The sequence below is a fragment of the Alloalcanivorax sp. C16-1 genome (assembly GCF_046507805.1).
Lineage (GTDB): Bacteria > Pseudomonadota > Gammaproteobacteria > Pseudomonadales > Alcanivoracaceae > Alloalcanivorax.
In genome coordinates this window covers 454,561-509,613 of sequence record NZ_JBKFTK010000003.1, presented here as the reverse complement: position 1 = coordinate 509,613, position 55,053 = coordinate 454,561, and the positions used below count along the sequence as shown (strand labels likewise).

The window sequence follows — 55,053 nt, the reverse complement described above, 5'->3', positions numbered from 1 at the left end:
GCTGATGGCGGTGCAGCGGCGGCTGGGGCTGAAAGGCGCGGTGGTGGACCTGCTCGACCTGGTGGCCCTGGGCACGGTGGCGGACGTGGTGCGCCTGGACGACGCCAACCGCATTCTGGTGGAGCAGGGTCTGCGGCGGCTGCGCGCCGGGCAGGGCAATCCGGGCATCCGCGCGCTGCTGCAGGTGGCCGGGCGGGACCCGGCGCGTGCATTGGCGGCGGATCTGGGTTTCGCGGTGGGCCCGCGACTCAACGCCGCCGGGCGGCTGGCGGACATGAGCCACGGCATCGACTGCCTGCTGGCGGACAGCGTGTCCGAGGCCCGTCAGTACGCCGAGGAGCTGGATACCATCAACCGGGAGCGGCGCGGCATTGAGCAAGGCATGCGCGACGCGGCCATGGTGGAAGTGGCGCGGCTGCGCGAACAGACGTTGCCGGCGGCGCTGTGCCTGCACGGCCGGGACTGGCACGAAGGGGTGGTGGGCATTCTGGCGTCGCGGGTCAAGGAAGCGGTGCACCGGCCGGTGATCGCGTTCGCCCCGGCCCAGGAGGCCGGGCTGCTGAAAGGCTCCGGGCGCTCGATTCCCGGCCTGCATCTGCGCGACGTGCTGGACGCGGTGGCCACTCGCCATCCGGAGATGCTGCACAAGTTCGGCGGCCACGCCATGGCCGCCGGCATGACGCTGAAGGCGGCGGATCTGGAGGCGTTTCGCGAAGCGTTTCAGGCGGCGGTGGCCGAGGCCGCCAGCGACGAATTGTTTGACCCGGTGGTGGACAGCGACGGCGGCCTGGACGACCGGGACATCTGCCTGGCCACCGCCGAGCTGCTGTCCCACCGGTTCCCGTGGGGGCAGGGCTTTCCGCCGCCCCGCTTCGACGGCGAATTCGAAGTGCTCAACCACCGGGTGGTGGGCGAGCGCCACCTCAAGCTGACGCTGGGCCTGCCGGCGGTGAGCGGCGTGGTGGACGGCATCCTGTTCAACGCCGACCCGGCGCTGCTGGGCGCCCGCCTCAAGCGGGTGGAGGGCGTCTACCGCCTGGAGGTCAACGAATTCCGAGGCCGCCGCGCCCCGCAAATGCTCTTCGAACACCTCCGCCCCCTCCCCTGACGGGGTCGGACCACCGTAACTCATTGTTTCTGCTATAAAAAAGCCATCTCAAAGAGCGCCATCAGGCGCTTGAAGGGCTCTTTTCAGCGGCCAAATAGGGCAGATAAGCCTCCGGCTCGTCGCGCAGATGGCAAGTCTCGCCAGCGGTTTCGATCGGTCGGTTCCTGGCAATCGGGCCCTGGGCGTCCCGAAACTGCTCGACGAAGTCCCGGCTGCCCACGGCCAACGCTTCGGTCCAGGTCGGGTCACGACCGTGGTCGCCGCTTTCCAGGGCTTCCTCTACCCACTCCCGGTGTGTCCGACGCAGCACTCCCAGGTCGGAGATGCCGAGCACATTCATCAGCGCCCCGGTGTTGATGATCCGGTACCGGTTGCGCGATAGCTGGATCTCCTTGTAGCCGCAGGTGTCCCATTCGCGCGGATGCCGGACCTTACCGGCGCGCACCATGTTCAGATCGATATAGACCAGGCAGCGGCGCAGATGCTCGCCGGTTTCCACGGCGGTGGCGTGGTAGCGACCCTCCCAGAACGCCCCGCGGCGACGCCGGCGGCCATTGAAATGCTGGGCGGTCCGTCCGGCCACCAGTTGAATGGAGCGCCGGATCTCGTCGTCGCCCTGGTCGTGGACCAGAAGGTGCACATGGTTGCTGGTGGCGATGTAATTCAGAACCCGCAGCCCGTAACGGTGCCGCGCTTCGTAAAGCCACCGTTCCCAGAGGCGACGGTCGTGTTTGAATTTGAGCAGAAACGTCTGGTCGTGACAGCGATGGGTGATGTGCCAGACGTGACCCGGCGAGTAATGACGGTGGGCGCGAGGCATCCTTTCCTCCTTTCCTTATGCTGATTTTTGACTAGTAAAAACCATGCATTAAGCGTCGACTGGGCCCTGTTTCACAAAAAAAGACATCCGGTATCAACGGGTTGCCGTGGTCCGACCCCGATGTTGTGACAAAACGTGGCGGGTGGGTGCGGGCGGGGCGTGGCGGCAGTACACTGGTGGCAGCCTGTTAAATGACGTATACACCCTATCCGGAAGGAGACCCGCCTTGGCCACCGACAGCCGCCGCGCTGCGCTCGATTACCACGAATTTCCCGTCCCCGGCAAAACCGCCATCGTTCCCACCAAACCGCTGACCAACCAGAACGATCTGGCCCTGGCCTATTCGCCGGGGGTGGCCTGGGCCTGCGAGGAAATCGTCGACGATCCCAAGAACGCGGTGCGCTACACCGGCCGGGGCAACCTGGTGGCGGTGATCACCAACGGCAGCGCGGTGCTGGGCCTGGGCAACATCGGGGCGCTGGCGTCCAAGCCGGTGATGGAAGGCAAGGCGGTGCTGTTCAAGAAGTTCGCCGGGCTGGACGTGTTCGACATCGAGATCAACGAGAGCGACCCGGACAAGCTGGTGGACATCATCGCCGCCCTGGAGCCCACCTTCGGCGGCATCAACCTGGAAGACATCAAGGCGCCGGAGTGCTTCATCGTCGAGCGCAAGCTGCGCCAGCGCATGGGCATTCCGGTGTTTCACGATGATCAGCACGGCACCGCGATCACCGTGTGCGCCGCCTTTATCAATGGCCTGCGGGTGGCCGGCAAGGAACTGGACCAGGTCAAGGTGGTGGTGTCCGGCGCCGGCGCGGCGGCGCTGGCCTGCCTGGATCTGATGGTCGACCTGGGCCTGCCCCTGGAGAACATCTGGGTCACCGACATCGAGGGCGTGGTCTACGAGGGCCGCAAGGAACTGATGGACCCGGACAAGGCGCGCTTCGCCCAGCCCACCGACGCCCGCACCCTGGGCGAGGTGATCGACGGCGCCGACGTGTTCCTGGGCCTGTCCGCCGGTGGCGTGCTCAAGCCGGACATGGTGCAGCGCATGGGCCCGCGCCCGCTGATTCTGGCCCTGGCCAACCCGCACCCGGAGATTCTGCCGGAGGAGGCCAAGGCGGTGCGCGACGATCTGCTGATCGCCACCGGCCGCTCCGACTACCCCAACCAGGTCAACAACGTGCTGTGCTTCCCGTACATCTTCCGGGGCGCGCTGGACGCCGGCGCCACCACCATCACCCGGGAGATGGAAAAGGCAGCGGTGTACGCCATCGCCGGCCTGGCCCAGGAAGAGCAGAACGAGGTGGTGGCCGCCGCCTACGGCACCTACGACCTGAGCTTCGGGCCGGAATACCTGATTCCCAAGCCGTTCGACCCGCGTCTGATCGTGCGCATCGCGCCGGCGGTGGCCAAGGCGGCCATGGCCGACGGCGTGGCCACCCGGCCGATCGCCGATCTGGACGCCTACGCCGAGCAGCTCAAGCAGTTCGTGTACCACTCCGGCGCCTTCATGAAGCCGCTGTTCTCCGCCGCCAAGGCGCTGGTCCGCGACGGTGGCAAGGCTCGCATCGTATTCACCGAGGGCGAGGAAGAGCGTGTGCTGCGCGCCGTCCAGGTGGTGGTGGATGAAGGGCTGGCGTTCCCGATTCTGGTGGGCCGCCCGGACGTGCTGGCCATGCGCATCGAGCGCTACGGCCTGCGCCTGAAGCTGGGCGAGGACGTGGAGGTCACCAATCCGGAGCAGGACGACCGCTTCCACCGCTACTGGAACGCCTACTGGGAGATGCGCGGTCGCCACGGCGTCACCAAGGAAATGGCGCGCACGGAAATGCGCCGCCGCATGACCCTGATCGGCGCCATGATGGTCCACCTGGGCGAGGCGGACGGCATGGTGTGCGGCACCGTGGGCCGGTTCGCCGAGCACCTCAACTTCGTCGATCAGGTGATCGGCCTGCGCCCGGAGGCGCGCACCTACGCGGCCATGAACGTGCTGCTGCTGCCGGAGCGCACCCTGGCGGTGGTCGACACCCACGTCAACGAGGACCCCAGCGCCGAGCAGATCGCCGAGTTCACCATCGCCGCCGCCGAGGAAATGCGGCGCCTGAATCTGGAACCCAAGGCGGCGCTGCTGTCGCGCTCCAATTTCGGCTCCGAGCGCTGCCAGGCCAGCGACAAGATGCGTCGCGCCCTGGCCCTGATCCGCGAATGGGATCCGGAGCTGGAAGTGGACGGCGAAATGCACGGCGACGCCGCCCTGGAAGCCTCGATCCGCAAGGAAATCCTGCCGGATTCCACCCTGCAGGGCTCCGCCAATCTGCTGGTGTGCCCGAACGGCGATTCCGGCAACATCGCCTACAACCTGCTCAAGACCGCCGCCGGCAGCAATGTGGCCATCGGCCCCTTCCTGCTGGGCGCCGACGCGCCGGTGACCATCCTCACCGCCAGCGCCACGGTGCGGCGCATCGTCAACATGGCGGCCCTGACCGTGCTGCGCGCCAATCTGGAACGGCGCGCCTGAGCCCGCCCTGACCGCCGGCACGCCCGCCGTGGCGTGCCGGGCTGGTGCCAGCCCCCCGGGGACCTGATAGGATTGCGCCTTGCGCCGACTGGCGCGCATTACCCTTATCGCCATCCCCCGGCCCACAAGGCCGGGCCCCGGAATGCGCCGGCGGCTATCGTCGCCCGCGCCTGGTTACCCCTGACGGAGGGACCGCATGAAAACAATCCATAAACACCGGCTGGAAATCGGCACCGAGGTGCAGGAAATCCGTTTGCCGGAAGAGGGTGAAGTGCTTCGCGTGGATTACATCCAGCAGGAGCGCCTGATCTATATGTGGGTCGAGGTGGACGCGGACACCGTCATCGACACCCCCAAGGAAGTGCGCCGCTTCAAGGTGTTCACCACCGGCAGCGGCATTCCCGACAACGCCGTGTACCTGGGCACCACCCTGGACGCTCTCAAACCCGAGGCGTTCCATGTGTACGAGCTGGTCGATTAAGAACCGTTTCCACTGAGAGTCGTAGAGTCATTATGGAAGTAAACCCGCTGAGAACCCACCTCACCGACCTGGCCGAGCGCATCGAAGCGCTGAGGGGGTATCTTTGACTTCGATCAGAAGAGCGAACGACTGGTCGAAGTAGAGCGCGAACTGACCCTGCCGGACGTGTGGAACGAGCCGGAACGGGCCCAGGCCCTGGGCAAGGAGCGCGCGCAACTGGAAGGGGTGGTGTCCACCCTGCGCGACGCCGACCAGGGCGTCGGCGACACCCGGGATCTGCTGGAACTGGCGGTGGAAGAGGACGACGAAGCCACCGTCTCGGAAGTGGAAGCGGACCTGGAACGCCTGGAACGCATGGTGGCGGATCTGGAATTCCGCCGTATGTTTTCCGGCGAGATGGACACCGCCAACGCCTACCTGGACATCCAGGCCGGGTCCGGCGGCACCGAGGCCCAGGACTGGGCCGAGATGATGCTGCGCATGTACCTGCGCTGGGGCGAGGCCCACGGTTTCAAGACCGAGCTGGTGGAAGCGTCCGACGGTGACGTGGCCGGCATCAAATCCGCCACCGTGCGCTTCGAGGGCGACTACGCCTACGGCTGGCTGCGCACCGAAACCGGCGTGCACCGGCTGGTGCGCAAGAGCCCGTTCGATTCCGGCGGCCGCCGCCACACCTCGTTCAGCTCGGTGTTCGTGTCCCCGGAAGTGGACGACGACATCGACATCGAGATCGATCCCGGCAAGCTGCGCACCGACACCTACCGGGCCTCCGGCGCCGGTGGCCAGCACGTGAACCGGACCGACTCGGCGGTGCGTCTGACCTACACCTTCACCGATCCGGACAACGGCCAGGAGCACATCGTGGTCACCCAGTGCCAGTCCGAGCGCAGCCAGCACCAGAACCGGGACAAGGCCACCAAGATGCTTCAGGCCAAGCTCTACGAACTGGAAATCCAGAAGCGCAACGCCGAGAAGCAGGCCCAGGAAAACGCCAAGGCCGACATCGGCTGGGGCAGCCAGATCCGCTCCTACGTGCTCGACGATGGCCGCATCAAGGACCTGCGCACCGGGGTGGAAAGCCACAACACCCAGCAGGTGCTGGACGGCGACCTGGACCGATTCATCGAAGCCTCCCTGAAAAGTGGACTCTAAGAGAATGGCCGACGAACACAGCAAGCAACACGACGCCGCCGACGAAAACCGTCTGATCGCCGAACGCCGCGCCAAGCTGGCGGAATGGCGCGACGGCGGCGAAGCCTTCCCCAATCACTTCCGCCGCGACAGCCTGGCCGCCGGTCTGCAGGCGCAATACGGTGAGCTGAGCAAGGAAGAGCTGGAAGAAAAGAACATCCAGGTGGCCGTGGCCGGCCGCCTGATGCTCGACCGCAAGGCCTTCAAGGTGCTGCAGGACATGTCCGGCCGCATCCAGGTCTATGCCAATAAAGACGTGCAGAAAGCGGTCAAGCACTGGGACCTGGGTGACGTGATCGGCGTGCGCGGCAAGCTCTGCAAATCCGGCAAGGGCGACCTGTACGTGATGATGGACGAGTACCTGCTGCTCACCAAATCCCTGCGCCCGCTGCCGGAAAAGCACAAGGGCCTCACCGACACCGAGTCCCGTTACCGCCAGCGCTACGTGGACCTGATCGTCAACGAGGGCAGCCGCGAGACCTTCAAGATCCGTTCGAAGATCGTGGCCGGCATCCGCAATTATCTGGTCGCCCACGATTTCATCGAAGCGGAAACGCCGATGCTGCAGGTGATTCCCGGCGGTGCCAGCGCGCGGCCGTTCGTCACCCACCACAACAGTCTGGACCTGGACATGTACCTGCGCATCGCGCCGGAACTGTACTTGAAGCGGCTGGTGGTGGGCGGCTTCGAGCGGGTCTTCGAGATCAACCGTAACTTCCGCAACGAGGGCCTGAGCACCCGGCACAATCCGGAATTCACCATGCTCGAGTTCTACCAGGCCTACGCGGACTATCACGATCTGATGGACCTCACCGAGGACATGCTGCGCACCCTGGCCCGCGACGTGCTGGGCGACACCCTGGTGCGCAACACGGTGCCCGGCGCCGACGGCGACACCGAGACCGTCACCTACGATTTCGGCAAGCCGTTCCGCCGGCTCACCGTGTTCGACGCGATTCTTGACTACAACGCCGACATCGACGCCGCCGAGCTGGCCGACGAGCAGGGCGCCCGACGCATCGCCGAAGGGCTGGATATTCCGCTCAAGGACGGCTGGGGCCTGGGCAAGGTGCAGATCGAGATCTTCGAGAAGACCGCCGAGCATCGTCTTCAGGAACCGACCTTCATTACCGACTACCCCACGGAAGTCTCGCCCCTGGCGCGGCGCAAGGACGACGACCCGTTCGTCACCGAGCGCTTTGAGTTCTTCGTCGGTGGCCGCGAGATCGCCAACGGCTTCTCCGAGCTCAACGACGCCGAGGACCAGGCGGAGCGCTTCCGCGCCCAGGTGGCCGAGAAGGAAGCCGGTGACGACGAAGCCATGTTCTACGACGAGGACTACATCACCGCCCTGGAACACGGCCTGCCGCCCACCGCCGGCGAGGGCATCGGCATCGACCGTCTGGTGATGCTGTTCACCGATTCGCCCACCATCAAGGACGTGATCCTGTTCCCGCACATGCGTCCACGTACCTGACCCAACCGGCGCCGCCACTCCCGCCGGATGGCGGTGCCTGTTAGGCTAGTGGCGACGCCATAAAAAAAGCAGACGGAGCCATGACCGCAATCCGTTACCAGGGCCGCAAGGCCCGCCGCGCGGGCAGTGAACAACGCCGCCAGGCGATTCTCGACGCCGCGCTCAACATCATTGTCACCGACGGCATCCGCGCGGTGCGCCACCGGGCGGTGGCCCGCGAAGCGGACGTGCCGCTGTCGGCCACCACCTATTACTTCAAGGACATTTCCGATCTGATCGCGGACGCCTTCACGCTGTTCGCCGAACGGGCCCTGGACACCGTGATCCGCCCGTTCCGCGACCAGGCGTTCGCGCTGATCGAGGAATTCCAGAAGGGCGGCGCCGACCGGGAACAATTGATCGAAGCGCTGGCCTCGGCCACCACCGCCTTCATCCTCGACGAGCTGCACAACCGCCGCGAGCATCTGGTGGCGGAACAGGCGTTCCTCCAGGAAGCGATCCTGGATCCGCGCCTGCGCGGTCTGGCGGATCTCTACCTCAAGGAAATGGCGCTGCTGCTGGTGGACGCCTGCCGGGCGCTCGGCTCGGCCACCCCGGAGATGGACGCGGAAGTGATCAACGCCCGCATCATGGCCCTGGAGGTACGTCTGCTGACCCACCCGGAGCTGGCCGGCGAGGACACCGTGAAAACGCGCATGCTGCACCTGCTGGAGAAGCTGGTTCCCCATGAGTGACGGCACCGAATCGCAAGCCGACGTACAGCTCGAGGCGGGCTGGAAGCGGGCGCTGGGCGAGGAATTCGCGCAACCCTACATGGGCCAGCTGAAGGATTTTCTGCGCCGCGAAAAGCAGGCCGGGGAAACCCTGTATCCGCCGGGGCCGGACATCTTTCGCGCCTTCAACGAAACCCCCTTCGACCAGGTCAAGGTAGTGATCCTCGGCCAGGACCCCTACCACGGGCCCAACCAGGCCCACGGGTTGAGCTTTTCGGTGCAGCCCGGGGTGCGGGTGCCGCCGTCCCTGGTCAATATTTTCAAGGAGATCGAGCGCGACCTGGGCATCCCGGCGCCGGACCACGGCAACCTGGACGCCTGGGCGAAGCAGGGTGTGCTGCTGCTCAATGCCGTGCTCACCGTGCGCGCCGGCCAGGCCGCCTCGCACCAGGGGCAGGGCTGGGAGCGCTTCACCGATCAGGCCATCGAGCATCTCAACCGCGAGCGCGAGGGCCTGGTGTTCATGCTGTGGGGCAGCTCGGCGCAGAAGAAAGGCAAGCTGATCGACCGCCAGCGTCACTGCGTGCTGACCGCGCCGCACCCGTCGCCGCTGTCCGCCTATCGCGGTTTCTTCGGCTGCGGACATTTTTCCCGCGCCAATCAATACCTGCTTCAGCAGGGCAAGGACCCCATCGACTGGTCCCTGAACTGACCGATAAGGATTTTTCCCGGCATGACCGATACCGTCCTGTTCGACGAAATCAACACCGAGTGCGGCCGCGTGATCGGCCGCGCCACCCTCAACGCCCCCCGTTCCCTGAATGCCCTGAGCCTGGAGATGATTCAGGCCCTGGACGCCCGTGTGGCGGACTGGCAGGGGCGGGACGAGGTGGTGGCGATCTGGCTGGAAGGCGCCGGCGGTAAGGCCTTCAGCGCCGGCGGCGACGTGGTGGCCCTGTACCGTTCCACCGTCAAGCACGCCGGCCACGCGGGTAACCCGGAGGCGGAGCAGTACTTCGCCGAGGAATACCGGCTCGACTACCGCCTGCACACCTCCCGCACCCCGGTGATCTGCTGGGCCGACGGCGTGGTGATGGGCGGCGGCATGGGTCTGATGCAGGGCAGCCAGTTCCGGCTGGTGACGCCGCGCAGCCGGCTGGCCATGCCGGAAATCACCATCGGGCTGTTCCCGGACGTGGGCGCCAGCTGGTTCCTCAACCGGCTGCCCGGCCGCACCGGTCTGTTCCTGGGCCTCACCGGCGTGCACCTGAACGCCCGCGACGCCCTGGACCTGGGCCTGGCGGACCGCTTCATGGACGCCGACCCGGAGCAGGTGCTGGAAGCCCTGGCCGCCGGTCGCTATCAGGACGACGGCGACGCCAACCGGGCGCTGCTGTACGGCCGCCTGCGCGAGCTGTCGGCGGCGCCCACCGGCCTGGAGGCCCCGGTGAGTGCCCACCGGGACACCATCGAACAGCTCTGCGACGGGGCCACCGTCGACGAAGTAGTGGCGCGCATTCTCGATACCAAGCAGTGCGACGGCTGGCTGGACAAGGCCCGCAAGACCCTGGCCGCCGGCTGTCCGCAAACCATGCACCTGGTGTGGCAGCAACTGCACCGGGCCCGGCATCTGTCCCTGGCCGAGGTGTTCCGCATGGAATGGTGCGTGGCGGTGCAGTGCTGCCTGCACCCGGATTTCCGTGAGGGCGTGCGTGCGCTGCTGATCGACAAGGACGGCAGCCCGCGCTTCCGCCACCGGTCCGTGGACGAGGTGAGCGCCGACTATATCGACGGCTTCTTCCGCTGCCCCACTGACGTCCACCCCCTCGCGGATCTGGGCTGACCGCCATCGCGGCTGGGCGGTATCCCGCTTCAGCCGCGATCCCCTCTATTCCCCCGGGCGATACCGAACATCACGGATCATCATTTCCCGTCATGCGCCGGGCTCCCTAGAATCCCTACCCAGGACTACAGGAGACTCGCCATGCCCTTCCAGGACTACACGCTGATCCAGGCCCCCATGGCCGGCGGCATCAACACCACCGAGCTGACCGTGGGCGCCGCCCGGGCCGGGGCTCTGGCGTCCATCGGCGCCGGTTACCTGAGCGGCCAGGCCATCGAGGAAGCCGTCCGGGCGGCCCGGGACGGCGGCGCCGATGCCTTCGCGGTCAACCTGTTCATCCCTGGCGAACCGGGCGCCACCGAGGCCCAGTGGCGCGCCGCCCGGGAAGCCCTGGTGCCTTGCTATGAGGCCGCCGGCGTGGACTTTCCGGACACTTTCGCCGAGCTGCCCGGTTTCGACGAGCAGTTCGACGCCATGCTGGAGGCCCGCCCGGCGTTCTTCAGCTTCACCTTCGGGCGCCTGGACCAGGCCTGTCGGGACGCTTGCCGGGCCCGGGGCATCGCTCTGATCGGCACCGCCACCAGCCGGGCGGAAGCCCGCCAGCAGGCGGAGGATGGCGTCGACGCCATCGTGCTGCAGGGGGAGGAAGCCGGCGGCCACCGGGGCAGCGCGGAAACGCGCGGCGCCGGCCAGCCGCTGGCGGCTTTGCTGGAGGCCTGTGGCGATCTGGGGCGACCGCTGATCGCCGCCGGGGGCCTGATGGATGGTGCCGACATGGCCCGGGTGCTGGGGCAGGGCGCCGCCGCCGCCCAGCTTGGCACCGCCTTTTTGAGTTGCCCGGAGGCGGGTACCGCGCCGGCCTGGCGGCAAGCCCTGGCCGCCGCCGGCCCGGATGCCACCGCGGTGACCGCCGCGGTGTCCGGGCGCTATGCCCGGGGCCTGGCCAATGCCTGGATGGATGAACGGGCGCCGCGGGACATTGCCCCTTACCCGGACCAGCACCGGCTAACGGCGCCCCTGCGCAAGGCCGCCGGGGCGGAATGGAAGAGTCTGTGGGCGGGCACCGGCGCGCACCGTTCCCGGGCTCTGCCGGTGGAAGAGCTGGTGGCGACCTTGCTGAAGGAGTGCCGCGCCGCCGGTTGAACGTCTTTTTAGTGGCCGCGATCCGTCATGCCTTGGGCTTGGGCAGGTCGTAGGGCAGGGCGATCGGCTCCACCCGCAGGGGCTGGTCGTCCAGAAACAGCTCCCCTTCATGATCCAGCCGCACCACCGCCAGCAGGGCCGGCGCCGGCTCCCCGGGGGCCGCGTCCACCACCTCGGCCACCGCGCGGCCCTGGTCGTTACGCAGGCTCTGGCCCGGGGCCAGCTCCGGGCCCTGGTAATGGAACGCCGCCATGCGCTGCTTCAGCTTGCCTTTGAAGTGCATGCGCGCCACCACTTCCTGGCCGGTGTAGCAGCCCTTCTTGAAGCTGACGCCGCCGAGCACGTCGTAGTTGAGCACCTGGGGCAGGAACAGGTCTTCGGCGCCGGCGCGGATCTGCCCTTCGCCGGCCAGCACGTCCTGATAGCGGGCGCCGGCCCCGTCGGTGACCGCCCGCTCCGCGCTCAGCGCCTGCCAGTGGGCGGCCAGCAGCGGGCCGTCGGCGACCAGCAGGGCGTGGTCGCCGTGGGCGTAACGCAACACGGCCACACCGTCGCGGTGGGCCGTCTGGCCGGGTTCCGGCACCGGCAGGCCCGCCGCCGCCAGGGTGGCGTCCACCCCGCCGGCGAGCTGTACCACCCGCGCCCGCGGGTCGACGCGGAAGGTGACCTTGGCGCGCAGCCGGTACTTCTCCAGGCCGCGGATGGTGGCCTCGGCTTGTCCGTTGGGCACTAGCAGCAAATAGCCGCCGTCCTCCCGGGCCAGGCGCAGGCTCACCAGCCCGCGCCCCTTCAGCGACAGATGCATGGCGGCGCGGTGGGCGCCTTCGTCCACGAATTTCAGGTCGGTGGTGAGCTGCCCCTGCAGATAATCGCCGGCCTCCTCGCCCTCGGCGTGGATCACCGTCAGGTGCTCGCCGGTGGCCAGCGTCGGGGCCGGGCGGCCGCCGTGCACCGGCTGTTGCGCGTCGATCAGGGATTGCCAGGCGTCCATACAGTTCCTAGTCAGTCTGCGAGGGTGTGAGTACGACCCGTGATGATAGATAATCAACGGCCCTTGTGTCAGTCGATCAGCGAAAGAGATTCCGCCAATGACGTCTTCCCCGTCCCCCGAAACCGCCGATCTGAAACGCCGCTACCAATGGCAATGCCGGCGCGGCGCCTCCGAAGTGGAGGTGGTGCTGTACGCCTATCTGGAGCGCTTTTTCGACACCGACACGCCGCAACAACAGGCCGCCTTCGGCCGGCTGCTGGAGTGCGAGGACGTGGACATGCTGGACTGGTTCACTGGCCACGGCCAGCCTGAGGACCCGGAACTGCGCGAGTTCGTGGCCGGGATGCTGCGCCGTGTGGCCACGACGTCTTGAGCTGAGTGCCTCGCGCTACCCGGCGCGGCTGCGGCTGGCCGCCGTGATCGTGGCCTGGTGGGCGTTGGTGGCCAGTGCCTTGCCCCTGAGCGTGGCGGTGCTGCCCGGTCTGGCGGCGCTGATCGCCGCCCGCCGCTGGCGTCCCGCCTCGCCGGCCCGGGTGGCGGTGTCGCCGGAGGGCCTGCGCCTGCTGCTGCGCGATGGCCGGCGGGTGGCGGTGGCGGCGCCGTTTCGCACCGTGCTCAGCGCGCGCTGGCTGGCGGTGCACTGCCCCCGGGTGGGCTGGGTGTGGGTGTTCCCCGATCAGATCGGCGCGGCGGCGGTAACGCCGCTGCGCCAGGTGCTGCTGCTCGGCCGTCGTCCATGAGCCCTTGTGCGTTCGCGTTTCCGCCCCAAGAGACCGTCTATGAGCACTGATTACGGATTTCGCTTCGACAACAGTTACGCGCGCCTGCCGGAGCCGTTGTTCGCGCGCACCGACCCTCAGCCGGTGGCGGCGCCGCGCCTGCTGCTGTGGAACCGGGCCCTGGCCGAGCAGCTGGGTCTGGACAGCGCCGCCCTGGACGGCGACGCCGGTGCCGCCCTGTTTGGCGGCAACGTGCTGCCGGACGGCGCCGAGCCCCTGGCCCAGGCCTACGCCGGCCATCAGTTCGGCAACCCCACCATGCTCGGCGACGGTCGCGCGGTGCTGCTCGGCGAGCAGATCACGGCGGACGGTCGGCGCCGCGACATCCAGCTCAAGGGCGCCGGGCGCACCCCGTTCTCCCGGGGCGGCGACGGCCGCGCGGCCCTGGGGCCGATGCTGCGCGAATACATCATCAGCGAAGCCATGCACGCCCTGGGCATCCCCACCACCCGCAGCCTGGCGGTGGTGGCCAACGGCGAGCCGGTGTTCCGTGACGGCCCCGAGCCCGGCGCCGTGCTCACCCGGGTGGCCGCCTCGCACCTGCGCGTGGGCACCTTCCAGTACGCCGCCGCCCACCGCGACCCGGACCTGTCGCGCGCCCTGTTCGAGTACACCCTGGAACGGCACTACGCGCCCCTCAAGGACGCGGACAATCCCGCCCTGGCCCTGCTGGAGGCGGCCATGGAGCGCCACCTCGACCTGGTGGTGGCGTGGATGCGGGTGGGCTTCATCCACGGCGTGCTCAACACCGACAACGTGACCCTCTCCGGCGAGACCATCGACTACGGCCCCTGCGCCTTCATGGACGTGTACCACCCGGACACGGTGTTCAGTTCCATCGACCAGCGCGGCCGCTACGCCTACGGCAACCAGCCGGTGATCACCCAGTGGAACCTGGCGCGGCTGGCGGAAACCCTGGTGCCGCTGATCGACGACGACCCGGAGGCCGCCGTGGCCAGGGCGGAGGCCCTGCTGGGCGAATTCGGCGACCGCTACCAGCAACGCTGGCGGGCGATGATGGCCGACAAGCTCGGCCTGCTCGGCGAGGAAGAGGGCGACCACGCCCTGGTGGACGATCTGCTCGACTGGATGCGCCGGGAACGGGTCGATTACACCAACACCTTCCGCGGCCTGATCGGCCGGGCGCTACCGGATGGCGAGGCGTTTTATCAGGACGATTTCCTGGGCTGGCACCGGCGCTGGCGCGACCGGCTGGGCCGCAACCCGGAATCGGACAACCCGGCCGAAGCGCGCATGCGCGCCGTCAACCCGGCGCTGATTCCCCGCAACCACCAGGTGGAAGCCGCCCTCAACGCCGCCGAGCACGACGACGACCTGGCCCCCACCCGGGCGCTCCTGGACGCCCTGGCGACCCCCTACCAGGACCGCGCCCTGGACGACCCTTACACCCGCCCGCCCACCGACGAAGAGCGGGTCCTGCGCACCTTCTGCGGCACCTGACCTGCCCCGGTCGCTTCTACAACCCCTCACCCCCAAAGGGGGCGGAGGCTACCCCGAAACGGAGCGGCGTTGCGCCCTTCCGGGACCCTTGAGAACAGGACGTTCGAAAGGGAGCCTACAGGGATGTACTCGCGGCGTTCCCGGAAGGGCGCAACGCCGCTCCGCGTCCCCGCTGGAGAGAACGGAACAGGAAAGCCCCGGACTTCAAGGCTCCAGAATCGTATCGCTGCCCACCTCGGAAGCCCCCGGAAACTCCCGCATGAAATGCAGCCCCCGGCTCTCCCGCCGCCGCAACGCCGAACGGATGATCAAATCCGCGATCACCACCAGATTGCGCAACTCCAGCAGATCGTTGCTGATGTGGTAGTTGCTGTAATACTCGGCGATCTCGCTCTTCAGCAGCTCCACCCGATGCTGGGCCCGCTCCAACCGCTTCACCGTGCGCACGATGCCCACGTAATCCCACATAAAACGCCGCAGCTCGTCCCAGTTGTGGCTGATCACCACGTCCTCGTCGGAATCGGTGACCTGACTGTCGTCCCACTCCGCTGCCTCCCGCGGATGCGGCCACTCCGCCAGGTGCGCGCCGATGTCATCGGCCACCGCCTGCCCGTACACGAAGCACTCCAGCAGGGAATTGCTGGCCATGCGATTGGCCCCGTGCAGGCCGGTGAAGCTGGTCTCCCCCAGGGCATAAAGCCCGGGCACGTCGGTGCGACCGTGCCGGTCGATGACCACGCCGCCGCAGGTGTAGTGGGCCGCCGGCACCACCGGAATCGGGTCGCGGGTGATGTCCAGGCCCAGTTGCAGGCACTTGGCGTAGACCGTGGGGAAATGCTCGATGATGAAGTCCGCCGGCTTGTGGCTGATGTCCAGATACAGGCAATCGGCGCCCAGGCGCTTCATTTCGTGGTCGATGGCGCGGGCCACCACGTCCCGGGGCGCCAGTTCGGCGCGCTCGTCGAAACGCGGCATGAAGCGCTCGCCGTTGGGCAGCAGCAGCCGGCCGCCCTCGCCACGGATCGCCTCGGTGATCAGAAAGCTCTTGGCCTTGGGGTGGTACAGGCAGGTGGGGTGGAACTGCATGAATTCCATGTTGCCCACCCGGCAGCCGGCCCGCCAGGCCATGGCGATGCCGTCGCCGGTGGCCACGTCCGGGTTGGAGGTGTACAGGTAGACCTTGGAGGCGCCACCGGTGGCCAGCACCACCGAGCGGGCCAGGATCACGTCGGTCTCGCCGGTGCGGATATCGTGCACATAGGCGCCGCAGCAGCGTTTTTCCGGGCCGTTCGGGCCGTCGTGGTCCTGCAGGATCAGGTCCACCGCCACCCGATGCTCCAGCAGATGCACGTTGTCGCGCTCGGTGACGCGCTCGATCAGGGTGCTGGAAATGGCCACGCCGGTGGCGTCGGCGGCGTGGATGATGCGCCGGTGGCTGTGGCCGCCCTCGCGGGTCAGGTGGTAGGGCAGGGGGTTGTCCTCGCTGCGCTCCATGCCTGCCAGGCGGGTGAAGTCCACGCCCTGGTCGATCAGCCAGCGGATCGCCGCCGGCCCGTTTTCCACGGTGTAGCGCACCGCGTCGTCGTGGCACAGGCCGCCACCGGCGCGGTGCGTGTCCTGCACATGACTTTCCAGGGAGTCGTCGTCGTCGAGCACCGCCGCCACGCCGCCCTGGGCGTAGTAAGTGCTCGCATGGGTCAGTTCGCCCTTGGACAGCAGGGCCGCCTGGACGCCGTCCGGCAGGCGCAGGGCGACGGTCAGGCCGGCGGCGCCGGAGCCGATGATCAGCACGTCATAACGATAAGTGGCCATGGAGTCTCGCAGCCCGGGTAAATGTTGAACCAATGTGAAAACCGCCAGGGACGGGGGCGCTAGTATAGCGGCCTGCGGAACACCTGCTACAATACCGCGCTTTACCCGCCGCCACGGGATAATAACGTCCTCCAGGGAGCCAGCACCGGGTGTCTTCAGACGAACAATTGGTCAAAAAAGCCAAGACCGGCGATCAGCGAGCCTTCGAAGTGCTGGTGGTCAAGTACCAGCAGCGCATCTTCGCGTTGATCAGCCGCTATGTGCGCGACCATGACGAGGTGCAGGACGTGGCCCAGGAGGCCTTTATCAAGGCTTGGCGGGCGTTGCCCCGGTTCCGGGGCGACAGTGCCTTCTATACCTGGCTGTACCGCATCGCGGTGAACACCGCCAAGAACCATCTGGTGGCCCAGGGCCGCCGCCCGCCGGGGTCCGACCTGGATGCCGCCGAAGCCGAGCAGTACGCCGGCGCGGAAATGCTGCACGAAATTGGAACCCCGGAGTCCCACGTGTTGTCCGAGGAACTGGAGGCAGTGATCCACAAGGCGATCGAGGACCTGCCCCAGGAGCTGAAAACCGCGGTCACCCTGCGTGAATTCGAGGGGCTCAGCTACGAGGATATCGCGGCGGTCATGGAATGCCCGGTGGGAACGGTTCGTTCCCGTATCTTCCGGGCCCGCGAAGCCATCGATGAGGCGGTGCGCCCCCTGCTGGGGTCGCAGCGAGGAGACAAAGGGTGAGGACATGAGCAGGAATTACGAAGCACTTTCCGCTTTCCTGGACGGTGAAACCACCGAATTCGAAACCCGGCGCGTGCTGCGCGACCTGGATCGGGACGATCTGGCGACCCTGGGCCGCTGGCAGAGCGTCAGCGACGCCCTGCACGGCCACGCCGCCCTGACCGTCCCGGAGGGCTTCAACGCCCGTCTGTCCGAGGCTCTGGCCTCGGAATCGAAACCCGGCCGTCGCACCGGCGTGGTGCACGGCTTCGCCCGCGTCGCCGTGGCCGCCTCGGTGGCCGCCGTGACGGTGATCGGCTGGCAATACTGGAGCGTGCCCACCGACGCCGGCAGCGCCGCGCCGGCGGTGGCCATGACCGGCGCCGCCAACGACGGCGCCACGGCCTCCGAGGCGTCGCTGAGCGCGCCGGCCGCCGCCCAACGTCTGACCCGTCCATTCGGTGAGACCTCGCTGGTGGCGCAGAGCGCCCAGCGCGCCGCCGAAACCCGTACCGTGGCCAGCGACCAGCAACCGCGTGTCAACGCCATGCTGCTGCGCCACAGTGAATTCACCGCCCGCCATAGTGGCCAGGGCATGATGCCCTATGCCCGTCTGGTCAGCATGGACGCCCGCAACGGAGCGCGCTAACGCATGATGCGGATCCTCGCCTTGGGGCTTACCCTGACCGCCGCCCCCCTCGCGATCGCCGACAGCCTTCCCGCCCAGAGTCTCCTGGAACGCATGACCGAAGCGACCCAGGAGCTCGACTACCAGGGCCGCTTCCTCTACCAGTTGGGTGGGGAAGTGAGCACCATGGAAATTCGTCACGCCGTGATCAACGGCGAACAGTACCAGCGCTTCACCCACCTGGACGGTCGTCTGGTGGAAGTGTTGCGCCTCGGTGACGAGCTGGTGTGCCTGCATCCCAACGGCACCCTGACCCGCATCGACGATCAGGACCAGGGCCTGCTGTCGTTCCGGCAGCGGCTTTCCTCCCAGATTCCCGACCAGTACAACGTGCTGGTGGACGGCGACGGCCGGGTGGCCGGCCGCGCCACCACGCGTATGCGCGTGGCGCCGCTGGACAACCATCGTTACGGCTACCGCCTGTGGCTGGATAACGAGAGCCATCTGCTGCTCAAGTCGGAGATGGTGGACCCGGGCGGTCTGGCCCTGGAACGGGTGGAATTCGTCACCCTGGACCTGGAGCCGGGCCTGGACCGGAGTGATTTCGAGCTGCCCAAGGTGATCGCCGAGCGCGCCCTGGAACCGGTGCCCGGCAACCACGCGGACCGCGTGCACGTCAAAGCCGGCTGGCTGCCCGGCGGCTTCCGGGCCGCCGACAGCGACTGGCGGCGGGTCACCGCCGAGCGTCAGCCGGTGGCCGCGCAGAGCTACAGCGACGGCCTGGCCACCTTCACCGTGTTCGTGGAAAACCTGGACAACGGGGTGGTGGAAGAGGGCGTCAGCCGGATTGGCCCGACGGTGGCGATCAGCCGCTCCATGAGCGTCGCCGACCGCCATTATCTGCTCACCCTGGTGGGCGAGATTCCCCAGCCCACCGCCGAGCGCATCATGCAGGAGCTCGACCTGGACCTGGCCGCCCGGCCATGATCGGGCTCCGGTAAGGAAATAAAGTACTCAAAGCTCATCGCCGGCCCCGCCCGCCCCGGCGGCGGGGCCGGTGTTTCTCGAACAACCGGCAGAAGGGAGCCTTTCCATGGGGACCGTACAAAAGTGCCTGTTGCCGCTGTTGCTGGCCGGCCTGATCGCCGGCTGCGGCCAGAATCAGGACGACCGGAACACCGAACAAAGCCAGGACCAGGGGGCCGCCAAGGCCACCGTCTCCGACGCCCGCGATAATGGCGCCCAGGGCGAGAAACTGGTCACCGGCCTGCCCGACTTCACCGCCCTGGTGGAGAAGGAAGCCCCGGCGGTGGTCAACATCTCCACCGTCACCCACCGCGAGGCCGGCCAGGGGCCGGACACCAGCCAGCTGCCGGAAATGCTGCGCCGTTTCTTCGACGAGTTCGGCGGCCCTGGCGGTCCCGGTTCGCAGGGCCCCGGCGGCGGCGGTCGCGAGGACGTGGAGTCCCTGGGCTCCGGTTTCATTATTTCCAGCGACGGCTATGTGCTCACCAACTACCACGTGGTCGGCGAGGCCGATGAGATCGTGGTGCGCCTGCAGGACCGCCGTGAACTGGACGCCGAGCTGATCGGTTCCGACCCGCAGAGCGACCTGGCGCTGATCAAGGTGGATGCCGCCGATCTGCCGGTGGTGGACATCGGCTCCTCCGACGACCTCAAGGTCGGCGAGTGGGTGCTGGCCATCGGTGCCCCGTTCGGCTTCGACAGCTCGGTGACCGCCGGCATCGTCAGCGCCAAGGGCCGCAGCCTGCCCACCGACAACTATGTGCCCTTTATCCAGACCGACGTGGCCATCAACCCGGGCAACAGCGGCGGGCCGCTGTTCAACCTGAAAGGCCAGGTGGTCGGCATCAACTCGCAGATTGTCAGCCGCTCCGGTGGCTACATGGGCCTGAGCTTCGCCATTCCCATCGATCTGGCCATGGACGTGGCCGACCAGCTCAAGGAAAGCGGCCAGGTGAGCCGCGGCTGGCTGGGCGTGCTGATCCAGGAAGTGGACCGGGATCTGGCTGAGTCCTTCGGGCTGTCCAAGCCCATGGGCGCCCTGGTGGCCCAGGTGCAGCCGGGTTCCCCGGCGGCGGAAGCGGGCCTGCAGCCCGGTGATGTGATCACCCACTTCGACGGCCATGAAATCCAGCGCTCCGCCCAACTGCCCAAGTGGGTGGGGGCCCTCAAGGCCGGCACCGAGGCGGAAATGACGGTGGTGCGCAACGGCGACGAGAAAACCCTGGAAGTGACCGTGGGCGAGCTGCCCAGCGACCCGCAGCAGGCCATGAACCAGGGCGGCGAGCCGGCCGGCCCGGGCGCCGACCGGCTCGGCCTGACCGTGCGCGAGGCCAGCCCGGCGGAGCTGTCGCGGGTGGAGGCGGAGACCGGCGTCATGGTCACCGCCGTGAAGAAGGGCCCGGCGGCCACCGCCGGCCTGCGCCAGGGCGATCTGCTGGTGAGCCTCAACGGCGAGGACGTGAAGAGCCCGGACGACTACCGCCGCCTGGTCGGCGAGCTGCCCGAGAAGGGCTCGGTGCCGGCGCTGATCAACCGCGGCGGCAACGCCCGCTTCCTGGCGCTCAAGCTGGGGGATTGACCCCGGCTGTCAGCGGCAATCGCGGCCGCCGGGCCGCGATTGCCACGCTCCGTGCCGGGGATGGCCTTCGCCACCACGGGGGATTATCCAGCGGAGCCCTAATCCGATAGAATCGCCCACCATTGTGTCCTTCTTCATGTTTCCACCATTTGGCGGGTATCTGTGACCGACATTACGCACATTCGCAACTTCTCCATCATTGCTCATATCGATCACGGCAAATCCACCCTGGCGGACCGGTTTATCCAGGTCTGCGGCGGTCTGTCCGACCGTGAGCTCAAGGAGCAGGTGCTGGATTCCATGGACCTGGAACGCGAGCGCGGCATCACCATCAAGGCGCAGAGCGTGACCTTGTATTACACCGCGCGCAACGGCGAAACCTACCAGCTCAACTTCATTGACACGCCGGGCCACGTGGACTTTTCCTACGAGGTATCCCGCTCCCTGTCCGCCTGCGAGGGCGCGCTGCTGGTGGTGGACGCCGCCCAGGGCGTGGAGGCCCAGTCGGTGGCCAACTGCTACACCGCCATCGAACAGGACCTGGAAGTGCTGCCGGTGCTCAACAAGGTGGACCTGCCCCAGGCGGAGCCGGACCGGGTGGCCGAGGAGATCGAGGAGATCATCGGCCTGGACGCGCTGGACGCCTGCCATGTGTCCGCCAAGACCGGGGTCGGCGTGCCCGACCTGCTGGAACAGCTGATTGAACGTATTCCGGCGCCCCAGGGCGACCGGGAGGAGCGCCTGCAGGCGCTGATCATCGACTCCTGGTTCGACAATTACATGGGCGTGATCTCGCTGGTGCGGATTCGCTATGGCCGCCTCAAGAAGGGCGACAAGATCCACGTCAAATCCACCGGTCAGAACCACGTGGTGGACAGCCTCGGCATCTTTACCCCCAAGCGCAAGGAAACCAAGGTGCTGGAGGCCGGCGAGGTGGGCTGGGTGAGCGCCACCATCAAGGACATCAAGGGCGCCCCGGTGGGCGATACCCTGACCCACGCCAACACCCCGGACGTGGCCATGCTGCCCGGCTTCAAGAAGGTCAAGCCGCAGGTGTACGCCGGCATGTTCCCGGTCAACGCGGACGACTACGAGGATTTCCGCGACGCCCTGGGCAAGCTGGCGCTCAACGACGCCTCCCTGTTCTACGAGCCGGAAAATTCCGACGCCCTGGGTTTCGGTTTCCGGGTCGGCTTCCTGGGCATGCTGCACATGGAAATCATCCATGAGCGCCTGGAGCGGGAATACGACCTGGACCTGATCACCACCGCGCCCACGGTGGTCTACGAGCTGCTGCTCAGCGACGGTGAAACGATCTACGTGGACAACCCCTCGGAGCTGCCGGAAGGCAACAAGATCGAGGAATTCCGCGAGCCCATCGCCCGGGTCAATATCCTCACGCCCCAGGAATACGTGGGCAATGTGATCACCCTGTGCACCGAGCGGCGCGGCGAGCAGATCAACCTGCAATATCTGGGCAAGCAGATTTCGCTGACCTACGACATTCCCATGGCCGAGGTGGTGCTGGACTTCTTCGACCGGCTGAAATCCGCCAGCCGTGGCTATGCCTCGCTGGAGTACGCCTTCGAGCGCTTCCAGCCCGCCAAGCTGGTGAAGGTGGACGTGCTGATCAACGGCGACAAGGTGGATGCCCTGGCGATGATCTGTCACCTGGACCACTCCGCCCACCGTGGCCGCGTGCTCACCGAGAAGATGAAGGAGCTGGTGCCCCGGCAGATGTTCGACGTGGCCATTCAGGCCGCCATCGGCAGCAAGATCATCGCCCGGCAGACGGTCAAGGCATTGCGCAAGAACGTCACCGCCAAGTGTTACGGCGGCGACGTGTCGCGTAAGAAGAAACTGCTGCAGAAGCAGAAAGAAGGCAAGAAACGCATGAAGCAGGTGGGTAACGTGGAAATTCCGCAGGCCGCCTTCCTGGCCGTGCTCAAGGTGGATGACTAATGGATATCGATGTGGGTTTCTGGCTGACGCTGGCGCTGCTGGTCACGGTATTGATCTGGCTGGCGGACCGCTTCCTCAAGCTGCGTCAGCGCAAGGGTATGATCGGCACCACCGTGGAAACGTCCAACTCGCTGATTTCGGTGCTGTTGATCGTGCTGGTGATCCGCTCCTTCATTGTGGAGCCGTTCACCATTCCCTCCGGTTCCATGTTGCCGACCCTGCAGGTTCATGATTTTATTCTGGTCAATAAGTTTTCCTACGGCCTGCGTCTGCCGGTGACCAACACCAAGATCATCCCGGTGGGCGAGCCCGAGCGCGGTGATGTCATGGTGTTCAAGTTCCCGGAGGACACCAGCCAGAACTTCATCAAGCGCGTGGTCGGTCTGCCCGGGGACCGGGTGGCGGTGCGCGACAACGTGGTCTACATCAACGGCGAGCCGGTGGATCGGGCGCTGGTGGAACAGGGCCGCAACGCGCGCATGTGGCGCCGCGAGTACATCGAGCATCTGGGCGAGGCGGAACATCTGATCTGGCAGGAAGGCGTGCTCAGCCCGTTCAACGGCGAGCCACGCATTCCCCAGGGCGGCACCCAGGGGGAATGGGAAGTCCCCGAGGGCAGTTATTTCGTGATGGGGGACAACCGGGACAACAGCAATGACAGCCGTTTCTGGGGCGTGGTGCCCGAGCGGCTGATCGTGGGGGAAGCCTTCCTGATCTGGATGCACTGGGACCCGATCTTCTCGCTGCCGAGCTTCTCCCGCAATGGGGCAATCGACAAAGTCGAAACGAGCGACTGAACCAAGATGGAGACGGACCCACAATGATAAACCGATCCCGTCAAAGGGGGCTTTCCCTGCTCGGCTGGGTGGTCGTGCTGATCGTGCTGGCGGTGTTCGGTACCGCCGCCTTCCGCATGGTGCCCGCCTACATGGAATACAACACCATTCGCAGCACCATCAACTCGGTGCTCGACGACAACAAGACCGCCATGATGTCGGAACACGAAGTGCGCGGCGCCCTGTCCAAACGGTTCACCATCAATCAGGTGGACGTGATCGGCGTCAATGATCTGGCGATCAGCAAGAACGGTGGTGACGTGACCGTGGGCGTCGATTACGAAGTGCGCCGGCCGTTGTTCTATAACGTCTCCGTGGTGATGCATTTCGAGGACACCTTCAACAAGACCAGCGGGCAGTGATGGACGATCTGGACCGCCTGGCCCGTCGTCTGGGCTACCGTTTTCAGGACCCGGCGCTGTTCGAGCTGGCGCTCAGCCACCGCAGTGTCAGCCGCCGGCGCAACAACGAACGGTTGGAGTTTCTCGGCGACGCCCTGCTCAGCCAGTTCATTTCCACGGAATTGTTCCACCGTTTCCCGGAAGCCGCCGAAGGGCAGCTGACGCGCATGCGCGCCTTTCTGGTACGTGGCCAGACCCTGGCCGAGGTGGCCCGGGAACTGGGCGTGGGCGAATACCTGATCCTTGGCGGCGGCGAGTTGAAGAGCGGCGGCAACCGCCGGGACTCGATCCTGGCCGACGCCCTGGAGGCATTGATCGGCGCCATCGTTATCGATGGCGGCGAGGACACCTGCCGGGGGGTGGTGCTGGGCTGGTTCGCCGAGCGCCTGGAGCAGATCTCGCCCCAGTCCGTGCGCAAGGACGCCAAAACCCGCTTGCAGGAATGGCTGCAGGCGCGCAAGCATGAGCTTCCCGCCTATGAAGTGCTGTCGGTGACCGGCCAGGCGCCGCGCCAGACCTTCGAGGTGGAATGCACGCTGCCCGATCTCGATCGGCGCTTCGTGGCCGCCGGCGCCAGCCGCCGGCGCGCGGAGCAGCAGGCGGCGGAACAGGCATTGAGCTGGCTGGAGCAGTCTTCATGAGCAGTACCCGTTGCGGTCTGGTGGCCATCGTCGGACGCCCCAATGTGGGCAAGTCCACCCTGATGAACCATCTGATCGGCCAGAAGGTCAGCATCACCTCGCGCAAGCCGCAGACCACCCGGCATCGGATTCACGGCATTCTCAGCCGCGACGATTATCAGATCGTGTTCGCCGACACCCCGGGTATCCACACCGGCGAGGGGAAGGCGCTCAACCGGGCCATGAACGAGGCGGCGATCTCGGCGCTCAGCGGCGTCGACGTGATCTGCTTCATGGTCGACGGCATGAAGTGGACCGAGGGCGACGAGCACGTGCTCAAGCTGCTGCAGCGGGCCGGCGATACCCCGGTGCTGCTGCTGGTCAACAAGGTCGACAACCTGGACGACAAGAACAAGCTGCTGCCGCACTTGCAGGACCTGTCCGGGCGTTTCCCGTTCGCCGAGATCGTGCCGGTGTCGGCGCTGCGCGGCCATAACCTGGACGCCCTGGAACAGGCCCTGGCCAAGCGCCTGCCGGAAGGGGACTTCTGGTTCGAGGACGACCAGCTCACCGACCGCAGCCTGCGTTTCATGGTCGCCGAGATCATCCGCGAAAAGGTGGTGCGCCAGCTCGGTCAGGAAGTGCCGCACCAGATGGCGGTGGAAATCGACCTCTGGGAAGACGGCCCCAAGCTCACCGACATCGCCGCCACTATTCTGGTGGAGCGGCGCGGCCAGAAAAAAATCCTGATCGGCGACCAGGGCGCGCGCATCAAGCAGATCGGCACCCAGGCGCGCCAGGACATCGAGCGCCTGATCGAGCGCAAGGTGATGCTCAACCTGTGGGTCAAGATCAAGGCCGGCTGGTCCGATGACGAGCGCGCCCTGCGTTCCCTGGGCTATGACCGCGACCAATGAGCTGGCGCCGGCCTGGCTGCTGCATCGCCGCCCCTTCCGCAATACCAGCCTGATCATCGATCTGTTTCTGCCCGGGCAGGGCCGCGTGGGCGCGGTGGCCCGGGGCGGGCGCCGCAATCCGGCGCTGGCGCCTTTCGTACCTCTGTGGGTAAACCTGAAAGCCGGCGGCGAGCTGTTCACCCTGCGTGACAGTGAACCCCGTGGCGCCGCGCTATCGTTGGCCGGCCGTGCCCTGTTCTGCGGTTTCTATGTCAACGAGCTGATGATGCGCCTGCTGCATCGGGACGACGCCCACCCGGATCTGTGGCCGGTCTACGAGGGCACGCTCACCGCCCTGGGCGGCGAGGTGCCCCTGGACGTGACCCTGCGGCGCTTCGAGCGGATGCTGCTGGAGGAGGTGGGCTACGGCCTGACCCTGGAGTGGGACGCGGAGGGCCGGCCCCTGGAAGCGGGCGTGCGCTACCGGTGGGTGCCGGAGCAGGGTTTCGTCCCCGGCGTCGACGGTTACCCCGGCGAACTGCTCACCGCCCTGGGCGAGGACCGTTGGAACGACGAGGTACGGCGGTTGGCCAAGGCGCTGCTGCGCGAGGCCCTGGCCCCGCACCTGGGCGACCGGCCGCTGCGCAGCCGCGAGTTGTTCCGCTAGCCTTCAGCCGCAATCCCGCACCGCCTCGTCGATCAGCACGCGCATGGCGCGCACCGCTTCATCCAACCCGGTGAGCACCGCCCGCGCCACGATGCCGTGGCCGATGTTCAGTTCGTTCATGCCGGGCAGGACGGCGATCTCGCGGGTGTTGTGGTAATGCAGGCCGTGGCCGGCGTTGACGATCAGGCCGGCGTCGCGGGCCAGCGCCACCCCATCGCGGATGCGCCCCAGCTCGCGGGCGGCGGTGTCGGCGTCCGGGGCCTCGGCGTAATGGCCGGTGTGAATCTCGATGGCCGGCGCCCGGCAGCGCACCGCCGCCTCGATTTGCGCCGGGTCCGCGTCGATGAACAGCGATACCTGAATGCCGGCTTCGCTCAGCTCACCGGTGCAGCGCTTGATCCATTCCTCGTTGCCGGCCACGTCCAGCCCGCCCTCGGTGGTCAGTTCCTCGCGTTTCTCCGGCACCAGGCAGCTGTGCGGCGGCCGGATACGCCGGGCGATGCCGACCATCTCCTCGGTGGCCGCCATTTCCAGATTCATGCGCGTTTGCAGGGTCTGGGCGAGCAGCTCCACGTCCCGGTCCTGAATGTGCCGGCGGTCCTCGCGCAGGTGCACGGTGATGCCGTCGGCGCCGGCCTGTTCCGCCACCAGCGCCGCCTGCACCGGCTCCGGATAGCGGGTGCCACGGGCCTGACGGAGGGTGGCGATGTGGTCGATGTTGACGCCGAGAAGAACGGGCATGGGGGCTCCGGGAGTGGGTGGGTAACGGGGCGTATGGTAGCAGAGGATCGGGGGCGTGGATTAGGGGAGGGGGAACCGGCTAACCCTTTCCTTCCCGCCGCACGTTCTCGATCTCGGCGAGCAGCACCGCCACCAGCGGTTCCAGGTCCTGATCGGGCACCGTCTGTTTGAGCGCCTCCTCCAGCTCGCCGGCGGCCTGCTCCAGGCGCGGCGTGCCGCAGTAGCGGGTGGCGCCGTGCAGTTTGTGCACCCGTTCCAGCAGGGCTTCGCGGTCGCCGCTCTCCGCCACCGCGTTGATGCCCGGCGCCTCCTGCTCCAGGCTGGCCAGCAGCATGACGAACATTTCCTCCGCCAGGGCCTCGCGGCCACCGACCCGGCGCAGGGCCAGGGACGGGTCGATCACCGGCAGGTCCGTGGTGTCCGCCGGCGGCGGGGCGGATTGCGCCCGTGGCGGCGCGGCGGGGGCGGGCTGGTCCGGTGCGGCGTTCTCGGCGGGCGCGGCGCCCGACCCTTGCTCCTCAAGCACCCATTGGTCGAGCGTGTGGCGCAGCTGGGTTTCGGTGATCGGTTTGCTCAGGTAATCGTCCATGCCGGCGGCCAGCAGCGAGCGCCGTTCGCTTTCCAGGGCATGGGCGGTGAGCGCGATGATCGGCGTGCGCGGCCCTTCGCCTTCCTGTTCGCGCAGCCGGCGGGTGGTTTCCAGGCCGTCCATGCCCGGCATCTGCACGTCCATGAACACCAGATCGAAGGTTTCCCGGGCGAAGGCGGCCAGCGCCGCCTCGCCGCTGGCGCAGGCGCTTACCTGGACCGCCATTTCCTCCAGGAACACCCGCGCCAGCTTCAGGTTGCCGGGGTGGTCGTCCACCACCATCACCCGCACGCTTTTGCCCAGCGGCCCCAGGGGGCTGCCCGGCGCCGCCGGGGCCGCCAGCCCGCCCAGTTCCAGCAGGGCATCGCGCAGGCGCCGCCGGGTGGCCGGCTTGCCCAGCACCCGGCACGGCGTGGCCAGGCCGCTGAGTCGTCCGGCCAGGGATTCCGCGTGAGCGGCCAGAATCAGCACCGGCTTGCCGGTGGTCGCCGCCAGCCGTTCCACCAGTGGCGCCAGGTCCGCCGGCTCCGGCATGGAGGCGGGCACCCCCAGCACGTGGAAGTCGGTGCGCGCCAGGTCGCCGGCCTCCAACTGGCCTTCCAGGGTATCCAGGGCCTGCAGTTCGGTGACCTTGAGGCGCCAGCCGCCGAGCATATGGTAGAGGCCCAGGCGGGCGTGTTCGTTGGCCTCCACCAGGGTCACCGACAGGCCCTCCAGGGCGGAGGGGGCCTCCGGCGCGGCGTTGGCGTCCCGCTCCACGCGCAGGGTGAACCAGAAGGTGGAGCCGCGCCCGGCGGTGCTGTCCAGGCCGATCTCGCCGCCCATGCCTTCCACCAGCCGCTTGCAGATCGCCAGGCCCAGGCCGGTGCCGCCTTCCTTGCGGCGCGCGCTCTGGTCCAGCTGGGTAAAGGCGTTGAACAGGTTCTTCTGGACCTCCCGGGGCAGGCCGTTGCCGGTGTCGGTGATCGCCACCTTGATGATCGCCTCGGCGCCCCGTTCCTCTTCCAGCATGGCGCGCACCACCACCGAGCCGCGCTCGGTGAATTTGATGGCGTTGCTGACCAGATTGGTGAGCACCTGACGAATGCGCAGCGGGTCGCCGAGCAGCCGGGTGGGCACATCGCTGTAGATGATGGCGGCCTGCTCCAGGCCCTTGTCCTGGGCCAGGGGCGCCAGCATGGTCTGCACGTCCTCGATCAGGTCGTGCAGATCCAGCGGCACGTGCTCCAGGGACAGCTTGCCGGCCTCGATCTTCGAGAAGTCGAGAATGTCGTTGATGATCGACAGCAGCGATTCGGCGCTCTTGCGGATGGTGTCCAGGTAATCGCTTTGTCGTTCGCTCAGCGACGACCGTTCCAGCAGCCGGGTGAAGCCGATAATGCCGTTCAGCGGGGTGCGGATTTCATGGCTCATATTGGCCAGGAATTCGGATTTGATCTGGCTGGCCTTGAGCGCTTCCTTGCGGGCCATGTCCAGTTCGATGTTCTGGATCTCGATGGTTTCCAGGGTCTCGCGCAGGTCCTGGGTGGCCTGGTCCACGTTCTGCTGCAGTTCCGCCTGGGCTTCGTCCAGGGCGCCGACCATATCGCGCAGGGCCTGCTCCAGGTCGTGCAGTTCGCCCTGGGCGTTGGCCCGGGGCGGCGCGCCCAGGTCGCCGTCGCGCACCCGCCGCACATTGTCGATAAGAACGCGGATCGGCCCGGTCAGCCGCCGCGCGAAGTGGGCGGCCGGCAGCATCGCCAGGATCAATACCAGGGTGATCACGCCGATCAGGGTGAGCACCGCTTCCAGGATGCGCACGTACTGACCCTGGCGGGAAAACTCCACGGTCAGCAGGCGGCTGTCCTCGCCGGGCAGGGTACGCATCAGTTGCCAGCCGGAATCGGTGACCAGCCGGCTGGCGCCGTTGTCCAGTTGCTCCGCCTGTTCCACCGGCCGCAGCCGGGGACCGGTGTGCAGCTGCCAGCCACCGTGGTTGTCGAACAGGGTGGCGGCGCGCACGTCCGGTTGTTCCAGCAGGTCGCGCAGCAGCGCCTCGTAGGGGGCGCCGTCGTCGGCGTCCAGCGCCGCCAGGCGGGCGGCGTAACTCTCGATGATCAGTTGCTGGCGGTGGGCGTTGTCGGCGCGCACGCTGATCACCCGGGTGGCCAGGGTATAGCCGCCGATCAACAGGGCCGCCACGAGTGCCGGCAGGGCGGTCATCGCCATGATGCGGGTGCGCAGGCTGGTATGGGCCATGATCCCCCGGTTCCGTTGCTGTTCTTTTGATCCGGCATTATGACCGACTTGAGCGTCACTGCCAGGGGTCCGATTGTTGAGCTACAATGCCGGCCATGACCTACAAGACCATTGAGTCCACGGTCGGGCGCACGCCGCTGGTGCGGCTGCAGCGCTTGCCGGGGAACACGACCAATACCCTTCTGGTGAAGCTGGAAGGCAATAATCCCGCCGGTTCCGTGAAGGACCGGCCGGCGCTGAACATGATCCGCAAGGCCGAGGAGCGGGGCGAGATCCACCCCGGGGACACTCTGATCGAGGCCACCAGCGGCAACACCGGCATCGCCCTGGCGATGGCGGCGGCCATGCGCGGCTACCGCATGAAGCTGATCATGCCCGCCAACCAGAGCCAGGAGCGCCGCGACGCCATGGCCGCCTACGGCGCCGAGCTGATCTCGGTGACCAAGGAGGAGGGCATGGAGGGCGCCCGGGACCTGGCCCAGGCCATGCAGGCCCGGGGCGAGGGCAAGGTGCTCGACCAGTTCGCCAACCCGGACAATCCCATGGCGCACTACGAAAGCACCGCCCCGGAAATCTGGGAGGCCACCGGCGGCGCCATGACCCACTTCGTCAGCTCCATGGGCACCACCGGCACCATCATGGGCTGCAGCCTGTATTTCAAGGAGCAGAACCCGAACGTGCAGATCGTCGGCCTGCAGCCCACCGACGGCGCCTCGATCCCCGGCATCCGCCGCTGGCCCAAGGAATACCTGCCGAGCATCTACGATGAGTCCCGGGTGGACCGGGTCATCGACATGGAGCAGGAGGTGGCCGAGCACACCATGCGCCGCCTGGCCCGGGAAGAGGGCATCTTCTGCGGGGTCTCCTCCGGTGGCGCCGTGGCCGGCGCCCTGCGGCTCAGCGAGGAGCTGGAGAACGCGGTGATCGTGGCCATCGTCTGCGACCGGGGCGACCGCTACCTGTCCACCGGCGTGTTCCGGTCGGACAAGGACGGGGAGTCCGGCCGATGAACGTACTGGTTTTCGATATCGAGACGATTCCCGACCTGGACGGCGGTCGCCGGCTTTATGATCTGGACGGCCTGGACGACAAGGACACGGCCAGTGCGTTGTTCAACCTGCGCCGCCAGGAAAACGGCTCCGAGTTCCTGCGCCTGCACCTGCATCGGGTGGTGGCGATCTCGGTGGTGCTGCGCTCCGCCCAGGGCGTCAAGGTATGGTCCCTGGGCGACGAGAGCGCCAGCGAAAAGGAGCTGATCGAACGGTTCTACGACGGCATCGACCGCTTCACCCCGCAGATCGTCAGCTGGAACGGCGGCGGTTTCGACCTGCCGGTGCTCAACTACCGGGCCCTCAAGCACGGGGTGGTGGCGCGACGCTTCTGGGAAACCGGCAGCGAGGACACCAGTTTCCGCTTCAACAACTACATCAGCCGCTTCCACCAGCGCCATCTGGACCTGATGGAACAGCTGGCCATGTTCAACAACCGCGCCAACGCGCCCCTGGACCAGATCGCCACCCTGCTGGGCTTCCCCGGCAAGATGGGCATGAGCGGCGGCAAGGTGTTCGACGCCTTCCAGGCCGGCGACCTGAAGGGCATCCGCGATTACTGCGAGACCGATGTGCTCAACACCTGGCTGGTGTTCCTGCGCTTCCAGCTGATGCGCGGCGAGATCGACGCCACCGGCTACCAGGCGGAACTGGATTTGCTACGCGATTATTTGCAGCAGGAAGGCCACCCCCACTTCCTGGCCTTTCTTGATGCCTGGCAAAAGGGCGCCGCCGACGTCTGACGGCGGCTCCCCAAGCCAGTACAATCCGCCCCCGAATTGCCACAAACGCCGCCCTCCGCCGGCGGCGCTCACCCGCGAGCATCGAGATTCCATGGCCCGAAGAAGCCGCAAGAAAAGACTGCCGGAAACGCCGGTGGCCGCCACCATCGAGAGCCTCAGCCACGACGGTCGCGGCATCGCCCGCCTGGACGGCAAGACCACCTTTATCGACAACGCCCTGCCCGGCGAGCAGGTGCTGTTCCAGTACAGCTACATGCGCCGCAAGTTCGACGAGGGCCGGGCGGTGGAGATCCTGGCGCCGTCCCCGGAGCGGATCGAGCCGCCCTGTGCCCATGCCCTGATCTGCGGCGGCTGCAGCCTGCAGCACCTGGCCCCGGCCAGCCAGATCGCCCGCAAGCAGGCGGTGCTGGCGGAGCAGCTGGAGCACTTCGGCGGCCTGACGCCGGACAGCTGGCTGGAACCGCTCACCGGGCCGGTCACCGGCTACCGGGGCAAGGCCCGCCTCGGCGTCAAATACGTGGAGGCACGTGGCGAGGCGCTGGTGGGCTTCCGCGAGAAGCGCAACAGCTTTATCGCCGACCTGCGCCGGTGCGAGGTGCTGATTCCGGAGGTGGGACACCGCCTCGACGACCTGCGCGCCCTGGTCAGCGACCTGGCCCTGCGCGCCCGCATTCCGCAGATCGAGGTGGCCCGGGGGGACGACGCGGTGGCGCTGGTGATCCGCCACATGGACCCGCTGCCCGCCGGCGACCTGGAAAAGCTGCTGGCGTTCTGCCGGTTGGCGGACTTTCAGCTTTATCTGCAGCCCGGCAACGAGAGCACCGTGCACCGGGTGTGGCCGGAGCAGGGCGAGGAGCGGCTGTACTACCGGCACGCCCCCCAGGGCGCGGACACCGAGGGCGCCGAACTGGCCTTCCACCCCACGGATTTCACCCAGGTGAACGCGGATATCAACCGCCGCATGGTGCCGTTGGCATTGGATTTGCTGGAGGTGGAGGAGCATCATCAGGTGCTCGATCTGTTTTGCGGCCTGGGCAACTTCACCATCCCGGCGGCGCGCCGCGCGGCGCGGGTGGTGGGCGTGGAGGGCAGCCAGGCCATGGTCGAGCGCGGTTACGAGAACGCCCGCCGCAACGGCCTGGACAATCTGGCCTTCCACGCCTGGGATCTGAGCCAGGCGCCGGACGGCCAGCCCTGGGCCCGGGAGGCCTATCACCGGGTGCTGCTGGACCCGCCCCGCAGCGGTGCGCTTGAAATGGTGCGGCTGATGCCCCATTTCGGTGCGGGCCGTTTGGTGTACGTCTCCTGCAACCCGGCCACGCTGGCCCGGGATGCCGGGGAACTGGTGGAGCGGGGTTACCGTCTGAAGGCGGCGGGTGTCATGGATATGTTCCCGCACACCGCCCATGTGGAATCGATCGCCGTCTTCGATCGACGCTAGACGCAGTAAACAATAGGAATCGAAATGGTAACCGTACGCCGGCAATCGTCCGACGAGGTCCAGGCCAGGGACTGGCAGGGATGGCTGGAACAACTCACCGCCCGGGTTCCGGTGCGTGATCCCCACGCCCTGGAGCGCGCCTGTGCCCGCGCCGAACACTGCGAGCGGGCCGGCGAAGCGGCCGGCCGCCACTGGCCCTACGGCAAGGGCTGCCTGGCCATCGGTCTGGAAATGGCGGACGTGCTCGCCGACCTGGGCGCCGACGCCGAGGCGCTGCCGGCGGCGGTGCTGTACCGGGCGGTGCGTGAAGGCCAGCTGTCGTTGCTGGATGTGGAGCGCGAGTTCGGCTCCTCGGTGGCCACCCTGATCGAAGGGGTGCTGCGCATGGCCGCCATCAGCACCTCCCTCAACCCCACCCGCAAGTCGGTGCTCGGCCAGCAGGACGGGCAGCTCGACAATGTCCGCAAGATGCTGCTGGCCATGGTCGACGACGTGCGCGTGGCGCTGGTCAAGCTGGCGGAACGGACGGTGATCATCCGCGCGGTGAAGGAATCCGACCCGGAGCGCCAACAAAAGGTGGCCCGGGAGATCTTCGACATCTACGCGCCGCTGGCCCACCGCCTGGGCGTGGGCCAGCTCAAATGGGAGCTGGAGGACCTGTCGTTCCGCTACCTGCAGCCCGGCGCCTACAAGAAAGTGGCCAAGCTGCTGGACGAGAAGCGCCTGGACCGCGAGCACTACATCGACGAGGTGATCCAGAGCCTGCGCGGGCACCTGGAACGCAACGGCATCAAGGGCGCCCAGGTGTACGGCCGCGCCAAGCACATCTACAGCATCTGGCGGAAGATGCAGAAGAAGCATCTGGATTTCGGCGAGGTGTACGACGTGCGCGCGGTGCGGGTGCTGGTCAACGAGGTGCGCGACTGCTACGCCGCCCTGGGCATCGTGCACTCGCTGTGGAAGCACGTGCCCAAGGAGTTTGACGACTACATCGCCAGCCCCAAGGAAAACGGCTATCAGAGCCTGCACACCGCGGTGGTGGGCCCGGAACGCAAAATGCTGGAGGTGCAGATCCGCACCTTCGACATGCACGAAGAGGCGGAGCTGGGCGTGTGCGCCCACTGGCGTTACAAGGAAGGCAGCAAGGCCGGCCGCCGCAGCCAGTCCTACGAACAGCGCATCGCCTGGCTGCGTCAGGTGCTGGAGTGGCACGAGGAGCTGGGCGATAACGACAACTCCAACACCATGATGGAAGAGTTGCAGCATGGCCTGGTCAGCGACCGGGTCTATGTGTTCACCCCGGACGGCCATGTGGTCGACCTGGAAGCCGGTGCCACGCCGGTGGATTTCGCCTATCACATCCACACCGAGGTGGGGCACCGCTGCCGGGGCGCCAAGGTCAACGGCCACATCGTGCCGCTCAGCTACAACCTGCAAACCGGTGAGCAGGTGGAAATCCTCACCGCCAAGGAAGGCGGGCCGAGCCGCGACTGGCTGACGCCTTCGCTGGGCTATGTGGCCACGTCCTCGGCGCGGGCGCGCATCCAGCAATGGTTCAAGCGCCAGGACCGGGACGTGCACGTGGCCCAGGGCCGCGCCATCCTGGAGCGCGAGATGTCGCGGCTGGCCCTGGACCGCATCGACCTGGACCAGCTGGCGCCGCAGCTCAACCTGAAGACCGGCAACGACGTGCTGGCGGCCCTGGGCGCCGGCGACCTGCGCCCCGGCCACGTGGTCAACCAGGCCCAGGCGCTGCTGCCCGACGATCCGCAGCAGCAGCTGGAGTTCGTGCCGGCCCGCTCCAAGGCGTCGGAGAGCGGCGATGTCACCATCCAGGGGGTGGGCAATCTGCTCACCCACATGGCGGCCTGCTGCCGGCCGGTGCCCGGCGACCCGGTGATGGGCTTCATCACCCAGGGCCGGGGCGTCACCGTGCACCGCGCCGACTGCCACAATCTGCTGGCGATGCAGGGCGAGGACCCGAACCGGGTGATCGAGGTGAGCTGGGGCGAAGCCGACCGCATCCTCTATCCGGTGGACATCTTCCTGCGCGCCTGGGACCGCCAGGGCCTGCTCCGTGACGTGATCGCCGTGCTCGCCAACGAGAAGGTCAACGTCACCGCCGTGCACACCCAGTCGCACACGGAGGACAACACCGCCACCATGCTGCTGACCCTGGAAATCGCCTCCCTGGGCGGGCTTGGCAAGGTGTTGGCGAAGATGGATCAGATCAAGGGCGTCCTGGAAGTGCGGCGCTACAAGAAGTAAGCCGCAAGCGACAAGCCTCAAGCCGCAAGCGGGCCATTCCGTCGGTGGGCCCTGCTTGTAGCTTGCGGCTTGCAGCTTGTAGCCAACCCCGTAACGGAGCGTTCCCATGCCCGATAACCGCCAACCGTCCCCCGAAGCCGCCATCGCCGAACTGCTGTCCATCATGGCCCGCCTGCGGGATCCGGACGGCGGTTGCCCCTGGGACCTGAAGCAGACCTTCGACACCGTGGTGCCGTACACCATCGAGGAAGCCTTCGAGGTGGCCGAGGCGGTGGCGCGGCGGGATTACCCGGAACTGCGCGAGGAACTGGGCGACCTGCTGTTGCAGGTGGTGTTCCACTCGCAGATGGCCCGTGAACAGGGGTTGTTCGACTTCGCCGAAGTAGTGGCGGTGCTCAATGAAAAAATGGTGCGCCGCCATCCCCACGTGTTCGCGGAAGTGGAGGCCGCCGACGAGAGCGCGGTGAAGGTCAATTGGGAGGCGATCAAGGCGGATGAGCGGGCCCGCAAGGGGCGCGAGCATCACAGCGCGGTGGACGGAGTACCGGATGGGCTGCCGGCGCTGCAGCGGGCCCTCAAACTGCAGAAGAAGGCCGCCAAGGTGGGCTTCGACTGGCGCCGGAGCGGGCCGGTGCGCGAGCAGGTCGGCCTGGAGCTGGCGGAGCTGGATCAGGCCCTGGAGGAGGGCGACCGGGACGCCATCGAGGACGAGCTGGGGGATGTGTTCTTTACCCTGGTGAATCTGGCCCGGCACCTGAAACTGGACCCGGACCTGGCCCTGCGGCGCGCCTCGGACAAGTTCGAGGGGCGTTTCCGGAAGGTGGAACAGCTGGCCGACGCGCCACTCTCCGATTACGACGAAGCGTCCCTCGACAACCTCTGGCGGCAAGCCAAGAAAACCTGACAGCGCTCCTCCCGCGCGCTATAGACGGGCCTCCGGCGGCTCCTTCCGGGGCTGCCACAAAATCTTCACATTACCGAAACTTTTCGGTCATCCCCCCTCCCCATACTCCGCTCCCAAGCACTCAGGATGCTTCGGGAGTCACCCGGCGCATCCCCTGCTTTTCAAAATTGCCTGATGGAAGGAGATGCTCCGATGAAAAAGAACCTGCTCGCGATCGCTGTGGGGGCGGCACTCGCTACGCCGATGATGATGCCGGCCATGGCTCAGGCCGACGGCCCCACGGTGTACGGTAAGGTAAACATTTCCCTGGAAAACCAGAACTACGACCCGGCGCCGTCGGCTCCGAACAATGACGACGAGTGGGAGCTGAACAGCAACGCCTCCCGCCTGGGCGTGAAAGGCGATTTCGATCTGGACGTGGCCGGGCTCAAGGCCATCTACCAGGCCGAGTTTGAAATCAGCGTGGACGACGGCGACAAGGACGGCCAGACGTTCGCTCAGCGCAACATCTTCGGTGGTCTGGCCGGCGGCTTCGGTACTCTGAAAGCCGGTAAATTCGACACCCCCACCAAGCTCGCGCAAATGGACGTGGACCAGTTCAACGACCTGAGCGGTGACATCAAGAACATCGCCGCCGGCGAAAACCGGGTGTCCAACATCATCCAGTACAGCACTCCGAAACTGGCGGACATGGTCACCCTGAACCTGGCCTTCATCCCTAACGAAGACAACGACGACTTCGACGGTGACGGCGAGAACGAAAACGGCCTGGCCGACAGCACCTCCATCTCCCTGGTGCTGGAAAAAGACGCCTTCTACGCGGCCCTCTCTCACGACACCGACATCGAGGACGAGCTGATCGTCGACGAGACCGGCGCTTCCCCGGTGATCGACATCACCCGTGTGGCCGCCGGCCTGGCCATGGACCAGTTCGAGCTGGGCGCTCTGTATCAGCTCGCCGAAGAGTCCGAAGGCGACGGTGAAGAAACCAGCTACGTGCTGAGCGGCGCGTTCAAGATCGACCGCGTCAAGCTGAAAGCCCAGTACGGTTACGTGGAAGGCGACCAAAGCGACGACGAAGGCACCCAGTACGCCCTCGGCGCCGACTACAAACTGGCCAAGAACAGCAAGGTCTACGCGTACTACAACAACCTGAAGTACGAACTGGCCAGTGGCGACGACGAGACCCGCACCCTGGGCGTGGGCATGGAACACAAATTCTAAGCTTCATCCGAGCAACCTTGCCGGGCGATCAGCGCCCGGCGTTTCCTCGACGCAAGTGACAGCGTGGCCCGCCCTCCCGGCGGGCTTTTTTTTGCCTGTTATTTTCTTATGTCGGTTCCGTCTTTGGCTTTGTCACCAAACGGTCATATAGTGCCCCGCTTGAAATCCAGCAAAAAGGGAGGGGCGCATGCGTTCCATAATCTGGCTGGGGGCTTCCACCCTGGCATTGAGTTTGCCGTTGTCCGCCGTCGCCGCCGCGCCGGAATTCTACGGTCGCATCAACATCAGCCTGGACCGGCTGTCCGACTATCAGGACGGTGGCCTGCCCGGCGCCCTGAACGGGGTCGGCGCCGGCAATTCACCGCTGGAAGACGGCTGGTTCGTGGAGAGCAATGCCTCGCGGCTGGGCGTGCGTGGCCGCGCGCCGCTGGACGTGACGCCGCTGAGCGTGATCTACCAGCTGGAAGTGGGCTACGACGTGGACGGCGACAGCGACACCTTCTCCACCCGTAACAGCTTCCTGGGTCTGGGCACGCCGTTCGGCGACGTGTTCGCCGGCCGCTACGACAGCCCGGTGAAACTGGCCGAGGGTCGGGTGGACCAGTTCAATAACACCGCCGCCGACATCAGCCATTACTTTTATGGTCAGCGCCGCAACGACGACACCCTGAACTGGGAAAGCCCGCAATGGGGTGACCTGGTGCTGCGTGCCCAGATCGGCCCGGGCGAAGCCGAGGACGTGGCCGGTGAGGAGAAGGACGGCCTGGCGGATACCTGGGGCCTGTCGGCCACCTGGAACCCGGACAAGCTGTACGCCGCGGTGGCCTACGAGAGCAGTTATCTGGAGCTGAACAACCCGGCGCTGGCGCCGGTGGCGGTGGCCGCGGATCTGGAACTGCTGCGCGGCGTGCTGGGCATCACCGTGGGGCCGCTGGATCTGGGCGCCCTGGTGGAACGCACCCGCATCGACCCGGACCAGCCGGGCCAGGACCGCGCCGACTCCACCTCCTACCTGCTCAGCGCCGGCTGGCGGCTGCCGCCGCGCCTGACGCTCAAGGCCCAGGCCGGCCGGGTGGACGGCGACGACTTCGGCTACGAGAACGACATCGTGGTGGCCGGCGCCGACTATCAGCTGGCCAAGGGCACCAAGGTCTATGGCCTGGTGGCCGCCTCCGACGCCACCCTGGACTACCCGGGCGGCCCGCGTCAGGACGACAGTGGCAATCTGTTCTCGGTGGGCATGGAGCACAAGTTCTAGGCGTAACAGCGGCTTCAGCCGCGATCAGCCGATGCCGAACACGAAAAAGCCCGCCATATTGGCGGGCTTTTTCGTGTGCAGGCGATGCTGGAGATCAATCCCAGCGCTGCAGCACCAGGGAGGCGTTGGTGCCGCCGAAGCCGAAGCTGTTGCTGAGCACCCGATCCGGACGCCGCGCCACGGTCTCGCGCAGAATCGGCAGACCCTCGGCGTTCTCGTCCAGCTCGCTGATGTTGGCGGAGCCGGCCTGGAAGCCGTCGCGCATCATCAGCAGGCAGTAGATCGCTTCCTGCACGCCGGCGGCGCCCAGGCTGTGGCCGGTGAGGCTCTTGGTGGAGCTGATCGACGGGATGCGGTCGCCGCCGCCGAATACCTCGCGGATCGCCTTCAGTTCGGCGATGTCGCCCACCGGGGTGCTGGTGCCATGGGCGTTGATGTAATCGATGTCGCCGTCCACGGTGGCCAGGGCCTGGCGCATGCAGCGGGCCGCGCCCTCGCCATTGGGAGCCACCATGTCGTGGCCGTCGCTGGTGGCGCCATAGCCGACGATCTCGGCCAGGATATTGGCGCCGCGGGCCTGGGCGTGCTCCAGGGCCTCGACCACCACCATGCCGCCGCCGCCGGCGATCACGAAGCCGTCGCGGTGGGCGTCATAGGCGCGGGAAGCGGTTTCCGGGGTGTCGTTGTACTTGGTGGAAAGCGCGCCCATGCCGTCGAACAGGCAGCTCAGGGTCCAGTGCTCTTCCTCGCCGCCGCCGGCGAAGATCATGTCCTGCTTGCCGAGCTGGATCTGCTCCACGGCGTTGCCGATGCAGTGGGCGCTGGTGGCGCAGGCGCTGGCGATGGAATAGTTGACGCCCTTGATCTTGAACGGGGTGGCCAGGCAGGCGGACACCGTGCTGGCCATCACCCGCGGCACCATGTAGGGGCCGACGCGCTTGACGCCACGGCTGCGGGCGATGTCGGCGGCTTCCACCTGGTTCTGGGAGGAGTGGCCGCCGGAGCCGGCGATCAGGCCCACCCGTTCGTGGCTGATCTGGTCCGCGTCCAGGCCGGCGTCGGCGATGGCTTTCTGCATCGCCACGTAGGCGTAGGCGGCCGCGTCGCCCATGAAACGACGGGATTTGCGGTCGATGTGCTCTTCCAGGTCGATCTCCGGCGTGCCGGCCACCTGGCTGCGCATGCCGATTTCCTTATAGGCTTCCTTGAAGCGGATGCCCGGGCGGCTTTCCCGCAGGGCCCGGGATACGGTATCGGCATCGTTGCCCAGGCAGGAAACAATGCCCATGCCGGTGATCACAACGCGTCGCATACTAGTGCTCCATTAAGATAATAGGGTCGTCTTCGACGTGGGGGTGCTCAGAAACCTTCCGTCGAAGTGAACAGGCCCACCCGCAGGTCGTCGGCCTGGTAGATGTCGTTGCCGTCCACGGACACCGTGGCGTTGGCGATGCCCATGGTCAGCTTGCGGGCGATCACCCGTTTGATATCAATCCGATAGGTGAGCTTCTTGGCGGTGGGCAGCACCTGGCCGGAGAATTTCACCTGGCCCACGCCCAGAGCGCGGCCGCGACCGGGGTTGCCCAGCCAGCCCAGGAAAAAGCCCAGCAACTGCCAGGTGGCGTCCAGGCCCAGGCAGCCCGGCATCACCGGGTCGCTTTCAAAGTGACACTGGAAGAACCAAAGGTCCGGGTTGATGTCCAATTCGGCCACGATCTCGCCCTTACCGTACTGGCCGCCGGTTTCGGCGATGTGGACGATGCGGTCCATCATCAGCATGTTGGGCAGGGGCAGGCGGGCATTGCCGGGGCCGAACAGCTCCCCGTGGGCGCAGGCGAGCAGATCCTCATAGGAATAAGAGGGCTTTCTCTCGGCCTTGATGGCGTTTGTGTTGCTATCGTTATCGTTCGGGCTCAAACCGTTGACTCCAGATAGATCGGGTCGGCAGCGGATGGCCCCCGGCGGGACCCTCGCGAACCGGGTGATAAGTATAGATAAGCCGGATGACTCTTAGTTTACACCGTGTCGACCTTTCACGAATTTGACATGGTATCAGAGCGCTTTCTCCCCGTACGAACGGCAAGCGTCTCAAAATATGTCCATATCCCCGGTCTGGATCAAAGGTCTGTCCGTTTCGGACAAAGGCCGGTCATTGGCGGACTTTCCGGGGGTGTCTGAACACTTGCAAAGCGGTCATCATCTGCGATGATGCGCGCGCACATGAGCCGGAGGTACAAGTGGCGGCGGAAATCGGACATCTCTCCCTGTGGGTGGCCATGGCGACGGCCCTGGTGCTGGCGGTGTTTCCCCTGATCGGCGTCTATCGCCGGGTGGAAGCCTGGCAGCGCTACGCGCGTCCGCTGGCCTGGCTGCAATGGCTGGCGCTGACGGTGTCCATCGTCGCCCTGGGCTATTGCTTCTATATTGACGACTTCTCGATCACCTATGTGGCCAACCACAGCAACTCCGAGTTGCCGCTGGGTTATCGGCTGTCGGCGATCTGGGGCGGCCACGAGGGCTCGTTGCTGCTGTGGGCCTGGATGCTGGGGGGCTGGAGCGCCCTGGTCGGCCTGTTCAGCCGGCGCGTGCCGCTGGACATGGTGGTGCGGGTGCTGTCGGTGATGGGCATGATCGCGGTGGGCTTTCTGGCCTTCATGCTGTTCACCTCCAACCCCTTCGACCGCACGCTGCCCTGGTTCCCCATCGACGGCGTGGACCTCAATCCGCTGCTGCAGGACCCGGGTCTGATCGTGCACCCGCCCATGCTGTACATGGGTTACGTGGGTTTCTCGGTGGCCTTCGCCTTCGCCGTGGCCGGCCTGCTGGCCGGCAACCTGGACCCGGCCTGGGCGCGTTGGGCGCGGCCCTGGACCACGGTGGCCTGGTGCTTTCTCACGGTCGGCATCGCCCTGGGTTCCTGGTGGGCCTATTACGAGCTGGGCTGGGGCGGTTGGTGGTTCTGGGATCCGGTGGAAAATGCCTCGCTGATGCCCTGGCTGGCGGGCACCGCCCTGATCCATTCCCTGGCGGTGAGTGAAAAGCGCAATCTGTTCCGCGCCTGGACCGTGCTGCTCGCCATCGTCGCCTTCTCGCTGAGTCTGCTGGGCACCTTCCTGGTGCGTTCCGGGGTGCTCACCTCGGTGCACGCGTTCGCCAACGACCCCAGCCGGGGTGCCTTTATCCTCGGCTTCCTGGTGGTGGTGGCCGGCGGCGCGCTGACCCTGTTCGCCCTGCGCGCCGGGCAACTGGAAGGGAAGGGCGGCTTCAAGGGGCTGTCCCGGGAAACCTTCCTGCTGGGCAACAATTTGCTGCTGCTGATCGCCGCCTCGGCGGTGCTGATGGGCACCCTTTATCCGCTGCTGGGCGAAGCCCTGGATATGAAGGTGTCGATCCGCAGCCCCTACTTCAACAGTTTCTTCGTGCCCCTGGGCATGCTGCTGATGGTGCTGCTGGTGCCGGGGATGATGAGCAACTGGAAACGCCAGGAAGGCGCGCAACTGGTACGCCGGCTGGTGTGGCTGGTGCCGGCGGCGCTGGTGGCCGGCTGGCTGGCCGCGCGGCTGCCCGGCCCGACCCCCTGGGTGGGCGTGCTGGCGATCATGCTGTGCCTGTTCGTGGTGTTCTCCCATCTGGAAGACCTGGTGCGCCGGGCGCGGGCCTACGACCTGGGCCTGGCCGGCGGTCTCGGCAAGCTGGGGCGCGGCTATTACGGCATGGTGCTGGCCCATTGCGGGCTGGCGGTGCTGGTGGCCGGGGTCACCGTGGTCAGTTACCACGAGGTGGAGCGGGACGTGCGCATGGCCCCCGGCGACGTGGCCGAAGTGGGTGGCTACCGGTTCGAGTTCGATCAGATGAGCGCCTACCGGGGCCCCAACTTCGATTCCCGCAAAGGGCACTTCGTGGTCAGCCGGGACGGCGACACCGTCACCGAGATGAACCCGGAGAAACGCACCTACCGGGCCAGCGGCCAGGTGATGACCGAGGCGGCCATCGACGGCCGGGTGATGCGCGACCTCTATGTGGCCCTGGGCGAACCCCTGGAGGGGGACGCCTGGGCGGTGCGCATCTACTACAAGCCGATGGTGCGCTGGATCTGGCTGGGTGCCCTGATCATGGCCCTGGGCGGTGCGTTGGCGCTCACCGATGCGCGCTACCGCAAGAAGATCGGTCGCCGCGACGAGGAACCGGCCTATGAGTAACAAGAACCCGGGTCTGTGGGTGTTCGTGCCGCTGGTCGGTTTCGTGGCCCTGGCGATCCTGCTGGCCAGTGGCCTGGGCCGCAACCCGGAGGACCTGCCGTCGGCGCTGGCCGGCAAACCGGTGCCGGCGTTTTCCAAACCGTCGCTGATTTCCGGCGAGCCCCTCACCGAGGAGCGGCTCACCGGGCAATGGCAATTGCTAAACGTCTGGGGCACCTGGTGCCCGACCTGCTACGTGGAGCATCCTTATCTGCTGGAACTGGCCCAGCGCGGCGTGCCCATCGTCGGCATGGACTACAAGGACGAGGACGACAAGGCGCGGGATTATCTGGCCCGTTACGGCAACCCGTTCACCGACGTGATCGTCGATGCCGACGGGCAGCTGGGGCTGGATCTGGGCGTGTACGGTGCCCCGGAAACCTTCCTGATCAATCCCCGTGGTGAAATCGTGCTGCGCCATGTGGGCGAGATGAATCCGCGCGCCTGGGACGAGAAATTCGCCCCGGTGCTGCGCCAGGCGGGCAACCCGCTGGGAGGCCCGCAATGAGCCGCGCCGTCCCCGCCCTGGCGCTGATGCTGTGCGCGCTGCTGTTGGCCTCGCCGTTGCGGGCCGCCATCGATCTTTATCAGTTCGACAACACCGACCAGCAGGATCGCTTCCACCGGCTCACCGAGGAACTGCGCTGCCCCAAGTGTCAGAACCAGAGCATCGCGGATTCCGACGCGGAGATCGCCCGGGACATGCGCGAGCGCACCGCCCGCATGATCCGCGAAGGGCGCAGTGACCAGGAAGTGGTGAACTTCTTCGTCGACCGCTATGGCGATTTCGTCAGCTATCGGCCGCCGGTCAATGAACGTACCGCCATTCTTTGGATGGGACCGCTGGGGCTGCTGCTGCTCGGTGCCCTGGCCATTGCCCTGCTGGTGCGCCGCGCCAGCCGCCGTGCCGAGCTGGAGGAGGACGACCACCCATGACCGTTTTCGTGATTCTGCCTTTGGTGCTGGTGCTGGCGGTACTGGTGGTGTTCTTGCTGTGGCGGCGGGAAAGCCGGCGCGCCGGCGCCGCCACGTCCTGGAGCGGGCTGGCGCTGCCGTTGCTGGTGGTGGCCCTGGCCGGGCTCGGTTATCTGACCCTGGGCCTGCACCCGGAAACCCTGGGCTGGCTGTCCGAGCAGCGCCGTTACGACGCGGTGGCCGAACGGGTGATTCGTGGCGAGGCCCCCGGCGTGGAGGACCATGACATTTCCGCCCAGGCTCTGACCCGGGTGCTGCAGGCCAAGGTGGTGCGCGACCCGACGCTGCCGGGCTGGTACACCCTGGGCCTGCTCTACGACCAGCTGGGCGCCCCGGCCCAGGCCCAGGAGGCGGCCCGCCGCGCCCTGGCGCTGGACCCGGACGACGACGGCGCCCGGTTGCTGCTGGCGCGGGGGCTGATCGCCCAGAACCAGGGCCGCCTCAACGATGAGGCCGACGCCCAGATCCGCCGGGTGCTGGAAGCCAATCCGCGCCACGACGGGGCGCTCATGCTGCGCGCCATGGCCGCCACCGAGGCGCGCCGGTTCGACCTGGCCGCCGAGGCCTGGCGGGCGCTGCTGGTGCGCCACGGCGATGGCGAGGCCGGTGACCTGATCCGCCAGGGGCTGGCCCGGGCCGAGGCCCAGCAGCAGCGAGGCGCGCGGCTGGACAATCTGACCTTCACGGTGCGCGCGCCGGAGCTGCCCGACGGCGGCACCCTGTTCGTGTTTCTCCGACCGGAAGGGGGCAGCGGCCAGCCGCTGGCGGCGCGGCGGGTGCTGGTGGAATCCTTCCCGGTCACGGTGACTTTGCGCGCCGGCGACTGGCTGCAGAATTACCCGGAACAACCGGACACGCTGCGGGTGGCCGCCCGCTATACACCGGCCCCGGGTTCCAGCGTGGAACAGGCCCGTCTGGGCAGTGAACCGCAGACCCTGGACCTGGATGCGCAACCGGCGGCGGTCATCGACCTGGGACCCTGAGTGGTCGCCCGAGCTTGTACCAGGGTGACCCGCACGGTACAGTTGCCCCCCTTTGGAAGGCTCTCTTCCTTCCTCGTCTTGGCAAATCGGAGATTCCTATGCGTGTCATCCTGCTTGGCGCGCCCGGTGCGGGTAAGGGCACCCAGGCGCAGTTCATCAAGGACGAGTTTTCCATTCCCCAGATTTCCACCGGGGACATGCTGCGCGCTGCGGTGAAAGCGGGCACGCCCCTGGGCCTGGAAGCGAAAAAAGTCATGGACGCCGGCGGCCTGGTCTCCGACGACATTATTCTGGGCCTGGTGAAGGAACGCATCGCCCAGGACGACTGCAAGAACGGCTTTCTGTTCGACGGTTTCCCGCGCACCATTCCCCAGGCCCAGGCGCTGGTGGATCAGGACATCAACATCGACTTCGTGGTCGAGATCGATGTGGACGATGAAGAAATCATCGAACGCCTGAGCGGTCGCCGCGTGCACCCGGCCTCCGGCCGTGTCTACCACGTCAAACACAATCCGCCCAAGGTCGAGGGCAAGGACGATGAGACCGGCGATGAGCTGGTCCAGCGCGACGACGACAAGGAAGCCACCGTGCGCAAGCGCCTGGAGGTTTACCAGGAGCAGACCCGCCCGCTGGTGGATTTCTACAAGAAGATCGCCGACAGCGGCGAACCCAACGCGCCCACCTATGTGCGCGTGGCCGGCGTCGGCGGTGTCGAGGACATTCGCCAGCGTATCATGGCCAAGCTCAAGGGTTGACGCCGGCCCACCCGGGGTGGCGACGCAACCGAAGAAAGGGGAAGCGGAAGCTTCCCCTTTTTTTATGGCTTTCCGGACCCGTTCCCCCCCGCCGTTTGACCCTGGTCTTGGGGCCCGATTTTTTAGCCGCTAAAATGCCGCTCACTCTCCGTTGACCCGGGCTCGGGTTTGATCCCCGCGCCGAGGAGGAAAGCTATGACCGCACCGAAGACCGCCATCGTTCTGATCAACCTGGGCACGCCGGATGCCCCGACCCCGGGTGCCGTGCGCGCCTACCTGAAGGAATTTTTGTCCGACCCCAGGGTGGTGGAGGCACCGCGCTGGCTGTGGTTCTGGGTGCTGCGTCTGTTGGTGCTGCCGTTCCGGCCCCGCCGGGTGGCCCGCTTGTACGCCTCGGTGTGGAACCAGGACTCGCCGATCCGTGAGATCACCGAACAGCAGACCCGCGCGCTGGGGGAGCGGCTGGGCATGCCGGTTCATTACGCCATGCGCTACGGCCGCCCGGCAATGCGCCCGCTGCTCGATAAGCTGGCCGCCGAGGGCCACGATCGGCTGGTGATCCTGCCGCTCTATCCGCAATATTCCGGCAGCACCACCGGCGCCGTGGCCGACGTGATCGCGGATTGGATGCACGGGCGTCGGGAGCTGCCCGGACTGACCCTGATCCGGGATTACTGGGAACACCCGGCCTGGGTGGAGGCCATGGCCACCAGCATCCGCACTTTCCGTGAGCAGCACGGCGACGCCGACAAGCTGGTGTTTTCCTTCCATGGCATTCCCAAGGAGTACGAAGATAAGGGGGATCGTTACGGGGAACGCTGCCGCCGGTCCGCCCACCTGATCGCGGAGCGGCTGTCGCTGGCCGATGACGAATGGGCGATTACCTTCCAGTCACGGTTCGGGCCCAAGGAATGGTTGCAGCCCTACACCGATAAAAGTCTTGAGGCCTGGGCCGGGCAGGGCGTGCGTTCGGTGCAGTTGGTGTGCCCCGGTTTTTCCGCCGATTGTCTGGAAACCCTGGAGGAAATCGACGCGGAGAATCGTGAAATCTTTGTTGGCGCCGGCGGTGAACGCTTTCAATACATTCCCGCGCTCAATGCCGACCAGGGCCACATCGAAGCGTTGACGCGCATCGTTGAAGAGAACCTGCCGAAGCCCTCGTGACTGTCAGGAAAACACAAAAAGAAAGCGGTCGCTGACCGCAAAGGGGGACTCAAAAGTCCCTCTTTTTTATTTTTTACTTTAGTAGCCCCGTCTCCTGATCAAATAATGTACCAACGTATTTTTTTTTATGCTACTTTCCGACTGTCGCAGAAAAACGACGTCATAGATTAGGAGATCGATCATGGCCCGAGCAGCAAAAAAAGCAGCGAGCAAACGCGCTACGCGTAAGACCACAAGTAAGAAGAGCACCGCTCGCAAAACCCCCGCCGCCAAGACCGCGGCCAAGAAAAGCACCGCCAAGGCACCGGCTGTTCCCAAGTCGGTCAGCAACGCTGAATCCAAGTTCAAGCTTCAGGAGAAGGCGGTAACCCAGGCGGAGAAGAAAGTCGCCCAGGCGGAAGCCCGACTGGACCGCCAGAAGAAAAAGGTCGACACCGAAGACGGCAAGCTGGGCAAGCTGCGCACCGACCTGGCCGCTCGCCGTGACAAAGCCAAGAAAGGCGCCACCGCCGCCGCCAAGCGCGCCGTGGACACCGCCCGTGGAAAAATGAACACCCAGCGGCTCAAGCTGCAGGATCTGCGTGGCGAAACCAAAGTGATTCGCGCCGAGATCCAGGCCGCCAAGAAAGTGGTCACCCGTGAGAAGAAAAAGCTGCGCACCGCCCAGCGTAATCTCTCCACCAAGATGCGTGACTATGAGCGCAAGCTGGCCAAGAAAGCCAAGGTAGCGCAGAAGAAAGCCGAGCAGAAAGCGAAGACCGCCGCTCGCAAGGCCGCCGCCAAGAACAAGAGCGCGGCGAAGAAGAGCAGCGCTAAGAAGAGCACTGCCAAGAAGAGCACCGCCTCCAAGAGCGCGGCGAAGAAAAGCGCGGCCAAGAGCACCGCCAGAAAGAGCACCGCCAAGAAGACCGCGGCCAAGAAGACCACCGCTCGCAAGAGCACGGCCCGCAAGAGCACCGCGCGCAAGACGCCGGCCCGCAAAACCGCCGCCCGCAAGCGCCCGGCGGCCAAGAAGAGCACCGCCAGCAGCGCCGCCGGCAGCAACAGCAACTCCGGCACGCAAAGCTGAACGGTCCCCGTGACCGGTCCCGCCGCCACCGCCCCCGTTGCCCGGGGGCGGTGGCGTTTCCGGGGTCCGGTGCCCGTTGATAAAAGGTGTTGATAACAATTCGCATTAGGGTTAGCCTGTTTCCCGAGATTGAGGAGTAGGCGTAGCCATGTACGTATGTCTCTGCAACGGCATCACTGACAGCCAAATACGGGAAGCAGCCGAAAGCGGTTGCGACAGCCTGCGCGATCTTCGTCGGGAACTTGGGGTTGGCAGTCAGTGTGCTAAATGTGCGCGGCACGCCCGTCAGGTATTGCGTGAGACCCGTAGCGCACTGCCGGCGGCCTCTTCTCTCTCCGCCGGCCTGGGTGAAGTCGTACAGTTCTGGCCAAGGACCGCCTGACCGTACCGCACTTCGGAACCACCCGGGCCCCCGGCCGCCCAGCCAGGCAAGGTCCCTTCACGGGAACCGCGCCAAGCCAGGGACGGGTCGCGGCGGATCGTTCAAAGACTGATTCTCATTTCCATAACTACTTGTATTCAATGAACTTTTTTGCCGACGACCCTTGTCGGGGGTGGTCTATTGCACAACAATAGGCGCCATCGCACCCCGGCACCGGAGACACGGCATGAAAGGCGACAAGAAAGTCCTTGAACACCTCAACCGGGCCTTGAGCAACGAGCTCATTGCCATCAATCAGTATTTCCTTCACGCCAAGATGTACAAGGACTGGGGTCTTCACGCCCTCTATGAGAAGGAATACCACGAATCCATCGACGAGATGAAACACGCCGACTGGCTGGTGGAGCGCATCCTGTTCCTGGAAGGCATCCCCAACCTGCAGGACCTGGGTAAGCTGATGATCGGCGAAAACGCCCGTGAAATGATCGAATGCGACCTCAAGCTCGAGCACATGGCGCTGCCCGACCTGCGCGACGGCATGGAATACTGCGAATCCGTCCGCGACTACGTCTCCCGGGACCTGCTGCGCCGCATCCTCGAATCCGAGGAAGAACACATCGACTGGCTGGAAACCCAGATCGAGCTGATCGACAAGGTGGGCATCGAGAATTACCTGCAAAAACAAATGGAAACCGCCGACGACTGAACGGAAATTCCGACTGTTTGCGCAAGAATTCACCGCCCCCGGCTTGACTCCCCCCGGCCCATTGGGAATAATGCGCGCCTCTTGACGGCCAACGCCGACAAGCCCGCACCGGTAGCTCAGTTGGATAGAGCATCTGGCTACGAACCAGGAGGTCGGGGGTTCGAATCCTCCCCGGTGCGCCATATACGACGAGGGCCCGCTAGTTAGCGGGCCCTTTTCGTTTGGGCCCCGGTATCAAACTGAGAATCAAAAAAATCACCGGGTGGCCTTCTTCTCCCGCGCCAGCCGCTGATAGATCTGGCGCATCCTTTCCGATTTGTGGCCGGCCCAGTGCTCGGTGTCGTCGGTCAGCCCCTTCGCCTTCAGATCGTGGAACGTGAACCGCTCGCCCAGGCCGTTCTTGAGCGCCTTGGCCATGGTCCTGTCCCAGGCCGATGAGAAAGCCTCGCGCTCCACCGGCCCGCCGTCGGCGCGGTGGAGAATCCACGGGCTGATCGTCCCGCGGTGGAGCGACTGGGCGGTGTCGTAGGCCTCCTGCAGGCGGTCGGACCAGAGGGTCACTTCGGACTCGCTGGCCTTGGTGCGGCGCAGGAAGATACCGCGCTCGTCCACATCCTCCCGCCGCAGGGCCAGGATCTCCCCGCGGCGCGCCCGCATCAGGTAGGCGAACTCCATGGCCACGGCCACGTAGTCCGGTGCCAGGCGCTGGACCAACTCGAACTCCCAGTCCTCGACGTACCGGGTGCGGCCCGGTGTGGAAAACTTGCGCACCCCTTTGCAGGGGTTGGCGTCCAGGTACTCCCGCTCGATGGCCCAGGAGAATGCGGCGGACAGGAACTGCAGGTGCCGGTTGGCCATCACCGGCGTGTCCTTCATCCGGTCCCGGTACCGCACCATCGTGCCCCGACTGATCCGGCGGACATCCATGTCGCCGAACACATAGCCGCCCTTGACCGGAGCCTCGCAGATCGCCGCCACGTAGCGCTCGTAATCCGCCCGGGTGCGCTCGGCGATGGGCCGGGTGCGCGGTGCCTTCATGTGCTCCTTGAGCAGCCATTCCAGGGTCCGAGTGCCGCCCTGGGCCACCTGCCGGTTGTAGGCCGTCAGGATTGCCCTGTGTGGCGCCTGGGCGTGCAGCGGGTGGCCCTGCGGGTCGACCAGGGTGATTGACCGGCCGAACCGCCCCCGGCCCAGGTACTCCCGCCAGATCACCCGGTCCTTGGAGCCGATTCGGTAGACGTATTCCGGCAGCGCGTTGTCCCGGCGCGTTCCACGACTACGGCCCATCGGCGAACTCAATACCGCGGGGATCGTTCGCCGCCGCGCCGTAGGCGTCGACGGTGACGCCGCAGATCCGCCCGCCCCGGCCGACCCGGTAGGGGATATTCTCCTGGTCCAGCCACCGGCGCAGGTCGCCCCGGCGGGCGAACCCGGTATCCTCCAGCAGCTCCTCCTCAGTGATTACTCGCTCACCCATCGGATTCTCCATCTGCCCTGACGGCCGCGCGCTGCAGCCGCCGCATGATCGCCACCGCGTCGGGGCCGCGCACCACGGCCCCGTCCGCGAACTGAACATAGGCCTCCTCCGGCCGGCCGTGGCCGCAACAGGCGTTCATCACCCCGGGGACGGTGCCCAGGCAGCCGTCGTGCCCCTCCGGCGTGTCGGCGCGCCCGCAGTGCCCGCACGGGCGCTGGCGCCAGGTGCTGGCGGTCGGCTCGCCGGTGTCGGCGTACACGAATTCCTGGCCCTGCTGGTGGATCTGGTGGCCACGCAGGTGCCCCCGGCGTCTGGGTGCGTCCCGGAATGGGACCCATGCCAGCCCGCCGGCCAGTATCACCAGCCCCAAAACCAGGGCGCCAAACAGGATTTCATCCATCGCCGCGGTCCTCCCTGCCGCACTGGGCTGCCTCATCTGGAACGTAGTCGTGGTAAGGGCCGCCACGCCCGACCAGGTGCGGGTTCGTGTGTATCGCCTCGTCGGGCGACCATCCGCAGATTGCGCAGGGGTTTGTCGTCCGGCGTTTGGCAGCCCCAGGCTTCGCCACATAGGGCCTGATGTGTCTCGGAACGTGGTTCACTCGCCACCCCCGCGCCCCTGGTGGGGCTCCGCCATGATCCTGAGCAGCCGGATCACTTCTTTGCCGGTCAGCCGGTGAGGCCATGAAGGCCAATCAGGGTGTAGATCTCCTTCCGCATCTTTCCACGACCTGGGCAATCCAAACTCCCAAAGCACCGCCTCTTTTGCGGCAGCAAACAGCGTGACAGGATCGTCGTACTCGCCCCAGTAGTCTGGGCCGCCACCCACCACCAGGCAGCCCCTGATGTTGGACATGGCGTTGCAATGGTCTCGGAACGCCTTGGCGGTCACTTGCGCCTTGGGGCGGACCTTGAAATCGTAGGCCAGGCTGCCGATGGGTTCCTCGTCGCGGTATGGCACGTCGAACCGGTCGCCCGCGATCTCGTAGACTCGCTTGCTCAGCTTCTTGAGAATACGCGGCTTCATTGCTCCCCTCTCTCTGCCATGGCTGCGCCCTGCTGGTTTGGCAGCTCCTCGATCCGATCAATCTTGATCGCCCACTCACTGTGGTCCCCCGGGGGACCCAGGACATCGAGCATCTTCTGCACCGCCTCGTCGCGCGTGGCGCCGAGGACCTCCGCCGGAACGGCCCTGTCCCACCGCGTGTGGAAATAGAGGTCTTTCGACCGTTCGACATAGCGCATATGGAACCTGAATACCGGGTCAGTCATCGTTGACGTCCTCTTCTTCGTCCCATGGCTCTGGCAAGCCGAGGGCCGCGTGCACGGCTGGCGGGAGATCGATAGATACGGCGCCGCCCCCTGGTTGCCCCACCAGTTCCGTCAACTCGCGCTGGAGCAGGCCGATGGCCCACAAAACAGCAAGCGCGGCAGTCTCGCGGCAGCTCGCGCCAGCAGCCTCGAACCCACTGACGGAAATATGTCCCTCATGAATCAGGAGCGTGCCCGTCTTCTTAAGCGTCATGTCCAGCATCAGGCCTCCTTCTCCTGGATCCGAGTGACCTGTTCTCGACCGGCCACCAGCACTCCCTTGTGGGAGCTGGAGCCGTCCACGGCCATCGCGGTGATGAAATAGTGGTTCTGCCGGCTGTTGTAGATGATCTCCTCCCGGGCCGCGCCGCAGTTCACGATGGTTTGCGCCGGCGCGCAGATGAGCTGGCGCCCGAGGGTGAAGCACAGCCAGTCCCGGGGCCGGACTTGGCCGGGGCCGGTCAGTGGCCGCCAGGGGTTGGCGGGGTTGGTGGGGTCGCCGGTGCCGCCCGCCTCGCCCGTTGGAGCGTGGCTCCTCCATCAGGGAGAGCATGCAATCGCAGGCGATGATGTCGTTGATGTCTTCCCTGGCGAAGCGCTCGCGCTCGGCGTCAGCGGCGCGCGGTGACAGCCCGTCAACGCTGGTGTGATCGCTGTCCCGCTTGCTCCAGCGACTCACGATCTCGTGGCCGTCCTGTTCCAGCAGGGCCGCCCACTCCTGGAGGGTGGGGCGCTTCGATACGCGCCCGGCGAGATAGATCCTCATGAGTTGCCCCCCTGGCCGGTGCGGATTCGGCGACCCTCGAGCAGCGCTGCGGAAGCGATCCGGCGGCAGGCAGGGTACCCCAGCTCGCCTTCGCGGCTGGTTGGGTAGGGCGCCATCTGCTCCAGAGCGTTCCGGTATACCGCCATCTCCCGCTTGTCTGGAGTGGGCGCGGCGGCCACACGCTGCCCGTTCTGGTGCAGCATCATCGCCAAGTTCCCCACGTCCACCGGATCGCCCTTGGCGACGTGCTCATGCAGCAGGGCGGACAGGTGGGCCTCGGATGCGGTTTGCCAACCACCCCGGCCATCGGCCCGCTTCTTCGCCAGCTTGGCCTTCATCGCGGCGGCGAACCGGTCCACGGCGGCATCGTCTGGGTGTTGCTCTGCGATGGCCACGCCGCGCATGGCTTCGTTGGCCATCATCTTGTAGATCGATTTCATGGTGGGCCAGGGCACCATGACATCCACGGTGACGAGTTCGCCGGTGGCTTCCCCGTCGTCGCCAACCTCTGGCTGCTCCACGGGAATTGAGAACTCGCCGTGGCAGGCCGCTTTCATGCGGCTGGTGACCAGTGCGTGTGGGATGGTGTAGCTCGGATCGAGCGGGATCAGGCCGGCCCCCTCGGGCGCCGCCATCTGATGAGAAGCCTTGGCCAGCTCCTCGCAGGCGGCTTCGGCGAACGCGCCAGCCAGCGCGCGCATTACCTTGCCATACCGGCCGTCATCCGCCTGGTCCGCACCGGGAGCGGCCCCAAGTTGCGCGTGCAGCTCCATCACATCACCCACTTTCAGGGGCGGGTGAGCGGCAAACATCTGCCGGTCTTCGTCCGTGTAGTGCGGCCAGGTCGGTATCACTTCGTCGTGGGCCATGCCGGTGTCGTTCGCGACGGTCACCACCGCATCCATCCAGGCGCGGAAGCCGACAGGCAGAGCGACTGGTGCGTAAGCGCCCGCTGCACCCAGCGATTCCGGGGCCAACACCATCACTTCTGGCGGGTCGCCGGCTTTTTCCGCTTCGGACTTCGCGCCGGAGCGCGGGCGGGCGTTGATGCAAATATCCCGGGCTTCATCGAATGTGTAGCGCCCGGCTTCAGTCGTCTCAAGGGTGTAGCCCCGGGCGTTCGGGCGCCACCAAGCGTTGTGCTCGTTCGACCAGACCAGCCAGTTCACGGCCTCGCCCTGCGGCGCCAGGCGGTCCCGGGCGCTGGCCGCCTCTACCATCTGCTTCATCTGGGTGAACACCTGGGCGGCGCTCATGTCGCCCTGTGCGATGCTGTCCTCGATGGCGTCCATGTCGGCGCGGAGCTTATCCATGGCGGACCTCCAGTGCCTTGAAGGCGGGCAGTTCGGCAGGGTCCAGCCACCGGTCTTTCGTGGCGTGGCCAATGGCCAGAATCTTGCCTCCGAAACCGTCTTCGCGCTTCACGCGGACGATTCGTCCGGGCATCTTGCTCCAGCTATCGACGCCAGCCACGGCCATGGCGCCACCGATGAAGTCCGCTGCAATGTTCGGCTGATCGGCGTGCTTCGCCGTCGCCACGGTCGTATCGAACGGATTGCCACCCAGGACCAGCCCGCCAAATCCCTGGTGCGTGCTGTCGCCGTAGCTCAGGCCGATGTGGGCACAGAGGAATATGTCTCGGTCGAAACGAATGGTGGCGTCGGTGATTTCTGCATTTACGATTTCAGTCATTGCGGGCCTCCTGATACTGTTCCCATGCGCGCTGAACGGCGCTGAATTGAGCGGCGTTGCCGCCGTGGTCGGGGTGGGTCTGCTTGCGCCGGCGCTGGTAGGCCGCGCGCACGTCGTTGGGGTTGGCGTTGTGGTCCACCTCCAGCACCACCCACCAGGCGCCAGCGGCGTTGCTGGCGGAACTGGGCAGCTCCTTCAGGCCGGCCGTGGCCCGCTCCAGGATCGCGGCGCCGCCCCAGCGCTCGATGGCGCGCAGGGCGTCCAGGGTGCCGCCGATGGCGGCGAGGTTGTCGGCCAGCCGGTCGTACTGGTCGATGGCAATGCACTGGTACGCCTGCCCGCTGTCGGTGCGCCAGTACACCGCGGCGCCGCAATCCTCCGGCTCCCGGCGGTTGGAGTAGGGCAGCCCGTCGCCGCGCACCGGCATGTTGGTGCTGACGATCACATTCCAGTCGCCGACTCCGATTTTCCGCAGGGCATCCAGCACCCGGGTGGTGCCCTCGTTGATGGTCAGTTTCCGCTTGGTGCGGTAGCTGGCGCCGGTGTCCTGGCGGCTGCTGAAGTTTGCCCGTACGCGGTCCTGGGGCCGGGTGCGGCGCCAGCCCTCGGGCCAGTGCAGGGGGTAGGCGGAAGTGCTCATTGGTGTGTCTCCTTCAATTTCAGATCCGCCACTCGAAGCGGTAGCCGGCGCTGATCACGTTGAACCCGTGGTCCTGTCCGGTCTCCACGCTGCTGACGTGCTGCGCCTGGATGAACCAGTTCCGGTAACTCACTCCGGCCTCCACCGTTCCCACCACCGGCGGCAGGTCCATGGTGGATTCGCGACGGTAGTGCTCACTCTCGTATTCCCAGCGCTCGGTCATGCCGATCTGGTAGCCGATGCCGCCCTGCAGGTAGAGCGTGGTCTCTGCGGCGCTCAGCGCGGGGAGAGTGAGGAGCAGGGCGATCAGGTGGATGGGCTTCATGCTGAGGCCTCCATGTCGTCGTCGAAGTCGAACAGGGCCGGCATGGCCTTCTCGCGCTGCTTGGCCTCGAGGTACTTCACCCCATCCAGGAAATAGCCCGGGTTCAGCTCGCTGGCGCGGCCCTGGCGGCCCAGGTGCAGGGCCCGGTAGGGGACCGTGAACAGGCCGCCGAACGGGTCGAATACCAGCTCGCCGCGATTGGTGTACCGCCGGATCAGGCGGTCGACGATGTCGAACTGCAGGGGGCAGACGTGGTTTTCCAGGCCGCGCTTGGTCTGCTCGCCGTTGAGCGTCCGCATGCGGGCCACGTCGTGCCACACGTCGGGATGGTGGGAGCCCGGGGCCAGGGACATGAACTTCGCCGGCAGCGCGCCGCGCAGCTCCAGCTCCTCGCCGATCCGGACGTGGTGCTCGTAGTCGTAGATCTCGGCCATGCTCCACTCG

At 66.5% G+C, this 55,053-nt stretch carries 57 protein-coding genes and 1 tRNA gene (2 of these 58 cut by a window edge); 39 read left to right on the top strand and 19 right to left on the bottom strand.

Annotated elements, in window-relative coordinates; genetic code table 11:
- Positions 1-1,108, top strand: the 3' portion of a protein-coding gene (gene recJ / locus ACLD0W_RS13095; protein WP_410307922.1) for a single-stranded-DNA-specific exonuclease RecJ. It extends 596 nt beyond the left edge of the window; 1,108 of the gene's 1,704 nt are visible here — the last part of the coding sequence; the start codon falls outside the window, past its left edge; it ends in the stop codon at positions 1,106-1,108.
- 61 nt (positions 1,109-1,169) lie between these two features.
- Here the strand turns inward: recJ and ACLD0W_RS13090 are convergent, their stop codons facing one another.
- Complete coding sequence (locus ACLD0W_RS13090) at positions 1,170-1,928, bottom strand: transposase (protein ID WP_410307921.1); 759 nt, start codon at positions 1,926-1,928, stop codon at positions 1,170-1,172.
- A 226-nt stretch (positions 1,929-2,154) separates the two neighbouring features.
- Between ACLD0W_RS13090 and ACLD0W_RS13085 the strand changes: the two genes are divergently transcribed.
- From ACLD0W_RS13085 to ACLD0W_RS13050, 8 genes are all read left to right on the top strand, one after another.
- Positions 2,155-4,449, top strand: coding sequence for an NADP-dependent malic enzyme (locus ACLD0W_RS13085; RefSeq protein ID WP_410307920.1), 2,295 nt, complete (start codon positions 2,155-2,157; stop codon positions 4,447-4,449).
- 196 nt (positions 4,450-4,645) lie between these two features.
- The gene (locus ACLD0W_RS13080; RefSeq protein ID WP_204430877.1) at positions 4,646-4,930 is read left to right on the top strand and encodes a hypothetical protein; all 285 of its coding nucleotides are present in this window, start codon (positions 4,646-4,648) and stop codon (positions 4,928-4,930) included.
- 32 nt (positions 4,931-4,962) lie between these two features.
- Positions 4,963-6,082 (top strand): peptide chain release factor 2 gene (gene prfB / locus ACLD0W_RS13075; protein WP_410307919.1). Its coding sequence is split into 2 segments (ribosomal slippage): positions 4,963-5,034 and positions 5,036-6,082, totalling 1,119 coding nucleotides; the frame shifts between segments, so codons are not numbered across the junction.
- A 4-nt stretch (positions 6,083-6,086) separates the two neighbouring features.
- Entirely contained in the window at positions 6,087-7,598 is a 1,512-nt protein-coding gene (gene lysS / locus ACLD0W_RS13070; protein ID WP_410307918.1) for a lysine--tRNA ligase, read from the top strand.
- A gap of 80 nt (positions 7,599-7,678) precedes the next feature.
- On the top strand, positions 7,679-8,332 hold the full coding sequence (locus ACLD0W_RS13065) for a TetR/AcrR family transcriptional regulator (protein ID WP_410307917.1): 654 nt from the start codon (positions 7,679-7,681) through the stop codon (positions 8,330-8,332).
- A complete protein-coding gene (gene ung / locus ACLD0W_RS13060; protein WP_410307916.1) occupies positions 8,325-9,023 on the top strand; it encodes a uracil-DNA glycosylase in 699 nt (232 codons plus the stop codon). Before ACLD0W_RS13065 ends, ung begins: the two co-directional genes overlap by 8 nt.
- 21 nt (positions 9,024-9,044) lie before the next feature.
- On the top strand, positions 9,045-10,154 hold the full coding sequence (locus tag ACLD0W_RS13055) for an enoyl-CoA hydratase/isomerase family protein (protein WP_410307915.1): 1,110 nt from the start codon (positions 9,045-9,047) through the stop codon (positions 10,152-10,154).
- Positions 10,155-10,295: 141 nt separating this feature from the next.
- Positions 10,296-11,297: an NAD(P)H-dependent flavin oxidoreductase gene (locus tag ACLD0W_RS13050; RefSeq protein WP_410307914.1), complete on the top strand. Its 1,002-nt coding sequence runs from the start codon at positions 10,296-10,298 to the stop codon at positions 11,295-11,297.
- A 25-nt stretch (positions 11,298-11,322) separates the two neighbouring features.
- On the opposite strand, the gene ACLD0W_RS13045 is transcribed toward ACLD0W_RS13050, so the two are convergent.
- Positions 11,323-12,288 (bottom strand): YgfZ/GcvT domain-containing protein, encoded by a 966-nt coding sequence (locus ACLD0W_RS13045; RefSeq protein WP_410307913.1) that lies wholly within the window; start codon positions 12,286-12,288, stop codon positions 11,323-11,325.
- 97 nt (positions 12,289-12,385) lie between these two features.
- Here ACLD0W_RS13045 and ACLD0W_RS13040 point away from each other — a divergent pair, with 97 nt between their 5' ends.
- From ACLD0W_RS13040 to ACLD0W_RS13030, 3 genes are read left to right on the top strand one after another with little or no spacing between them, the layout of a single operon-like run.
- Positions 12,386-12,661 (top strand): succinate dehydrogenase assembly factor 2, encoded by a 276-nt coding sequence (locus ACLD0W_RS13040; RefSeq protein WP_228233300.1) that lies wholly within the window; start codon positions 12,386-12,388, stop codon positions 12,659-12,661.
- Positions 12,642-13,028 carry a hypothetical protein gene (locus tag ACLD0W_RS13035; protein ID WP_410307912.1) on the top strand — a complete coding sequence of 129 codons (387 nt, stop codon included), beginning with the start codon at positions 12,642-12,644 and terminating at the stop codon, positions 13,026-13,028. Before ACLD0W_RS13040 ends, ACLD0W_RS13035 begins: the two co-directional genes overlap by 20 nt.
- Positions 13,029-13,067: 39 nt before the next feature.
- Positions 13,068-14,528: a protein adenylyltransferase SelO gene (locus ACLD0W_RS13030; protein ID WP_410307911.1), complete on the top strand. Its 1,461-nt coding sequence runs from the start codon at positions 13,068-13,070 to the stop codon at positions 14,526-14,528.
- Positions 14,529-14,732: 204 nt separating this feature from the next.
- Here ACLD0W_RS13030 and nadB read toward each other — a convergent pair whose 3' ends face one another.
- Positions 14,733-16,340: an L-aspartate oxidase gene (gene nadB / locus ACLD0W_RS13025; RefSeq protein WP_410307910.1), complete on the bottom strand. Its 1,608-nt coding sequence runs from the start codon at positions 16,338-16,340 to the stop codon at positions 14,733-14,735.
- A gap of 149 nt (positions 16,341-16,489) precedes the next feature.
- Here nadB and rpoE point away from each other — a divergent pair, with 149 nt between their 5' ends.
- The 10 genes from rpoE to recO all read left to right on the top strand — a co-directional run bounded on the left by rpoE (position 16,490) and on the right by recO (position 25,671).
- Complete coding sequence (rpoE, locus tag ACLD0W_RS13020; RefSeq protein WP_410307909.1) at positions 16,490-17,077, top strand: RNA polymerase sigma factor RpoE; 588 nt, start codon at positions 16,490-16,492, stop codon at positions 17,075-17,077.
- Between the two features lie 4 nt (positions 17,078-17,081).
- Entirely contained in the window at positions 17,082-17,705 is a 624-nt protein-coding gene (locus tag ACLD0W_RS13015; protein ID WP_410307908.1) for a sigma-E factor negative regulatory protein, read from the top strand.
- Between the two features lie 3 nt (positions 17,706-17,708).
- The gene (locus tag ACLD0W_RS13010) at positions 17,709-18,671 is read left to right on the top strand and encodes a MucB/RseB C-terminal domain-containing protein (protein ID WP_410307907.1); all 963 of its coding nucleotides are present in this window, start codon (positions 17,709-17,711) and stop codon (positions 18,669-18,671) included.
- A gap of 106 nt (positions 18,672-18,777) precedes the next feature.
- Positions 18,778-20,289: a DegQ family serine endoprotease gene (locus ACLD0W_RS13005; RefSeq protein ID WP_410307906.1), complete on the top strand. Its 1,512-nt coding sequence runs from the start codon at positions 18,778-18,780 to the stop codon at positions 20,287-20,289.
- 162 nt (positions 20,290-20,451) lie between these two features.
- The gene (lepA, locus tag ACLD0W_RS13000) at positions 20,452-22,251 is read left to right on the top strand and encodes a translation elongation factor 4 (RefSeq protein ID WP_204429297.1); all 1,800 of its coding nucleotides are present in this window, start codon (positions 20,452-20,454) and stop codon (positions 22,249-22,251) included.
- The gene (gene lepB, locus ACLD0W_RS12995; RefSeq protein WP_410307905.1) at positions 22,251-23,048 is read left to right on the top strand and encodes a signal peptidase I; all 798 of its coding nucleotides are present in this window, start codon (positions 22,251-22,253) and stop codon (positions 23,046-23,048) included. The genes lepA and lepB overlap by 1 nt, the downstream gene beginning before the upstream one ends.
- 23 nt (positions 23,049-23,071) lie before the next feature.
- Positions 23,072-23,449: a DUF4845 domain-containing protein gene (locus ACLD0W_RS12990; protein WP_410307904.1), complete on the top strand. Its 378-nt coding sequence runs from the start codon at positions 23,072-23,074 to the stop codon at positions 23,447-23,449.
- Complete coding sequence (gene rnc, locus ACLD0W_RS12985) at positions 23,446-24,129, top strand: ribonuclease III (protein ID WP_410307903.1); 684 nt, start codon at positions 23,446-23,448, stop codon at positions 24,127-24,129. Before ACLD0W_RS12990 ends, rnc begins: the two co-directional genes overlap by 4 nt.
- A complete protein-coding gene (gene era / locus ACLD0W_RS12980; protein WP_410307902.1) occupies positions 24,126-25,025 on the top strand; it encodes a GTPase Era in 900 nt (299 codons plus the stop codon). Before rnc ends, era begins: the two co-directional genes overlap by 4 nt.
- Complete coding sequence (gene recO, locus ACLD0W_RS12975) at positions 25,009-25,671, top strand: DNA repair protein RecO (RefSeq protein ID WP_410307901.1); 663 nt, start codon at positions 25,009-25,011, stop codon at positions 25,669-25,671. Before era ends, recO begins: the two co-directional genes overlap by 17 nt.
- Before the next feature lie 3 nt (positions 25,672-25,674).
- Here the strand turns inward: recO and pdxJ are convergent, their stop codons facing one another.
- Positions 25,675-26,412, bottom strand: coding sequence for a pyridoxine 5'-phosphate synthase (gene pdxJ, locus ACLD0W_RS12970; RefSeq protein WP_410307900.1), 738 nt, complete (start codon positions 26,410-26,412; stop codon positions 25,675-25,677).
- Positions 26,413-26,491: 79 nt separating this feature from the next.
- Positions 26,492-29,239 carry a response regulator gene (locus ACLD0W_RS12965; RefSeq protein ID WP_410307899.1) on the bottom strand — a complete coding sequence of 916 codons (2,748 nt, stop codon included), beginning with the start codon at positions 29,237-29,239 and terminating at the stop codon, positions 26,492-26,494.
- 95 nt (positions 29,240-29,334) lie between these two features.
- On the opposite strand from ACLD0W_RS12965, the gene cysM reads away from it, so the two are divergent.
- From cysM to ACLD0W_RS12930, 7 genes are all read left to right on the top strand, one after another.
- Entirely contained in the window at positions 29,335-30,249 is a 915-nt protein-coding gene (gene cysM / locus ACLD0W_RS12960; protein WP_410307898.1) for a cysteine synthase CysM, read from the top strand.
- Positions 30,246-31,031: a 3'-5' exonuclease gene (locus tag ACLD0W_RS12955; protein ID WP_410307897.1), complete on the top strand. Its 786-nt coding sequence runs from the start codon at positions 30,246-30,248 to the stop codon at positions 31,029-31,031. The genes cysM and ACLD0W_RS12955 overlap by 4 nt, the downstream gene beginning before the upstream one ends.
- A gap of 91 nt (positions 31,032-31,122) precedes the next feature.
- On the top strand, positions 31,123-32,472 hold the full coding sequence (gene rlmD / locus ACLD0W_RS12950) for a 23S rRNA (uracil(1939)-C(5))-methyltransferase RlmD (RefSeq protein WP_410307896.1): 1,350 nt from the start codon (positions 31,123-31,125) through the stop codon (positions 32,470-32,472).
- Positions 32,473-32,496: 24 nt separating this feature from the next.
- Positions 32,497-34,740 carry a GTP diphosphokinase gene (gene relA, locus ACLD0W_RS12945; RefSeq protein WP_410307895.1) on the top strand — a complete coding sequence of 748 codons (2,244 nt, stop codon included), beginning with the start codon at positions 32,497-32,499 and terminating at the stop codon, positions 34,738-34,740.
- A 106-nt stretch (positions 34,741-34,846) separates the two neighbouring features.
- Positions 34,847-35,644: a nucleoside triphosphate pyrophosphohydrolase gene (mazG, locus tag ACLD0W_RS12940; RefSeq protein ID WP_410307894.1), complete on the top strand. Its 798-nt coding sequence runs from the start codon at positions 34,847-34,849 to the stop codon at positions 35,642-35,644.
- A gap of 192 nt (positions 35,645-35,836) precedes the next feature.
- Positions 35,837-36,868: a porin gene (locus ACLD0W_RS12935; RefSeq protein ID WP_410307893.1), complete on the top strand. Its 1,032-nt coding sequence runs from the start codon at positions 35,837-35,839 to the stop codon at positions 36,866-36,868.
- Positions 36,869-37,055: 187 nt separating this feature from the next.
- On the top strand, positions 37,056-38,126 hold the full coding sequence (locus tag ACLD0W_RS12930) for a porin (RefSeq protein ID WP_410307892.1): 1,071 nt from the start codon (positions 37,056-37,058) through the stop codon (positions 38,124-38,126).
- Between the two features lie 94 nt (positions 38,127-38,220).
- Here ACLD0W_RS12930 and fabB read toward each other — a convergent pair whose 3' ends face one another.
- A complete protein-coding gene (fabB, locus tag ACLD0W_RS12925; protein WP_410307891.1) occupies positions 38,221-39,438 on the bottom strand; it encodes a beta-ketoacyl-ACP synthase I in 1,218 nt (405 codons plus the stop codon).
- Positions 39,439-39,485: 47 nt separating this feature from the next.
- Positions 39,486-40,007, bottom strand: coding sequence for a 3-hydroxyacyl-[acyl-carrier-protein] dehydratase FabA (fabA, locus tag ACLD0W_RS12920; RefSeq protein WP_410308060.1), 522 nt, complete (start codon positions 40,005-40,007; stop codon positions 39,486-39,488).
- A 356-nt stretch (positions 40,008-40,363) separates the two neighbouring features.
- Here fabA and ACLD0W_RS12915 point away from each other — a divergent pair, with 356 nt between their 5' ends.
- The 10 genes from ACLD0W_RS12915 to ACLD0W_RS12870 all read left to right on the top strand — a co-directional run bounded on the left by ACLD0W_RS12915 (position 40,364) and on the right by ACLD0W_RS12870 (position 48,580).
- Entirely contained in the window at positions 40,364-42,325 is a 1,962-nt protein-coding gene (locus ACLD0W_RS12915; RefSeq protein WP_410307890.1) for a heme lyase CcmF/NrfE family subunit, read from the top strand.
- Entirely contained in the window at positions 42,318-42,872 is a 555-nt protein-coding gene (locus ACLD0W_RS12910) for a DsbE family thiol:disulfide interchange protein (RefSeq protein WP_410307889.1), read from the top strand. The genes ACLD0W_RS12915 and ACLD0W_RS12910 overlap by 8 nt, the downstream gene beginning before the upstream one ends.
- The gene (locus ACLD0W_RS12905; protein ID WP_410307888.1) at positions 42,869-43,300 is read left to right on the top strand and encodes a cytochrome c-type biogenesis protein; all 432 of its coding nucleotides are present in this window, start codon (positions 42,869-42,871) and stop codon (positions 43,298-43,300) included. Before ACLD0W_RS12910 ends, ACLD0W_RS12905 begins: the two co-directional genes overlap by 4 nt.
- Positions 43,297-44,322, top strand: a complete 1,026-nt coding sequence (locus ACLD0W_RS12900) for a tetratricopeptide repeat protein (protein WP_410307887.1) — start codon at positions 43,297-43,299, stop codon at positions 44,320-44,322. Before ACLD0W_RS12905 ends, ACLD0W_RS12900 begins: the two co-directional genes overlap by 4 nt.
- Before the next feature lie 98 nt (positions 44,323-44,420).
- On the top strand, positions 44,421-45,077 hold the full coding sequence (gene adk, locus ACLD0W_RS12895) for an adenylate kinase (protein WP_410307886.1): 657 nt from the start codon (positions 44,421-44,423) through the stop codon (positions 45,075-45,077).
- A 195-nt stretch (positions 45,078-45,272) separates the two neighbouring features.
- The gene (gene hemH / locus ACLD0W_RS12890; protein ID WP_410307885.1) at positions 45,273-46,241 is read left to right on the top strand and encodes a ferrochelatase; all 969 of its coding nucleotides are present in this window, start codon (positions 45,273-45,275) and stop codon (positions 46,239-46,241) included.
- Positions 46,242-46,422: 181 nt separating this feature from the next.
- Positions 46,423-47,310, top strand: a complete 888-nt coding sequence (locus ACLD0W_RS12885; protein WP_410307884.1) for a hypothetical protein — start codon at positions 46,423-46,425, stop codon at positions 47,308-47,310.
- Positions 47,311-47,458: 148 nt separating this feature from the next.
- Positions 47,459-47,692 carry a bacterioferritin-associated ferredoxin gene (locus tag ACLD0W_RS12880; RefSeq protein ID WP_410307883.1) on the top strand — a complete coding sequence of 78 codons (234 nt, stop codon included), beginning with the start codon at positions 47,459-47,461 and terminating at the stop codon, positions 47,690-47,692.
- Positions 47,693-47,918: 226 nt separating this feature from the next.
- Entirely contained in the window at positions 47,919-48,398 is a 480-nt protein-coding gene (gene bfr, locus ACLD0W_RS12875) for a bacterioferritin (protein ID WP_410307882.1), read from the top strand.
- Between the two features lie 105 nt (positions 48,399-48,503).
- Positions 48,504-48,580, top strand: a tRNA-Arg gene (locus ACLD0W_RS12870).
- A 73-nt stretch (positions 48,581-48,653) separates the two neighbouring features.
- Here the strand turns inward: ACLD0W_RS12870 and ACLD0W_RS12865 are convergent.
- From ACLD0W_RS12865 to ACLD0W_RS12810, 12 genes are all read right to left on the bottom strand, one after another.
- Positions 48,654-49,685: a tyrosine-type recombinase/integrase gene (locus tag ACLD0W_RS12865; RefSeq protein ID WP_410307881.1), complete on the bottom strand. Its 1,032-nt coding sequence runs from the start codon at positions 49,683-49,685 to the stop codon at positions 48,654-48,656.
- Positions 49,675-49,875 carry a DUF4224 domain-containing protein gene (locus ACLD0W_RS12860; protein ID WP_410307880.1) on the bottom strand — a complete coding sequence of 67 codons (201 nt, stop codon included), beginning with the start codon at positions 49,873-49,875 and terminating at the stop codon, positions 49,675-49,677. The genes ACLD0W_RS12865 and ACLD0W_RS12860 overlap by 11 nt, the downstream gene beginning before the upstream one ends.
- Complete coding sequence (locus tag ACLD0W_RS12855; RefSeq protein ID WP_410307879.1) at positions 49,868-50,275, bottom strand: hypothetical protein; 408 nt, start codon at positions 50,273-50,275, stop codon at positions 49,868-49,870. Before ACLD0W_RS12855 ends, ACLD0W_RS12860 begins: the two co-directional genes overlap by 8 nt.
- 198 nt (positions 50,276-50,473) lie before the next feature.
- A complete protein-coding gene (locus tag ACLD0W_RS12850; RefSeq protein ID WP_410307878.1) occupies positions 50,474-50,902 on the bottom strand; it encodes a hypothetical protein in 429 nt (142 codons plus the stop codon).
- Complete coding sequence (locus ACLD0W_RS12845) at positions 50,899-51,147, bottom strand: hypothetical protein (RefSeq protein WP_410307877.1); 249 nt, start codon at positions 51,145-51,147, stop codon at positions 50,899-50,901. The genes ACLD0W_RS12850 and ACLD0W_RS12845 overlap by 4 nt, the downstream gene beginning before the upstream one ends.
- Positions 51,140-51,409 (bottom strand): hypothetical protein, encoded by a 270-nt coding sequence (locus ACLD0W_RS12840; RefSeq protein WP_410307876.1) that lies wholly within the window; start codon positions 51,407-51,409, stop codon positions 51,140-51,142. The genes ACLD0W_RS12845 and ACLD0W_RS12840 overlap by 8 nt, the downstream gene beginning before the upstream one ends.
- Positions 51,409-51,564 carry a hypothetical protein gene (locus ACLD0W_RS12835; protein WP_410307875.1) on the bottom strand — a complete coding sequence of 52 codons (156 nt, stop codon included), beginning with the start codon at positions 51,562-51,564 and terminating at the stop codon, positions 51,409-51,411. Before ACLD0W_RS12835 ends, ACLD0W_RS12840 begins: the two co-directional genes overlap by 1 nt.
- A 384-nt stretch (positions 51,565-51,948) precedes the next feature.
- Positions 51,949-53,265, bottom strand: coding sequence for a hypothetical protein (locus ACLD0W_RS12830; RefSeq protein ID WP_410307874.1), 1,317 nt, complete (start codon positions 53,263-53,265; stop codon positions 51,949-51,951).
- A complete protein-coding gene (locus ACLD0W_RS12825) occupies positions 53,258-53,644 on the bottom strand; it encodes a hypothetical protein (protein WP_410307873.1) in 387 nt (128 codons plus the stop codon). The genes ACLD0W_RS12830 and ACLD0W_RS12825 overlap by 8 nt, the downstream gene beginning before the upstream one ends.
- Positions 53,637-54,284, bottom strand: a complete 648-nt coding sequence (locus ACLD0W_RS12820) for a DnaJ domain-containing protein (protein WP_410307872.1) — start codon at positions 54,282-54,284, stop codon at positions 53,637-53,639. Before ACLD0W_RS12820 ends, ACLD0W_RS12825 begins: the two co-directional genes overlap by 8 nt.
- A gap of 19 nt (positions 54,285-54,303) precedes the next feature.
- Positions 54,304-54,609, bottom strand: a complete 306-nt coding sequence (locus ACLD0W_RS12815) for a hypothetical protein (protein WP_410307871.1) — start codon at positions 54,607-54,609, stop codon at positions 54,304-54,306.
- Positions 54,606-55,053 carry the 3' portion of a DNA methyltransferase gene (locus ACLD0W_RS12810; RefSeq protein WP_410307870.1) on the bottom strand. 2,132 nt of this gene lie beyond the right edge of the window, so 448 of the gene's 2,580 nt are visible here — the last part of the coding sequence; its start codon lies beyond the right edge, outside the window; its stop codon occupies positions 54,606-54,608. The genes ACLD0W_RS12815 and ACLD0W_RS12810 overlap by 4 nt, the downstream gene beginning before the upstream one ends.

What these genes read in the sequence shown, in the direction of transcription:
- ACLD0W_RS13090 (WP_410307921.1), bottom strand. Translation starts at nt 1,928, where the DNA reads ATGCCTCGCGCCCACCGTCATTACTCGCCGGGTCACGTCTGGCACATC.
- ACLD0W_RS13080 (WP_204430877.1), top strand. Translation starts at nt 4,646, where the DNA reads ATGAAAACAATCCATAAACACCGGCTGGAAATCGGCACCGAGGTGCAG.
- lysS (WP_410307918.1), top strand. Translation starts at nt 6,087, where the DNA reads ATGGCCGACGAACACAGCAAGCAACACGACGCCGCCGACGAAAACCGT.
- ACLD0W_RS13065 (WP_410307917.1), top strand. Translation starts at nt 7,679, where the DNA reads ATGACCGCAATCCGTTACCAGGGCCGCAAGGCCCGCCGCGCGGGCAGT.
- ung (WP_410307916.1), top strand. Translation starts at nt 8,325, where the DNA reads ATGAGTGACGGCACCGAATCGCAAGCCGACGTACAGCTCGAGGCGGGC.
- ACLD0W_RS13055 (WP_410307915.1), top strand. Translation starts at nt 9,045, where the DNA reads ATGACCGATACCGTCCTGTTCGACGAAATCAACACCGAGTGCGGCCGC.
- ACLD0W_RS13050 (WP_410307914.1), top strand. Translation starts at nt 10,296, where the DNA reads ATGCCCTTCCAGGACTACACGCTGATCCAGGCCCCCATGGCCGGCGGC.
- ACLD0W_RS13045 (WP_410307913.1), bottom strand. Translation starts at nt 12,288, where the DNA reads ATGGACGCCTGGCAATCCCTGATCGACGCGCAACAGCCGGTGCACGGC.
- ACLD0W_RS13040 (WP_228233300.1), top strand. Translation starts at nt 12,386, where the DNA reads ATGACGTCTTCCCCGTCCCCCGAAACCGCCGATCTGAAACGCCGCTAC.
- ACLD0W_RS13030 (WP_410307911.1), top strand. Translation starts at nt 13,068, where the DNA reads ATGAGCACTGATTACGGATTTCGCTTCGACAACAGTTACGCGCGCCTG.
- nadB (WP_410307910.1), bottom strand. Translation starts at nt 16,340, where the DNA reads ATGGCCACTTATCGTTATGACGTGCTGATCATCGGCTCCGGCGCCGCC.
- ACLD0W_RS13015 (WP_410307908.1), top strand. Translation starts at nt 17,082, where the DNA reads ATGAGCAGGAATTACGAAGCACTTTCCGCTTTCCTGGACGGTGAAACC.
- ACLD0W_RS13010 (WP_410307907.1), top strand. Translation starts at nt 17,709, where the DNA reads ATGATGCGGATCCTCGCCTTGGGGCTTACCCTGACCGCCGCCCCCCTC.
- ACLD0W_RS13005 (WP_410307906.1), top strand. Translation starts at nt 18,778, where the DNA reads ATGGGGACCGTACAAAAGTGCCTGTTGCCGCTGTTGCTGGCCGGCCTG.
- lepB (WP_410307905.1), top strand. Translation starts at nt 22,251, where the DNA reads ATGGATATCGATGTGGGTTTCTGGCTGACGCTGGCGCTGCTGGTCACG.
- ACLD0W_RS12990 (WP_410307904.1), top strand. Translation starts at nt 23,072, where the DNA reads ATGATAAACCGATCCCGTCAAAGGGGGCTTTCCCTGCTCGGCTGGGTG.
- era (WP_410307902.1), top strand. Translation starts at nt 24,126, where the DNA reads ATGAGCAGTACCCGTTGCGGTCTGGTGGCCATCGTCGGACGCCCCAAT.
- recO (WP_410307901.1), top strand. Translation starts at nt 25,009, where the DNA reads ATGACCGCGACCAATGAGCTGGCGCCGGCCTGGCTGCTGCATCGCCGC.
- pdxJ (WP_410307900.1), bottom strand. Translation starts at nt 26,412, where the DNA reads ATGCCCGTTCTTCTCGGCGTCAACATCGACCACATCGCCACCCTCCGT.
- ACLD0W_RS12965 (WP_410307899.1), bottom strand. Translation starts at nt 29,239, where the DNA reads ATGGCCCATACCAGCCTGCGCACCCGCATCATGGCGATGACCGCCCTG.
- cysM (WP_410307898.1), top strand. Translation starts at nt 29,335, where the DNA reads ATGACCTACAAGACCATTGAGTCCACGGTCGGGCGCACGCCGCTGGTG.
- ACLD0W_RS12955 (WP_410307897.1), top strand. Translation starts at nt 30,246, where the DNA reads ATGAACGTACTGGTTTTCGATATCGAGACGATTCCCGACCTGGACGGC.
- rlmD (WP_410307896.1), top strand. Translation starts at nt 31,123, where the DNA reads ATGGCCCGAAGAAGCCGCAAGAAAAGACTGCCGGAAACGCCGGTGGCC.
- relA (WP_410307895.1), top strand. Translation starts at nt 32,497, where the DNA reads ATGGTAACCGTACGCCGGCAATCGTCCGACGAGGTCCAGGCCAGGGAC.
- mazG (WP_410307894.1), top strand. Translation starts at nt 34,847, where the DNA reads ATGCCCGATAACCGCCAACCGTCCCCCGAAGCCGCCATCGCCGAACTG.
- ACLD0W_RS12935 (WP_410307893.1), top strand. Translation starts at nt 35,837, where the DNA reads ATGAAAAAGAACCTGCTCGCGATCGCTGTGGGGGCGGCACTCGCTACG.
- ACLD0W_RS12930 (WP_410307892.1), top strand. Translation starts at nt 37,056, where the DNA reads ATGCGTTCCATAATCTGGCTGGGGGCTTCCACCCTGGCATTGAGTTTG.
- fabB (WP_410307891.1), bottom strand. Translation starts at nt 39,438, where the DNA reads ATGCGACGCGTTGTGATCACCGGCATGGGCATTGTTTCCTGCCTGGGC.
- ACLD0W_RS12910 (WP_410307889.1), top strand. Translation starts at nt 42,318, where the DNA reads ATGAGTAACAAGAACCCGGGTCTGTGGGTGTTCGTGCCGCTGGTCGGT.
- ACLD0W_RS12905 (WP_410307888.1), top strand. Translation starts at nt 42,869, where the DNA reads ATGAGCCGCGCCGTCCCCGCCCTGGCGCTGATGCTGTGCGCGCTGCTG.
- ACLD0W_RS12900 (WP_410307887.1), top strand. Translation starts at nt 43,297, where the DNA reads ATGACCGTTTTCGTGATTCTGCCTTTGGTGCTGGTGCTGGCGGTACTG.
- adk (WP_410307886.1), top strand. Translation starts at nt 44,421, where the DNA reads ATGCGTGTCATCCTGCTTGGCGCGCCCGGTGCGGGTAAGGGCACCCAG.
- hemH (WP_410307885.1), top strand. Translation starts at nt 45,273, where the DNA reads ATGACCGCACCGAAGACCGCCATCGTTCTGATCAACCTGGGCACGCCG.
- ACLD0W_RS12885 (WP_410307884.1), top strand. Translation starts at nt 46,423, where the DNA reads ATGGCCCGAGCAGCAAAAAAAGCAGCGAGCAAACGCGCTACGCGTAAG.
- ACLD0W_RS12880 (WP_410307883.1), top strand. Translation starts at nt 47,459, where the DNA reads ATGTACGTATGTCTCTGCAACGGCATCACTGACAGCCAAATACGGGAA.
- bfr (WP_410307882.1), top strand. Translation starts at nt 47,919, where the DNA reads ATGAAAGGCGACAAGAAAGTCCTTGAACACCTCAACCGGGCCTTGAGC.
- ACLD0W_RS12865 (WP_410307881.1), bottom strand. Translation starts at nt 49,685, where the DNA reads ATGGGCCGTAGTCGTGGAACGCGCCGGGACAACGCGCTGCCGGAATAC.
- ACLD0W_RS12860 (WP_410307880.1), bottom strand. Translation starts at nt 49,875, where the DNA reads ATGGGTGAGCGAGTAATCACTGAGGAGGAGCTGCTGGAGGATACCGGG.
- ACLD0W_RS12855 (WP_410307879.1), bottom strand. Translation starts at nt 50,275, where the DNA reads ATGGATGAAATCCTGTTTGGCGCCCTGGTTTTGGGGCTGGTGATACTG.
- ACLD0W_RS12850 (WP_410307878.1), bottom strand. Translation starts at nt 50,902, where the DNA reads ATGAAGCCGCGTATTCTCAAGAAGCTGAGCAAGCGAGTCTACGAGATC.
- ACLD0W_RS12845 (WP_410307877.1), bottom strand. Translation starts at nt 51,147, where the DNA reads ATGACTGACCCGGTATTCAGGTTCCATATGCGCTATGTCGAACGGTCG.
- ACLD0W_RS12840 (WP_410307876.1), bottom strand. Translation starts at nt 51,409, where the DNA reads ATGCTGGACATGACGCTTAAGAAGACGGGCACGCTCCTGATTCATGAG.
- ACLD0W_RS12830 (WP_410307874.1), bottom strand. Translation starts at nt 53,265, where the DNA reads ATGGATAAGCTCCGCGCCGACATGGACGCCATCGAGGACAGCATCGCA.
- ACLD0W_RS12825 (WP_410307873.1), bottom strand. Translation starts at nt 53,644, where the DNA reads ATGACTGAAATCGTAAATGCAGAAATCACCGACGCCACCATTCGTTTC.
- ACLD0W_RS12820 (WP_410307872.1), bottom strand. Translation starts at nt 54,284, where the DNA reads ATGAGCACTTCCGCCTACCCCCTGCACTGGCCCGAGGGCTGGCGCCGC.
- ACLD0W_RS12815 (WP_410307871.1), bottom strand. Translation starts at nt 54,609, where the DNA reads ATGAAGCCCATCCACCTGATCGCCCTGCTCCTCACTCTCCCCGCGCTG.